We start from the raw sequence: 57,671 nt of genomic DNA, 5'->3' as shown, positions 1-57,671 counted from the left end.
TCCGGCGATCCGCGCGATAGACAGCCAGCAGATTGTGTTCGGAATCTGATGCGTGAGCGAGCAGTAGATATCGCGTTCCAATAAAAATGCCGGGATCAACCCGGCATTAGTGTGTTGAGGGAAATGACTGAATCAGTCTTCCGCAACCCGCTTGGCGATGTGAGCCAGAGCTTCTTCCACCTGATCGATCAGAATCAGACACAGATCACCTTCTTCCAGTCTGTCCATTGCCAGATCAATCGCGATGAATTCACCGTGTATCTCATCAACCCGACTGGTCTTTGAGGCATTTTTCAAGCCTTCGCGCAGCAGGGCAACAACTTCACCATCAGCACGACCACGCTGACACTGATCCTGATACAGCACGACATCATCAAAGGCTTCGCCGAGAATTTCAGTTTGCTGACGAATGTCCTGATCCCGGCGGTCACCGGCACCGCTGATCACAACCGAGCGACGTTTGGCCGGCATGGTTTCGACTGCACGTACCAGCGCCAGAATCGCATCCGGATTGTGACCGTAATCTGCGATCAGGGTGGCGCCGCGGTATTGGAATACATTGAAACGACCCGGCGCATTATCCGCTTCATTCGCAAAGGTTTTCAGGCCAGTGCGGATGTGATCCCAGTCGAGATTGATGGCCCATGCCGCGGCAACTGAGGCCATGACGTTTTCGACCTGAAAGCCGATGCTGCCGTTGCGGGTGATAGGGATGTCGGCCAGCCGTATACTGTGGCGGGATTTGCCCTCGGCAGCAATCAGTTCGCCGTTTTCTATATAAACAACTCGCTTACCCTGTGCACGGTGCGCGGCCATCACCGGATGCTGGCTGTCGGCCGCAAAGAAAATCACTGCCGACGGGCAATTCGCTGCCATGCTGGCAACGATAGGATCCGCAGCATTCAGTACGGCATAACCGTTATCCGCCACGTTCTGGACGATGACGCGTTTCAGAACGGCCAGATCTTCCACCGTTGTGATGTAATTCAGGCCCAGATGATCGCCGGAGCCGATATTAGTAACGACGGCAACCTGGCAGCGATCATAGGCCAGACCTTCGCGCAGGACGCCGCCACGGGCAGTTTCAAATACGGCAGCATCGACATCTGGGTGCGACAAAACATTACGCGCGCTGCGAGGGCCGCTGCAGTCGCCGCTATCGATCTGGCGATGACCAATATAAACGCCGTCCGTATTGGTCATGCCAGTGCGTAAGCCGCAGGCAGTCATCAGGTGGGCGATCAGACGTACTGTGGTGGTTTTTCCATTTGTACCAGTGACGGCAACGATGGGAATGCGGCCATCTTCTCCATCCGCAAACATGGCGCTGATGATTGCTTCACCAACGGCGCGACCTTTCCCGAACGACGGGGAAATGTGCATGCGCAAGCCCGGTGCCGCGTTGACTTCGACGATGCCGCCATTTTGCTGTTCTATCGGTTTTAACACGCTGTCTGCCACCAGATCAACGCCGCAAATATCAAGACCGATCATTTGTGCTGCAGCGACAGCGCGTGCGGCGACTTCCGGATGAACATCATCGGTCACGTCTGTCGCGGCGCCACCCGTAGAGAGATTGGCGTTGTTACGCAAGACGACGCGCTGGCCTTTTGGCGGTACAGAGTCTGCTTCCAGACCTTGTTTTGCGAGACTGGCAAGCGCGATATCATCAAAACGGATTTTAGTCAGCGAGGTGGAGTGACCACTGCCGCGACGCGGATCTTTATTCACCTGTTCGACCAGTTGACGCACCGATTGTTTGCCATCGCCCACCACTTGCGGCGGGTCGCGACGTGCAGCGGCGACCAGCTTGTTGCCGATGACGAGCAGACGGAAATCGTTACCCGGTAAAAAGCGCTCAACCAGGATGTCGTCGCGGAACTCTGTTGCTGCATGATAGCCAGCAACCAATTGTTCACGTGTGGTGACGTTGACGGTGACGCCTTTACCCTGATTACCATCTTTAGGTTTGACCACAACAGGCAAGCCGATTTCCAGGGCGGCAGCCCATGCATCATCGGGGCCGTCAACGGAACGGCCAAGCGGCACAGGTACGCCGGCTGCGTGTAACAGTTTTTTGGTTAATTCTTTATCTTGTGCGATCGCTTCGGCAATGGCGCTGGTGCCATCCATTTCCGCTGCCTGTATTTTTCGCTGACGTGAGCCCCAGCCAAATGCGACCAGGCTGCCATCGGTCAGACGACGATAGGGGATATTGCGGGCAACGGCTGCGTTGACGATAGAGCCGGTCGATGGTCCGAGGCGCACATCTTCATCGAGTTCGCGTAACTGATCCAGCGCGGCTTGCAGATCAAACGTTGTGTTGTTGAGTGCGGCATTAATCAGCTTTTCAGATAGTTCGAGTGCGAGGCGACCAACGGCTTCTTCGGAATATTCAACAACGACCTGAAAAATTCCCTGTTCCAGGGTTTGCGTCGTGCGGCTGAATGTAACCGGACATCCCGCTTGCGCCTGTAAGCCCAGGGTGGTCAGTTCAAACACATGCGCAATCGAGATCGCATCGTTGTAGCCTGTCGGTTGCAAAATGCTTAGCTCGGGGAATAATGCACGCAAACGGTCTTCAAAACCGACCAGTTCTGCAATTGAACATTCAGCTTCGTTGCAGGCAACGATCGCTTCTACCGACGTATGATGGCTCCAGAGATTCGGGCCACGCAGGGCACGGATGCGTGATACTTCCATAAAACTTAGTCCTGTTGAAAGGGGCAGTTAATCAGGTAGCGTTGACGGATGCGATACATCTTCATCCTTAAAGCCGCTTGCTACCTGTGATTTTTATTTAAGCAAATTTAGCGAAATTGATTGAGCGACGGATTGTTCAGCATCCCTGTTTCAATATACGGTTTTCGGGCTGGAATCAAAAGTTCTGAGCCCGGCACCGATGAGTTCCGGACTGACATCCAGCGCCCAGGCACCGGCAACTGCGGCCATAATGCTTTCAGGTTGCGCTGCTTTCGTCGGTTTCAGTGATGACAGTGGCAGCAGGGCGGTTTCTTCGGCGCCACTTGCCAGAACAATATTATTGTCGCGTATGAAAACGACACGTTCACCCGCTGCACGATGCGCTTTGAGCGTGTCCAGATGTTCATCGAGTGCATAGAAAATAACTTTGCCATCACATAACTCGGCCAGATCTGCTACCTCAGGTATTGCGGCATTCAGAACAGCAGTACCGGTGCGCAGCACGACATCAACCTGCGTACGCATAATTTTGCGCATCTGCTCAGCATCGTTGATATAAAATTCGCCGAGATCTTCGTAACCATCAAAATCGGTGACGATTCCGACGCTGCACTTGTCGTAAGCGAGCCCATCTGTTAGTAGCGCGCGGGCATTGGTTTCAAACACCGCTGCTTCAACTGAACGGTTAATCAGCAAACGTTGACCCGCTTCCCAATTCGCACAATTGCCGTCGGTGACCAGACGTTTGTTCAGGTATAAACCCTGACGACTGGCGACACCAGTTTCCTTGCCGGCGATGTTCAGTAAGCCGCCTATCAGTCTCGAAATCAGATCGGTATTGCGTGTGCCAGCGACGCCGACAATTTGTATGCGACCGGTTTCTTCTTCCGCAAACAGATGATCGACAATCGCCTTGCCTACATCACGTCCTTCACCGTTTGCTGGTTTGATGTGTGCGAGTAAACCCGGGCTGGCATTGACTTCAATGATGGCGCCACGTTGTTCTGTCAGAGGGCGGCTGATATCTTCGGTGACCAGATCAACACCAGCGATATCCAGTCCAACGATGCGTGCCGCGAGTGTGGCTGCATAGGCAACATCGGGATGAATAATATCAGTCACATCCAGTGCGACGTTACCATTGAGCTGAATTAATACTTTCTGATTGTCCTGTGGCACGGAATCGGCATCCATGCCCTGGCGTTTGAGTTCGAGTATCACTTCCGCAGCAACAGCGGGTTGAATGATATTCAGAGGGAATTCTTCGGTTGTTCCACGGCGTGGATCAGTATTGATCTGGGTATCCACCAGTTGCTGAACGGTGGATTTTCCGTCACCTCTGATCCAGAGCGATTCGCCCTTGCCAGCGGCAACAACTTTATTCCCCACGACTAATACCCGATGTTCGTCGCCTGCGATGAAACGCTCAACAATCACGCTTTTACTGTCGCCCTTACGTGCAGCGAGATGATAGGCCGCTTCCACGTCCGCTTGCGTCATCAGATTCAACGACACACCACGACCGTGATTGCCGTCATACGGTTTCACAACAACCGGCAGACCGATATCCTGCGCTTCTTCCCATGCTTCTTCAGCACTGCGGACGATGCATCCTTCAGGAACGGGGACGCCGCAGGCTTTCAGTAATGTTTTCGTCAGATCTTTATCAGAGGCGATACTTTCGGCAATGGCGCTGGTACGGTCAGTTTCTGCCGTCCAGATGCGGCGTTGTGCGGCACCGTGACCGAGTTGAACCAGATTGCCATCGGTGAGGCGCAGCGAAGGAATGCCGCGATTCGTTGCTGCATCGACGATGCTGGCCGTGCTTGGGCCGAGACAGCGTGCGTCAACCATGTCACGCAAAATACCCAACTGTGTTTCGAGATCAAATGGCTGATCCTCAATGGCGGCCATCAGTAAATCACGAGCGATGGTCAGTGCCGCGCGGCCGACTTGTTCTTCGCGGGTACGGAATGCCATTTTGTAGACGCCGGTCACACCTGTCGAACGGGTTTGTCCGAAGCCGGTGCGCATTCCTGCGAGATTTTGCAATTCCAGTACGACATGCTCAAGGATGTGACCAGACCAGGTACCTTCACGCAGACGCTCCAGAAACCCCCCGCGCTCACCGACACCACAGCGATGCTCAATTAAACCGGGGAGCCATGTTATTAAACGCTCGTACAAACCCGGCAACATATTCGATGGTGTGTCTTCGAGTGCTCCGATATCAAGCCAGGTTTCGATGACTGGCCGGTAAGTCCAGATATTCGGTCCGCGCAAATAGTTTACACGGAGAATGCTGATGTCTTTCTTCTTTGTCGTCATGTAAGTAATTTCTTATAGATCGGGAACAACAGACCTGATCTTGTCAAATTTAGAGCATTTTCTCTTATTAGGAAAAATTTTTGCTGAGTTTAAACAAATGCACCTGCTGAAATTTGCCGGTATTCATTTATTCATTACAAAGCAGAATAGAAAGACGGTCTTACTGATATACTTGCGCTTTAGCGCAAACAGCATTAATCCTCTTGATCAGTTTCATCTGATTATTCTTCTTTCGATAGAATACCGTAAATTGCTGCTTCCGTGATACGGCTTGCGCCTCTAACGGATTCAAGTAATCGATTTTTTCAAAAATTCAGTCCTTGTTTTATCTTACAGGACACGCTCTTGAGCCGGAGTTTGCTTCACAATGACCACAACAAAAATCAGTTCCGAGCAGTCAGTTTTGTCGATTTCCCCGCAATGGCAAAATGAGCTGAGCAAGCAAATGACTGAAAGTGAAAACGTTTTAAGTGCTTTTGAGGTTGACCTCGACAATAAGCTGCACTTTGTGAAAGGTCTGATTGTCGTTACCGATAAAGGTATTCGTACACTTCCGGCCGGTGGGGCTACCTGGCAAAGCTGGGATTACAGACCCGGTCTTTCTCTCACGCATCATGATCATGCCGGAGTAGGGCATTTACAACTGACGGATGGGCAAGGTTTGCTGGCAAGCTGGCGCTTTACGCTGGGACAAAATCTGCATGCGATCCGGCTGTTAGATCATTTCAATGAACAATTGCAAAGCGTTCTGACTGGTCAGCCTGTGATCCGGGCGGAACAAAACATTTGCCCGAGCTGTAAAGCGGTGTTGGAGCCGGATCAGGAAGAGTGCCCAGTCTGTACGAAGGTGGTCTATACCCCTCCTTCAACCTGGACCTTGTTGCGTCTCTGGCGTTTCGCCCATCCTTATCGTGTGCAGTTGTTCATCGGTTTCGCATTGATGCTGCTGGGAACGGCGGCGCACATGATTCCGCGTTACCTGACCAAGCCGCTCACAGATGAAGTACTGATTCCGTTTCAGCACAAAGAATTTGTCGATCCTCAACTGGTGTATCTGTATATCGGCGGGCTGCTGGGATCGGCAGTCATTGCCTGGTTGTTGAGTTGGGGCAAGACTTACATACTTGCGCTGGTGTCAGAGCGAATCGGCGCTGATCTGAGGACGGCGACTTATGAGCATTTGTTGAAATTGTCACTCGAATATTTCGGTGGCAAACGCACCGGCGACCTGATGTCACGTATTGGTAGCGAGAGTGATCGTATCTGTGTATATCTGTCGCTGCATTTACTCGATTTCGCAACTGATGTGCTGATGTTTGTCATGACTGCGGTCGCGCTGTTACAGATTAATACCAAGCTGGCGCTGGTGACTTTGTTACCGCTGCCATTTATCGCCTGGATGATCCATCTGGTGCGGGATAAATTGCGTACCGGCTTCGAGAAGATAGACCGGGTCTGGGGTGAAGTGACCAATGTGCTGGCCGATACTATCCCCGGTATCCGTGTCGTGAAAGCTTTTGCACAAGAGCAGCGTGAAGCTGGTCGTTTCCGCGAGGCGAATAAACATAATCTGGCGGTGAATGACCGTCTGAATAAAGTCTGGTCATTGTTTTCGCCGACGGTTTCTTTCCTGACCGATCTGGGGATTCTGGTGGTCTGGGCTTTCGGTATCTGGCAGGTCGCGCATGAAGAAATCACGGTTGGAGCGCTGGTCGCAGCGGTGGCTTTCATCAGTAACTTCTATGGGCGTATTGATTCTATGAGCCGCATTGTGTCGGTGACTCAGAAATCAGCGTCGGCAGCCAAGCGTATTTTTGACATTCTGGATCATGTATCGAGCGTACCTGACCCGCAGCAACCGGTCAAAGTGAAGGAAATCAAAGGGCAGATTGAGTTAAGAGAAGTCGGTTTCCGCTATGGAAATCGCGCCGTTAACCGAGGCATCAGTTTAACGATTAAACCTGGTGAAATGATAGGACTGGTAGGGCACAGTGGCTCAGGCAAGAGCACGCTGGTCAATCTTATTTGCCGGTTTTACGATGTTTCCGAAGGCGCAATTTTGCTTGATGGCGTCGATATCCGCTCTTTTGCAGTATCGGATTATCGTCGCAATATCGGTCTTGTGTTGCAAGAACCTTTCTTGTTCTTCGGCACGATTGCAGAGAATATCGCTTACGGCAAACCTCATGCGACGAGAGATGAGATTATCGCTGCTGCAAGAGCTGCTCATGCGCATGAATTCATATTACGTTTGCCACAAGGATATGACTCCATGGTCGGTGAACGTGGCCAGGGCTTATCTGGCGGTGAACGGCAACGGATTTCGATCGCGCGTGCGCTGTTGATTGATCCACGGATATTGATTATGGATGAAGCGACATCGTCCGTTGATTCGCAAACAGAGAAAGAAATACAAAAAGCGCTTGATAACCTGGTGCAGGGGCGTACCACCATCGCGATTGCCCATCGTTTGTCCACTCTGCATAAAGCGGACCGGTTGGTTGTGCTGGATCGCGGACAAGTCGTTGAAGTCGGCAGTCATGATGAATTAATGGCGAAGCAGGGGGCTTACTACGATTTGTATCAGGCGCAGGCCAGAAACGCAGAATTGGTTGAGGAAGAATAATCAGCATGGTTACGAGTAAATTCGAGTTACAACGCAACGCATTTGGAAAACTCATCCTGACCAGCAGCGATGGTGAGGTATTTGAAGATGTCAGTCCAGTGCGGGCATTTCCGATTCAGTCACCGTTGATGAGCATTTCTATGGTTATGGGGGATGGGCGCGAGGTCGCGTGGATAGACCAGTTATCCGATTTGTCCGATAGCACCAGAGCGCTGGTGTTGGCGGAGCTAGAAGGGCGTGAGTTTATGCCTGAAATTCAACAGATTCTGGACGTCACCAGCTTTGCCTTACCGTGTACGTGGACGGTTCGTACTGACCGCGGTGATACGGCATTTGTGTTGAAAGGCGACGAAGATATTCGCCGTATCGGTAGCACATCGTTGTTGATTACGGATAATCATGGCATCCAGTTTTTAATTCGCGATATGTTCGGTGTTGATAAACTCAGCCGGAAAATTCTGGATCGCTTTTTGTAATCAGCAAGTCAATACCTAGTTATTCCAAAGCGGGGAAACGATAAGCATATAAATTTGTTTCTCGTTCCTCCCCCGGAAGTACCAGTACTTCTTCTAAAACGAATCCCATTTTTTTGAGCAAACTGTTTGATTTGACATTATCTGGCGATGTAATAGCAGCTAGTTTTGTTAAGCCTAAATCCTGCTCAGCGTGTCTCATCGTCGCTCTTGCCGCTTCTATGGCATAGCCTTGTCCGCTATAGCGAGGTAAAAAAGCATAGCCGATATCAACGTCTCGTAGCGTCTCGCGTTTGATCAGGCCGCAGATGCCTATTGCGACATGCGAATCTTTAAGTGTCACTACATAAAAACTAAAGCCACATCTGGACTGGCTTTCGAGAGGTTTCGCCAATATCCAGTCTCTGGCCTGATCGAGGTTGCGTATGCCGCGGTCGCCAATATTTTTGATCCAGCTCGGATCGTTGAGCAATTCCAGCACGAAGGCGGCATCGCTTGTCTCAAATAGTCTGATGACCAGCCTGTCAGTTGAAGTGATGTTCATAAAATAAGTGGAGTAAGTAATTTTGAGGGCGAATAGCTATTTTAACGACCCTGAGTCTTAACATTCTTTGACAATACGAACAACAGTTTCTTCTGGAAAATTCTAATCGTTTCAATACTTGAAGAGTAATATTAATCACGCTATGTGGCGGATTTATCTGATCCGTTTGCTATCCGAAATATTGTTGCTTGTTTGATCTTGAATGGAGTACGTCAGATGAAGTCGCTTAAAACCAGACTTATTGTCGTCATTGCCTTGCTTGTGACGCTGTGTACTGCGGTGCTGACCATCGGCAGCTACCTCAGGATGAAGGCGCAAATCGAGAACGATCTGAGTAATGAAATTCGTAGCGTCGCCTCTAGCTACAACGGTGTTCTGAGTAACTGGATTCAGGTCAACACCTCGATGGTCGATAGTTTATCTAAAGGCCTGGCGGAAGGTAACGATTTGCAGGCCAGTTTAAAAATGGTCAGCCGTGGCGGTAATTTTTTAAGTGTATATCTCGGGCAACCCGATAAGACATTTACAAATTTCCCTGCAAATCCCCCTCCGGCTGGCTACGATCCAACGGTGCGCCCATGGTACAAAGCGGCGATGGAGGCAAAAAAGCCGATTGTCACATCTGCTTATATGGGAGTTAATCCTCCGGGTTTAATGATTTCATTTGCGGCGCCTGTGAATGGTGGCGAGGCTGGCGTCGTTGCAGCAGACGTTTTCCTGACAAAAATTGTTGAGCAGATTTTGACCATTAAACTGGCGGGCAATGGCTATGCGTTTTTACTGGACAAATCGGGACAGGTTCTGGCACACGCTGACCAGACAAAAGTATTAAAACCAGCGAAAGATATTGCAGCCGAATTGAATCTGGATAATTTGAGCAGCCTGTCGAAGAGAACTGACCCAACGCAGGTCGAGATTGCCGGTAAAACGAACTTTTTGTTCTTGCAACCTATCAGTGGTTCCGATATGTACCTCGCGCTGGTGGTGGATAAGAACAAAGCTCTCGCTTCATTAGATCAGTTGCTGATGATTGCTGCGGGGGTTCTTGCCGTGTTGTTAGGCGTAATGGTGCCACTATCCGCATGGTTGGTTGGTCGCATGATGGCTGGTTTGCAGCGCGTGCGTGATGCAATGTCGGATATCGCCGCCGGTGGTGGTGATCTGAGTCGCAAAATTGAGGTCGAAGGGGAAGATGAAGTAGCGCAAACGGCGGACGCTTTTAACCGCTTTCTTGAGCAATTACGCGTCATGGTGGTTGACGTCCGTAAGGCGACCGAATCCATTACTGTCGGCGCGACTGAAATAGCGACTGGTAACATGGATTTATCCGGGCGCACTGAGCAACAGGCATCTTCACTCGAAGAAACTTCAGCGAGCATGGAGGAATTAACCGCCGCAGTCAAAAATAACGCCGACAATGCGCGGGAAGCTAATCGCATGGCGGTGAATGCGTCCGATGTCGCAACGCAAGGGGGCGAAGTTGTCAGTCGCGTCGTCACTACCATGCAGGGAATCTCCGAGAGCTCCCGCAAGATTGTCGATATTATCAGCGTGATTGAAGGGATTGCGTTCCAAACGAATATTCTGGCACTCAATGCAGCGGTGGAAGCCGCTCGTGCGGGAGAACAAGGGCGAGGATTTGCCGTTGTCGCCAGCGAAGTCCGTACGCTTGCCCAACGTAGCGCAGCAGCAGCGCAGGAAATAAAAAGCCTGATTGACGATTCGGTCAGTAAAGTTACCGAGGGCTCAGAACTGGTTGATAAAGCAGGTGAATCGATGATCAGGATAGTCTCTGCTGTTGATCAGGTTGCGGCGATTATCTCTGAAATTACGTCTGCATCTGCCGAGCAAAGCGATGGCATTCAGCAAGTCAATCTGGCTCTGGCAAATATGGATGAAGCGACGCAACAAAATGCGGCACTGGTTGAACAGGCGGCAGCGGCAGCCGGATCTCTTGAGGAGCAGGCAAATTTGTTGAAAACGGCGATGTCCGCGTTTCGTATGGAGCAGAGCCACGCCGCCGTGCGCCCTGCATTAGTGACTAAGGGGGCTGCGTATTCCCGTACCCCAAAGCTGGATTATGACGAATAAACCGCTCTTAACTAATCTGAATTAACTGAGGGTGGCAACCACTGGCGCATGATCAGATGGTTGCTCCCATTTACGCGGAATTCTGTCGATGGTACATGCGGTGCAGCGCAGAGCCAGCGGTTTTGATAACAAAATATGGTCGATGCGCAAACCTTTGTTCAATCTGAATCCCAGCGCGCGATAGTCCCACCAGCTGTATGATTTTTCCGGCTGATCAAATTGTCTGAAACTATCCGTTAGCCCTAAGTCCAGCAAGGCTAGTAGTGCCGCACGTTCTTCTGGTGAGACCAGGTTCATGCCTTCCCATGCTGCCGGATCATGCACGTCACGATCTTCCGGGGCAATATTGTAATCACCGAGCAAAGCGAGTTCAGGATAACGCTGTAATTCTTCGCCCACCCAGTTTTTCAGTGATTCCAGCCATTTCAGTTTGTACTGAAATTTATCCGAATCCAGCGCCTGGCCATTCGGCACATAGGCGCAGATAATTCGCATGCCCTGTATCGTCGCTGCAATGATTCTTTGCTGCTCATCTTCAAACTGAGGATTGTTTTTCTGTATATCCGACATAGGATGTCTGGATAAAATTGCCACGCCGTTATACGTCTTTTGCCCTGTGTAGGCAACGTGATAACCGGCGGCCTCAATTTCTGCCTGCGGAAACTTATCGTCTGTCAGTTTGGTTTCCTGTATGCACAGCACATCGACAGGATTGGTCTCCAGCCATTGCAAGACTTGAGGTAATCTGACTTTCAGGGAATTCACATTCCAGGTAGTTAGTTTCATGGCACTTTATATAAATAAAAAAGAAAGCCGTACTCTGGATTGGATTCAGAGCACGGCCTGTCCGTATTTCAAGCGGAACGCAAACAGTGAGTGATTATCTCATCAGGCTGCGCGATTGATCAGGAACGTTGTTAGTAAAGGCACAGGACGTCCGGTAGAACCTTTTGCCGCGCCAGATTTCCAAGCCGTACCAGCGATGTCCAGATGCGCCCAGGTATATTTACGGGTGAAGCGCTCCAGGAAGCAGGCTGCTGTAATGCTGCCACCAGCCGGGCCACCGATATTGGCCATATCGGCAAAATTCGATTTCAGTTGCTCGTTATACGCCTCTTCAATTGGCATACGCCACGCGGTATCTCCGGTCTGCTTACCGGCTGCCAGCAATTCTGCCGCCAGCTTGTCATGCGCATCATCGTGACGTGTGAATAAGCCGGAATTATGATGGCCAAGTGCAGTAACACAGGCACCAGTCAGTGTGGCGACGTCAATTACCGCCGCTGGTTTGAAACGCTCAGCATAAGTCAGCGCATCACATAAAATCAGACGGCCTTCGGCATCGGTATTCAGGATTTCGATCGTCTGACCAGACATGGATGTGACGATATCACCAGGACGGGTGGCACTACCGGAAGGCATGTTTTCACAGGTCGGGATAATCGCGATGACATTCAGTTTCAGGTTCATTTCACCGATAGCGCGCATCGTGCCGAGTACGGACGCAGAACCGCCCATATCGTATTTCATTTCATCCATGCCTGCGCCGGGTTTCAGGGAAATACCGCCGGAATCAAACGTGATGCCTTTACCGACCAGTACAATCGGTGCGTCTTTGACTTTGCCGCCATTGTGTTTCAGTACGATAAATTTAGGTGGCTCGACTGTGCCGTTGGTGACCGACAGGAAGCTGCCCATTTTGAGCGCCTGAATCTGTTTGCGATCCAGAATCTCAGCGACCATTTTATAATCGGTCGCAATTTTTCTGGCTGTGGTTGCCAGATAGGTCGGCGTGCAGATGTTCGGTGGAAGATTGCCCAGTTCTTTGGTCAGATCCATGCCGTTCGCCATTGCTTCGCTTTGTGATAATGCAGTTTTGGCTGTTGCAGCTTGTGTGGCATTGACGGCAATCGCAATTTTTTTGACGCCGGTAGTTGCCGTGTCTTTTTTGCTTTTCAATCCATCAGTACGGAAAGTGCTTTCGCGGAAAGCCAGAACGGTTGTGCGCACAGACCATGAAATATCACGATCTTTTACTTCCGGCAGCGCAATAACGACATCATTTGCACCAAGGTTTGCTAAACTGCGAGCCGCAGCTTGCGCCGCTTGCTGAAACGCTTTTTCTGAAACAGTATCGGCTGCTTCACCGAGACCAACAAGTAACACCCGTTCCGCTGCCGTTTCTGCAACGTTGCGGAGCAATAATGAGGAACCCGGTTTGCCGCTGATATCACCGGATTTCAATGCTGCAGCGATGACGCCTTGCTTGTCCAGATTTGCAGCTGCGGCAGACAGTTTTTTATTTTCGAATACGCCGACGACGATACAGGCAGTCTTCACCGCCTTGTAGGCAGTTGAGGCACTTTTTGCGTCGATTGTTTTTATGCTAAAGTCCACTTATTACTCCTCTTGGTAAGTCTCGTAAAACAGGCATTATAATCCCTCCCATGATTTTTCAACGCTCGCTCAGACGCGAATTACTCAGTGCCGCAGGCGCCGTCTTTGCAACACTCTTCGTCATCACGATTACGGTGATGCTCATCAAAATACTCGGACAAGCAGCCGGTGGAAAAGTTGCATCTGGTGATGTACTCGCCCTGATCGCCTTCACGTCGCTGATGAATATGCCAATTCTGTTGATCCTGACCGGGTTTATCTCGGTGCTGTTGGTCGTGACAAGGGCATATCAGGATTCTGAAATGGTGGTCTGGTTTGCCTCAGGACTGAGTTTGCGCCAATGGATAGGTCCGGTCTTACGTTTTGGTATGCCGTGGATAGTATTGACAGGCTTGCTCAGCTTTATCGTGACACCATGGGCGAACCAGCAAAGTGTGGAGTTTCGTGAACGTTATGATAAACGCTCGGACATTGCCAAAGTCTCGCCCGGTAAGTTTCAGGAATCATCGTCTTCTGACCGTGTGTTTTTCGTTGAAGAAGTCGCCGGTGATCTGAGTAAGGTGCAAAATATTTTTATCAATACCGTCCGCGATGGAAAATCGAGTGTGGTCGTCGCCAAAGAAGGCATGATAGAGATCGATAAATATGGCGATAAATTTCTGGTGATGAGCCAGGGACGCCGTTACGATGGTTTGCCTACAGCGCCTGATTTTCAAATGATGCAGTTCGAAAAATATGGCGTCCTTGTTTCCAGTCAGAACGGCACTATTGTCGGTGATCAGTCTGCGAAATCGATGCCGCTGACTATCTTGCTAGACAAGCCAGATGCGAATAAAAAAGCAGAATTTTTATGGCGGATTTCATTGCCGCTGATGTGTATGGCCTTGATGTTATTAGCGATTCCTCTGGGGTATGTGAATCCTCGCGTGGGGCGCTCAGCAAATTTAATTGTTGCCTTGTTGGTGGTGATTATTTATCTGAACGTCGTCAATATTTTTCAGGCGATGGTGTCGCAGGGGCGTATTGAGTTTTCTATTGCTTGGTGGCCCGTGCATCTGATTGCGATCATGATGACATTTGTGTTGTTCTTTTGGCGTATCGAAGTCAATCACCGCTGGCATCCTTTGGTGTTGTGGTCCAGAGGTAAAGCTTGTTTACGTAGCAAAGAGAAAGAAAGCGTCGCATGAGAATCCTGCAAAAATATTTCTCGGTAGAGATCGTGCGTGCCGTGCTGTTTGTGATGGTTGCTTTGCTTGCCTTGTTTTCCTTTTTTGATCTGATGAGCGAATTGCCATCAGTGAATAAAGGTGGATATCGTTTGCAACACGCACTTTTGTATGTGACTCTTGGTATGCCCGGGTACATCTATGAATTTATGCCGATTGCAGTTTTGATCGGAACGATTTATGTACTGGCGCAGTTTGCATCGAATTCTGAATTCACCATCATGCGGGCAGCGAGTATGTCAACGGTGATGGCAGGAACGATATTAATCAAAATTGGCCTGGTATTCGTTGCGCTGACCTTTTTGTTTGGCGAGGTGATCGCACCTTATTCGACCAAGCTAGCTGAGCGCATCAAACTGACGGCCATCGGTGCTTCAGAAACGCAGCAATTCAGAACTGGCCTGTGGACCAAGGATCTGATTCGTGAAAATGGTCTGAGCGGTGAAGTGATCGGCTCGCGCTTTCTGAATGTCCGAGAAATTCTGCCTAATCGCCAATTGAAAGACGTGAAGATGTTTGAGTTTGATAAAAACTTTCATCTTGCCCGTGAAGTTACTGCTAAAAGTGCGGAGTATCAGGGCAAGAACGTCTGGCGCTTGTCTGATGTCATCGAGACTTCATTTCCCAGAACTTTATCTGCCGAAGATATTGCCAACGTTAAGAGTCAGGCATTAAGTAGTCGCGACGTTGTTTCTGAGGTGACGCCTGACATACTTTCTGTCTTGTTTGCCGATCCTGATCGTATGTCGGCGGTCGATCTGGCTGCATATACGCAGCACTTGAACGACAATAAACAAGATAGTGAACGCTACGAAATTGCGTTCTGGAAGAAAGTGACCTATCCGTTTGCAACACTGGTGATGATGGCCTTGGCGCTGCCATTTGCGTATCTGCATGTGCGCAGCGGTGGTATCAGCCTGAAGATTTTCAGTGGCATCATGATAGGCATGGTGTTTTACCTGATCAACAGCTTATTTTCACATATCGGTTTATTGAATACCTGGCCTGCGGCCGTGACTGCGCTGGTGCCGAGTATTTTATTTTTAGGGTTAGCGCTGGCAGGCTTGCGCTATGTTGAAAGAAACTGATGAGTAAAACGTCGGCATTGATACTATTCGCGCATGGCGCCCGCGATCCACGCTGGGCTGGTCCGTTTCAGCGCTTACAAAAAATGACCCAGGAAGCCTCTCCGGATATCAGTGTGGAGCTGGCTTTTTTAGAATTCATGTCACCAGCTTTACCTGAACTTGTGCGCCGCCTCACACAAGAAGGGATCCGCAATATCACGGTCACACCGATTTTTCTGGGGCAGGGCGGCCACGTCTTACGCGACTTGCCTGTATTGCTGGATCAGTTACGCGGCGAATATTCTGCACTTGAATTGAGGTTGGCAACAGCAGTCGGCGAGGATGAAACCGTGCTGAATGCGATCCGCGATTATTGCCTCAGGCAACTATAAGCAACACCGCTGGCGTTGCCGGCATATCGCGGCTCGCGAATTTATTGCTGAGGTTTGCGGGGACGCATGGCTTCTCCCATCATGACCAGTACAGGGCCACTGCAGGCCGGCAATCCAAGGGCTAACTCACCAAGGTTTAGTGACAGTTGACGCTCATTTTCCCGGCTGCAGTTTTCAACGATGACGACAGGTAAACTGGCTGGGAAATTTGCATCCAGCATACGTTGTGCAGTCAGCATCGCCTCGCGGCCACCCATATACTGAACCAAGGTGTCGCATTCGGGAATGCGGGTATCTGCCGTTTCTCCCGGCGCCGTGCTTGAGGTGAATAAGGCGACACTGCGTGCAACGCCACGTTTGGTCAGCGGTTGCCGGACGCTGGCTGCAGCTGCTAACGCTGTTGTTATGCCCGGAACAATGTCGTATGAAATCCCTGCTGTTTCTAATGCAGTCAGCTCTTCATCCGCACGTCCAAACAGCATAGGATCACCGCCTTTCAGGCGTACAACCAGCGCGTATTTACCGGCACACTCGACCAGTTGTTGATTGATATGTTCCTGTGCAGCTGAACGCTGACCACTGCGTTTGCCAACGGGGATTTTGACTGCTTGCTGGCATAGTTCCAGCATTTCACTGGTGACTAAAGCGTCATACAGTACGACATCTGCGCTCGCCAGCAGGCGTGCACCGCGAACCGTGATCAGGTCTGCGGCACCCGGTCCCGCACCAATCAGATAAACCTTACCGTATGGCGCAGTCATAGCGTTAAGCTTCCAGGCGAATCATGCCAGCGGCGACCGTCTGGTGCGTTACTTCATCAATCAGAATGAATGCACCGGTCGAACGTAAATCATCATAGGCATCGGCAGCCAACGCTTGCTGAACATTGATGGAGACCGTCGCAATATCGTTCAGTTTCAGACTGTCAGCCGGGTGGCGTTGCTGTGTATTGATGTCGAGCAGCGTATCGACTGCAGTCACTCTCGCAGAAACTTGCCTGGTTGTATGTTTGAGCCAGTATTTGCGACGAACATCCAGTGCATCTTCTGACAGCCAGCATAAATCTGCTTTAACTGTTTTTAACAGCGTCGCCGGGCGATCCGCACCGGCCAGCATGTCGCCGCGGGAAATATCCAGATATTCATTCAACAGTATCGTCACCGACTGGCCCACAACTGCGGTATCCAGTGAGCCATCCAGCGTCAGTATGTCTTTGACTGTGCCAGTCTGGCCGCCAGGCTGAACAATCAGTTTATCGCCTTTGCTGACTTTACCTGCTTCTATGCGACCCATATAACCGCGGAAGTCGTTTGCTTCATGGCCGTTGTGACGTGCCACCAGTTGCACGGGAAAACGGAACGGTTCATCGTGGCTGGCATCGTAGACGCTGAGTGATTCCAGCAGGTCAATCAGTGTTTGCCCCTGATACCAGGGCATTTTATCGGTCGCTGTGACTACGTTATCACCTGCCAGTGCGGACAAAGGCACTGCATGAATATCGGTCAGCCCTAACTGTGTTGCGAATTTCTTGTATTCGGCGACGATGCGGTCATAGACGCTCTGATCATAGTTGACCAGATCCATTTTATTGACCGCAACGATCACATGTTCAATCTTGAGTAAATGCGCGATCGTTGAATGGCGTTTGGTTTGCACCAGCAGATCAACGCTGCCATCCGCATTCAGCTTCACTTTCGAGACATCGACCAGAATAATGACGGCATCTGCCGTCGACGCACCTGTCACCATGTTACGAGTGTATTGCTCGTGGCCCGGTGTGTCCGCGATGATGAATTTACGTTTAGGGGTTGCGAAATAACGGTAGGCGACATCAATCGTAATGCCTTGTTCGCGTTCCGCTTCCAGACCATCGGTCAGTAAAGAAAGGTCTATCGTGTCCCCGACAGTGCGCTTATGTTTGGCGCGGGAAATTGCATCGAGTTGATCCGCAAAGATACCTTTGCTGTCGAAGAGCAGACGACCGATTAAAGTGCTCTTGCCATCATCAACTGAACCTGCCGTGATGAAACGTAACAAGCCGCGTTCTTTATTGACATTGGCGTTTATTTGTTCAACGGCACTCATTAGAAATATCCTTCTTTTTTACGTTTTTCCATCGATGCTTCTGATGTCTGGTCATCCATGCGGGTTGCGCCGCGTTCGGTAATTTGTGTGATCGCGGTTTCCGCAATAATTGCTTCGACTGTCGCGGCATCGGACGAGACTGGGCAAGTGCAGGAAATATCGCCGACGGTACGGAAACGCACGATCTGTGTTTCTACGGTTTCGCCTTCACGCGGCGGCGTCAGATCGGTCAGCGGCACCAGCAAGCCATTGCGCGGGATGACCTGGCGTTCGTGGGCGAAATAAATTTGCGGCAGTTCGAGTTTTTCGCGCGCGATGTATTGCCAGACGTCGAGCTCGGTCCAGTTTGAAATCGGGAAGACGCGCATGTTTTCACCCGGATGTACGCGCGTGTTATACAAATCCCATAATTCAGGGCGCTGCGCTTTCGGATTCCATTGACCGAATTCGTCACGGAAAGAAAAAATGCGTTCTTTCGCACGGGCTTTTTCTTCATCGCGGCGGGCGCCACCAATGCAGGCGTCGAATTTGTGCTCAGCGATCGTTTCCAGCAGTGTTACTGCCTGGGCCGCGTTGCGTGAATCAGTTGCCGGATTGCGCAAGCGCACGGTGCCACGCTTGATGGATTCTTCGACCGAACCAACGATCAGCCGCTCGCCGAGTTCAGCGACGCGTTTGTCGCGAAAAGCAATCACTTCAGGGAAGTTATGGCCAGTATCGATATGCACCAGCGGAAACGGAAATTTACCCGGGCGGAATGCTTTTTCCGCCAGACGCAGTAAGACGATGGAGTCTTTGCCACCGGAAAATAAGAGCGCAGGGTTACTGCATTCAGCAGCGACTTCGCGCATGATGTGGATGGCTTCAGATTCCAGCCAGTCCAGATGACGATTACTCGCAGCATCAATAAAATGGTGTTCGACGACAGTATTCATGATCACTTCTCGTTTCTTTGTAAACTCAGGGTCTGCAGTTTTAGCCCGCTTGCTCGTTTGCTTGTTTAGTTTGCCGATTTTATGCGGATCAGTTTGCCATCGACGACATGCAAACCACATTCTTTTGATTCAGGATTTTCCCACCACCAGCGACCTGCGCGGACATCTTCACCCGGCTGTATTGCACGTGTGCAAGGCTCGCACCCGATCGAAGGATAACCTTTATCATGCAACGGATTGTACGGCACCTGATTGCTGCGGATATAGTGCCAGACGTCTTCTTCAGACCAATCTGCCAGTGGGTTGAATTTTTGCATGCCATGCGCGATGTCATCTTCCTGTACCGCGAGTTCGGTACGGGTGGCTGCCTGTGCACGGCGTTGTCCGGTTACCCAGGCTTTGTTTCCTGCAAGCGCACGATTCAGTGGTTCGACTTTACGAATACGGCAGCATTCTTTACGCATTTCCACGCTGTCATAAAATGCATTCAAGCCGTGTTGCTGGACATAAGCGTCAACGGCTGCGGCCTCCGGCTTGAATAGCGTGATCGCAGTACCGTAAGTATTTTTAACCGCATCCAGCATCCCCAGTGTTTCTGCGTGCAGGCGACCGGTTTCCAGAGAAAATATACCGATGTTCAGTTGGTTGCGCAAAATGAGATCGGTCAGCACCATGTCTTCTGCCGCCAGGCTCGATGCGAAAACTGCTGGCGTAAATTCTGCCGCAATTTCTTCCAGCGTTGCTTTGGTTGCGGCCAGACGTGCCTCAAAGTCACTCATTTGGCAACTCCGGTGCGTTCAGCACGACGGAACAAGGGATTTTTCTCATCCCATGAAGTCTGATATTTTTCAGAGAAATCGGTCAGCCCTTTGATCGCGTCATGGATATTTTTGTCGGCACGTACGGCAAAGGCATTGAAGCCCACGCGCTGCATATAGAACAACTGGTCACGCAAGACGTCGCCGATGGCGCGCAATTCACCGTTAAAGCCAAAGCGTGAACGCAGGTTATAAGCGATGGAATAACCGCGCCCGTCAGAGAATTTAGGAAAATCCACCGCGAGCAGGCTGAAGCGGGCAATGTCGCCCTCTAAATCTTTTGCCTGTTCGTCGCTGGAAAACCAAACCCCAATATCTGCGCGCTTTTCGAGCACGTTTCGTTGTAACAGCCAGACTTTGAGCGGTACTATGACTTTACCTGCAGGTACATCGATTGCATCCGGTGTCTCATTTTCTGCCAGCCGCAATACTGTCCAGTCATCCTGAACGATGGCTTTGTCTTTGATAATTTCTTGCATCATCTACTTTCTTCTATCGCAGTTTAATAAGCCACCGGCGAACCAGCGTCTTCACCATAGTGTTCGGTTGTTTTGATCGGTGTCGCATACACAAAGTCTTTGAATGGCGTGATGCCCAGACGTTGCGCAGTGTCGATAAATCGCTCGTTATCAACGCGGTCACGGATATAGACCTGAATGATGCGATCGATCACTTCTGGCATTTGCCCTGCAGAGAACGAAGGCCCGATGATTTTACCGATTGCCGCATTATTGCCTTGCGCACCACCTATGGATACCTGATACCATTCGCTGCCATCTTTATCGACGCCGAGGATGCCGATGTTGCCTACGTGGTGATGGCCGCAGGCGTTGATGCAACCCGACATATTCAATTCAAGATCGCCGATATCATGCAGGTAATCCAGATCGTTGAAACGATCGGTGATATCAAGCGCAATCGGAATCGACTTCGCATTTGCCAGCGCGCAGAAATCGCCGCCCGGGCAGCAGATCATATCGGTCAGCAGACCAATATTCGGCGTTGCCAGACCATGCGCTTTCGCCTCTTGCCACAGATCAAACAGCGCTGATTGCTGCACGTCGGCCAGCACCAGATTTTGCTCATGCGTGACGCGCAGTTCGCCAAAGCTGTAACGATCAGCCAGATCTGCCACAAAGTCCATCTGATCCGCCGTCGCATCGCCAGGCGGAACGCCGGGCTTTTTCAGTGACAGCACTACGCTCGCGTAACCCGCTACTTTATGCGGCTTTACATTACGTTTGACCCAGTTAGCGAAGGCCTTGTTATCTGCCTGATGTTGTTCGTAAGCTGCATCGCTTGCCGGCAGGCTGGAGTAGGCAGGCGCAGTGAAATAAGAGGATACACGGCGGAACTCCGCCTCGGTCAGCGTCGCCGGGCCATCTTTGATTTGCGCCCATTCTTCTTCCACTTGCTGTGCAAAGACATCGGCGCCTATCGCTTTCACCAGTATCTTGATGCGTGCTTTGTATTTGTTGTCACGGCGACCGTATTGATTGTAAATACGCAGTATCGCTTCCAGATACGTCATCACATGCTGCCATGGCAGGAAATCACGGATCACGGTGCCAAGGATGGGCGTACGGCCCATGCCGCCGCCGACCATGACTTTAAAGCCGATTTCACCGGCATCGTTCTGTACCACTGTCAGGCCGATGTCATGCACCGCAATCGCTGCGCGATCTTCTTTTGCGCCATTAATCGCAATTTTGAATTTACGCGGCAGGTAAGCAAATTCCGGATGGAACGTCGTCCATTGACGCAGAATTTCTGCATACGGACGAGGATCAATCAGCTCATCCGCTGCCACACCGGAAAATTCATCGGACGTGATATTGCGCATGCAATTACCGGAAGTTTGAATCGCATGCATTTCCACGGTCGCTAATTCTTCCAGAATAGCTGGTGAGTCTTCCAGATTAATCCAGTTGAACTGAATGTTCTGACGTGTCGTGAAGTGGCCATAACCACGATCATATTTACGTGCGATAAACGCAAATTTGCGCAGCTGATCTGAAGACAGCATGCCATACGGTACCGCGATACGCAGCATGTAAGCATGGCGCTGATGGTATAAACCATTTTGCAAACGTAAAGGCAGGAATTCTTCTTCTGTCAATTCGTTGGCGAGACGGCGACGTACCTGATCGCGATATTGCGCAATACGTTCTTTGATGATTTGGTGATCGTGTTGGTCGTAACGATACATCTTTATTATCCTTAAAATACGCTTTGGATCGCGCTGTCTGAATGATTGATTACAGTATGAGTTTGGCGGCAACCAGTGTCAGCGTTGTCGCGAGTATGCCACGTAACAATTTTTCCGGCACCGCCCGCGCAGCGAGCGAGCCTATGGTGATGCCCGGGAGCGAGCCTATCAGCAATGCTCCCAGCAATGCCCAGTCTATCGATCCCAGCCACCAGTGTCCGAATGCAGCAATCGCGGTCAGTGGTACGGCATAGGCGATATCTGTACCGGCAATATGTGCTGACGACATTCGCGGATACAGCATGACCAACAAGGTTGCGCCGATGGCGCCTGCACCGATGGAAGAAATGGTGACCAGCGTGCCGAGTAGCGCACCGGAAAAGATGGTGGCGACATCCAGTTTGTGCCCATGCAATTGTTTTTCCGGATGCTCATTCAGCCACGCCAGCATCTTGCTTTTGAATAGCAAAGCGATCACAGTCAATAATACTGAGCCGGCGATAGAGTAACGGATGACCTGGCCAATTTCTTTGTTCAGTCCGCCAAAATACTTGAGGCCGAAGGTAGCCAGGATCGCTGCAGGCAAGGCACCTAAGCACAGCAGGCGCACAACGCGCCATTCCACGGTGCCGCGCAAGCGGTGGGTAAATGTGCCGGTGGCCTTGGTAATTGAGGCAAATGCCAGGTCGGTGCCCACCGCAACAGTAGGGGAGACGCCGAACAACAGGGTTAACAGGGGTGTCATTAACGAGCCGCCACCGACCCCTGTCAGTCCGACCAGTGTGCCAACTGCAAAACCGGAAAATATATAAGTTAAATTCATGTCGCCCCACATTAAGTACATGGGATCGTAATGAAATTCAGCTCTATTCCAAACTACTTAGTATTTATTTGCTTATATGTTGTTTTGATATATCGATATTTGCTGAGCTTTGATGGTGATTTTGCTATGCCTCTTAAATGTAGCGTGAAAACGTCGGGTGAAACAGTGAGAATGCAGGCAGCAAGTATGATTGCCGTCACGGTATGCCTTCAGATTGTCTGAGGCTTTCCAGCGCGCGTTGGAATTCCGGCGATTGCCGCAACACGTCGCGTCCGGCTGCTTGTAGCTGTTCAACGTAATCTGGCGTAATCGTGAATGCTGTCGGTACTTGTAGCAGCGACTGACGCAAATGACGATCTTTGATGTCGCGCAGGCTGACGTTAATCAGATGCAGTTCCGCATCGGCTGAAAAAGGGCTGTCTTTTTTACCTCGATTTTCGATAATTTCCCGCTTCCAGCGGGCAACGTCATCGTTTAACATTCCCAGTGTGATCTTGGTATCACGGGAGCCGACGCCAAATAACAGGGCGTCTGCGACTTGGCCTGTCGTCGGTACTTTATCGCTTTGATCTATCTTTTCACCTAAATCGCGCTCGGAATTAATCGAGATCAGAATCATGCGTCGTATCGAGCCGGGCGGGGCTTTCCGAAAACTCTCCTGTACTGACCCGTCCGCGACGATGCGATCCAGCATTGCTCTCACCCCCAGATTATCAGTCAGCCCGCCATCGACCAGGTGCAAATACGGACGCGCTGCGGCGTCTTTATAACTGGCTTCGTTGGCTTTTAGTATGCGTGAGCGGTAATTGCCTTCATCCTCGTTTTTTTTCTCAGTGGAAGCGTTGACGGGCTGTGCCGGACAATTATTCGCGTAATTGCGCAAGGTCAGCGGTGTCAGCACTATCGGTACTGCGGATGAGGATGCCACGGCGAAAGAGAGCGGCACACTGTCGAGATCGGAACAAATCAAGGCAAACTGTTCCGGTGTGAATTCAAATCCCGCACCCGTTGTCAGATCCGTCGCGGTGACCAGTAATTCATTGACATGCTGTTTCTTCTGTAATTCGCCAAAAGTCATACCGCGGTACAGGTGATCGAGCTGCTCACCTAAAATATGACTACGGCCATACCATGGCGAGCCGAGCTGATACATCTGTCTGGGAGAAAATACAGTCTGAATCAGACCTTTTTCAAAATTTGACAGCAAAAACTCAGACTCAAAGCGAGTGAATGTTTCATCGCCAAAAGCGGCGTAGTAGGTTGCCAGAATACTGCCGCCTGAAACGCCACTGATCAGGCCGACCTTATCGAGTATCGTCGTTCTTTTACCTTCCCACAGAAAACTGGTGTCCTTCAATTCTCGCATCACGCCAAGACCAAAAGCGGCGGCGCGGGCACCGCCACCGGATAAGGTCACCGCCGCGACGATAGAGGGGCGGTTTGCCAGCAGGTCTTCTCGTTGTGCCACGGCAGAGCCTGATTTCGCGACTTCATTTTGCCAAGGATGAAAAGTGGAGCACGCACTTAACAACGCAAGCACGCAAGTCAGTAAGCAACGTTTGATGATCGGAAATAGTGTCATATTTATTCCAGATGAATTTCCGGAATTGTACTACTCAGTCGATACTGTTCGGCAACATCACCAGGGCTGTTTTGCGTCAGAGCGTTAAGTTTTGTTTGATGGTCGAAACGATGCATACCATGTTGTCGTGGCGTTTTTTGATTTCCGAACGCTTTTTCGACTGGACCAGCGTCAGATCTGGCGGCAATATTTTTTTGCAAATCAGTTCGTAATCGCCGTCTTTCCGTTTTGTCGCGCCAATCTCAGACCACAGGGCATCGTAGTCGGACAATACCTTTCCCTGCTTAATCGATCGATGAACAACACGGTGTGTGTTTGCAACCAGGCGCAGAGTGTCGCAACCGAATTGAATTCCCACCTGTTCAACCAGCCTGATCAGTAAATTTTTAGGACGCATGCCATAGATATCGCGCGTGCTGCTGCGGATTAACTGCACGGCGTTCTGTTCGCGGGATCCTTGTATGCAGCCAATATAAATATGCATGCATCCGCTTTCCCGGAAAAAAGTGAATGCGCATGAGTAAATCAATACCTGATTTCGTGATAACTGCAGTACGAGTTCCCCCTCGCGTTCCATAGGATCAATCGCGCGTAAATGTATGCCGTAGGTGTTTCCCGTTTTTCCTGTGAAGCACGCCAGATCAACAGGCTCTCTGGAGGCTTTCCTGATCATTTCGTGTAAGCCTTGTTCCAGGATAAATGCGTAGTGCTGCTGTATAACCTGAAAGCGTGCATCGTGATTCAATAGTGTCGAAATATACGGACGGTAGGGCTTATGAATAAATCGTGGCCTGACGCTGACAAGATCGCTGTATAGCTGCTGTGAATTCAATAAATGCAGCCACTGATGTGTCAGGTTTGACCATAAGACGGCCCTTCCATATAGCTTCAGCATTGCACGGAAGCGCACCGTGCCACTTAATCCAGCGAGACAGTCGGCCAAGGTAACGAGTGAGGTTTCAACCGGAACAGATTGGTGTTCGCCCATCTGAATAGTGGTATCAAATGCATTCATTATTCGTCCAGTACGCCACCACCCAGGGATTTATAAAGCGCAACGGTATTGCTGTATTCTTGCTTACGGAGTTCCAATAATGCTCGTTGAACCGTGTACAGCGTCCGTTGCGCATCCAGTAATTGCAATCGGCTGTCTTGTCCGGCGTGATATCTGATACGGGTCAGCTCCAGATTTTTTCTGGCACTGTCGGAAAAACGCTGTTGCGCTTCGATCTGGCTGGCGAACGTCGCTTGACCCGCGAGTGCGTCTGCCACCTCACGGAATGCGGTCTGTATCGCGCGTTCATAGTCTGCAATGGCTGATGATTTTCGTATCTCGGCCAGCTTTAATTCCGAACGCAGACGTCCATGTTGAAAGATTGGTTGTGTCATTTGCGGTGCGAATGACCATGCATGTTGATTGCCACCAAACAGATTGCTCAGCGAGGAGCTGCTGTATCCGACTGAGGTCGTCAGCGATATACGTGGGAAAAACGCTGCTCTGGCACTGCCTATGTCGGCGTTCGCTGCAATCAGATTTTGTTCCGCCTGTAAGATGTCCGGGCGCAAGCTTAACAGGTCGGACGGAAGGCCTGCGGGTATCTGTGGCGGTAAAGCGCTATCGCTAAAACGGTCAGATATCGCCTTGTTATGGACAAAGTCGCTGCCTGTCAGCAAACGCAATGCATTATGGGTTTTGCTGAGCTGACGTTGCCGCTCCGATAAATCTGCCTCGGCGCTGGCGACTTGCCCTTCGGCGACTATCACATCTGCACTACTGACTTGCCCCGCCGTTTTTAAGCTACGTGTGAGTTTCAGTGACGTGCGCCAGTCGGCTAAGGTTTTTTCCGTCAGATCGAGTTGTTGCCTTGTCAGCAGATCTTCGTAATAAGCATCAGCCACAGCGCCGATCAGCGATATGTTCGCGGAACGTTGCCCTTGTTCGCTGGCCAGATATCTCGCGAATGCTGCATCGCTTAATGATTTCACGCGGCCAAAAAAATCCAGCTCGAAAGCAGTGATCGTTAATCCCGCCGTGTGCTGTGTGTTGACGCTTGCTGCTGCACTGTCTGTCATCGCGGTACGCTGACGGATACTTCCGGCAGTGGCATCTATTGTTGGCAAACGAGCGCTGTCCTGTATCTGAAATTGTGCACGCACAGCTTCTACGTTCAGACTTGCGATGCGCAGATCACGATTGTTTTCCAACGCGAGTTGGATCAGATATTGCAACTGTGCGTCAGTAAAGACACGGCGCCAACCGGTTTCAGCGATGCTCTTGCCTTGCATTTGCTGTTGTGTAGAGTAGGTGTCCGGTATCGGCGCGGCCGGCCTGACCAGATCAGGTGTCAGCGAGCAGGCGGACAGTACCAGAATTAATGCTGAAAAAATGATGTACTTCATATTAGCTTTCAATCACCGGAGCAGAACTGGCAGTTTTGTCAGCATCTGTTTTTTTATGGAATCGCTTTGCTATTCTTTGCGCAGTAGTCAGTACAACCACAAAGAAAACGGGTGTGAAGAAGATCGCCAGCACAGTCGCACTGATCATGCCGCCGAGTACGCCGGTACTGATGGCGTGTTGAGTCTCTGCACTGGCGCCAGTCGCAATAACGAGCGGGAACACACCCAGCCCGAATGCCAGCGAGGTCATCAGAATAGGACGTAGCCGTAATCTCACCGCTTGCAGCGCTGCATCAGACAGGCTCATGCCTTGCCCGACCAGTTGCTTGGCAAATTCAACAATCAGAATCGCATTTTTGGCTGACAAACCAATGATCGTGATCAGCCCGACTTTAAAGAAGACATCATTTGGCAAATCCCGCAGCAACACTGCGAGAACGGCACCAATCAAGCCAAGCGGAACAACCAGCATGACTGACAGCGGAATCGACCAACTTTCATACAACGCGGCCAGTACCAAAAAAACGACCAGCATGGAAAGTGCCATCAGCATCGGTGCCTGCGATGCCGACTGACGTTCCTGCAAGGATTGACCAACCCACTCAAGAGTAAAACCGGGGGGCAATTGCGCCGCAAGACGTTCCATTTCATTCATCGCATCGCCGCTGGAAATGCCGGGTGCAGCACTGCCTGAAATCCGCGCCGATGGATAGCCCTGAAATCGCACTAATTGAAGCGCTGCCTTGCCCCAGACTGGCGTGACGAGTTCTGCGAGTGGCACTACCTGACCGGTGCTGCCGCGTACATACAGTTTCAAGACGTCATCAAGCTGCATCCGTGATTTTGCGTCTGCCTGAACGATGACTTGTTGTACACGTCCTGCATTCACGAAGTCATTGACATAAGCGGAGCCCATTGCCGTCGACAATGTGTCACTGATACTGGTAAACGATACACCCAGTGTTTCGGCTTTCTTTCGGTTGATATCGAGTCTGACATTGCTGCCCGGTTGCACTCCATCCGGGTAGACGGCGGTTACCAATTGGCTTTGTGATGCCAGCTTCAATAAGGTATTTTGCGCATCACGTAAAGCGTCTTCGCCTTTGTTTGAACGATCCTGCAGGCGTAGCGTAAAGCCAGAAGAGGTGCCGAGTTCATCAATCGCCGGTGGCATCAGGCTGAAGACTGTGCCTTCTGTAATGCCGGACATCGCAAGCTGTGCCCGGTTTAGCTCGTCTGCCGCTGTCGCGCCCTTCCGTTGTGACCAGTCTTTTAACATCGTAAAGGCCATTGCCGTATTGGTTCCGGCACCGGAGAAACTGAATCCGAGGATAGACTGATTCGCATCGATTCCCGGACGGGAAGCGACATGCTTTTCAAAGACCTTCACCACATCCAGCGTGCGTTCCGTCGTTGCGTCGGAAGGCAGCTGGAATGAGGTCATGAAGTATCCCTGATCTTCTTCCGGCAAAAATGAGCTGGGGAGCAGAGCAAATGACAACACCAGTGCAATAACGATAGCGGTGAACATCAGCATGGTTCTGCCGGTTCGCTTCAGCAGAGTAACGACCCATGCAGCATAGCCGCGGGTCATGCGTTCGAACTGGCGGTTGAACCAGCCGAAGAAGCCTGTGCTTGCATGAGCATCAGCGTTGACCGGTTTCAGAATCGTCGCGCACAGCGCGGGTGTCAGGGTCAGTGCAAGAAATGCAGAGAACAGAATCGACACCACCATCGACATTGAAAACTGCCGGTAGATCGCGCCCACAGAACCACTGGCAAGTGCCATCGGAATAAAGACGGCAGTCAGCACCAACGTAATACCGACGACTGCTCCGCTGATTTCCTTCATCGCTTTGGCGGTTGCTTCTTTGGGTGATAGACCTTCTGTCGCCATTAATCGCTCTACGTTTTCTACGACAACAATCGCATCATCCACAATGATGCCGATAGCCAGTACCATGCCGAACATCGTCAGTACGTTAATCGAGAAGCCAATTAACAGCATCAGCGCAAATGTCCCTAGCAATGCGATAGGGGCGACTATCGCCGGGATCAGCGTGTAGCGCACTTTTTGCAGGAATAAATACATCACCAGAAATACGAGCACCATTGCTTCAAGCAAGGTTTTAACCACTTTTTCGATTGATATTTCAACGAATGGTGCTGTATCAAAAGGAATGGAGTAGTTGATCGCTTCCGGCATCGTCTTTTGCAGTTCCGCCATTCTTGCGCGCACCGCTTTAGCGGTTTTGACCGCGTTTGCTCCCGGCGAGAGTTGAACTGCAGCCGCTGTTGCCACTTTGCCGTTTTCGCGATTTGAAAAGCTATACGATTGTGCGCCGAGTTCAACTTTGGCGACATCAGAAATCATCACTTTGCTACCATCAGCGTTAGCGCGCAAAACGATAGAGCCAAACTGGGTCGGCGTTTCTAACTGTCCATGTGCTTCCAGCGGAAAGGTGACGCGTTGCCCGGTCATCGCCGGTGAACTTCCGATGGCCCCGGGCGCAATCTGAATGTTTTGTTGTGCGACTGCTGTCGTCACGTCACTCATGGATAAATTGTAAGATTGCAGCTTGGCCGGATCGACCCATATCCGCATCGCTTTTTCCGCGCCGAATAACTGCACTTTGCCAACGCCCTCAATCCGGCGTAGTTCCTCCACGATGTTACGGGCGAAATAGTCGCTCAGATCGGCCTCGTTGAGATTACCCTCTTTGGAGCTCAACCCCACGATCATCAGGAATCCCGCTGAGGCCGATTCCACACCGAGCCCATTCTGACGTACGACCTGTGGTAGGCGAGGTTCTACCGTTTTGATCCGGTTTTGCACATCGACCTGCGCCATTGCCGGATCTGTGCCGGGTTTAAAAGTGATGGTGATCTGTGCGCTGCCAGAACTATCAGCAGTGGACTCAAAATAAAGCAGATTTTTAACACCTGAGAGTTCGCGTTCAATCACGCTGACAACGGCATCGTTCAGCGTTTTTGGTGTTGCCCCCGGATAGTTGGCGCTGATACTGACGCTGGGTGGTGCAATCGAAGGAAAACGTGCGATCGGCAATTGCGGAATCGCAATGATTCCGGCCAGAGCGATGAAGATGGCAATGACCCAGGCAAAAATCGGGCGATGAATAAAAAATTGCGGCATGATCATTCCCTGAATTTATTTCGAACGCGCCGCAGATGCTGACGTCGCTTTCCACTGTTGTGCATTGACTTCGCTTCCCGGTTGCAAACGTTCCGCACCTTCAACGACGATAAGCTGGCCTACACTGATACCGCTGTTGACGACATAGTTCGATCCGACAAGGGCACCCAGTTCAATCGGTTTCTGAGTAACTTTTTTGCTGGCTTCCACCACCCACAGATATGCCTTCCCCTCACTGCCACGCTGGACTGCCTGCTGCGGAACTAATACCGATGCGGTTGCTGTTCCTTGTGGAACGCGGGCACGTACATACATTCCGGGTAACAACTGGCGGTCGCGGTTATCTACTTCGATACGTATTACGATCTCACCGCTGCTTGCGTCAACATTCACTCCAGAGAACAACAGTGTGCCGTTGACAGGGTAAGGATTGCCTTCTGCATCCAGCACCTGAACTGGGATTTCCTTTGCTTCGTTGTTCTTATCTTTCGCAAGCAGATAGGACATGGAGCTTAATTTTGATGCAGGCTTTCTGACGTCGACATAGACGCGATCAATTTGCTGAATTTTTGCCATGGGATTGACATCGCTGGCCGTGACCAGCCCGCCTTCAGTCAGCAATTCCTGACCAATGCGTCCGGAAATGGGCGCTTTGATGCTGGCATAGTCAAGATCCAGCCGGCGTCGTGCGAGGGTCGCCTTGGCTTGTGCAACATCTGCGTCTGCCTGCGCCGTCGCGGATTGCGCATCGTCCAACACCTGGCGGCTGACCGCATCACTCTCTGCCATCTGTTGCAGTCGTTTGCTTTGCAGTGTGGCGCGCTCAAGAACTGCCTCTGATCGTCTGAGAGCAGCGGCTGCGATATCAAATTCTGCTTTCAGTGGCGCTGCATCAATTTGAAATAATTGTTGCCCGGCACGCACTTCAGCACCTTGCTGAAACAGGCGTTTCTGAACGATGCCACCGACTTGCGGGCGAATTTCTGCGGTGCGATAGGCAACTACACGGCCTTGCAGCTCATCATGTAAAACGACATTCGCTGTTGGAATTTTCGTTGCTGCCACAATCACGGGCGGGGCTGCTACTTCGGGTGTTGATTTGTTGCATGCGGCGAGCGTAATAGCACTGATAGCAGTGAGCGTCGCTATCATTAATCGCTGTTTAACAAACGTGTTCGTCATGGTGATGTACCTTCTTTGGATATCCAGAGTCAGACTGGTCAGCCGCAAGCTTAATAAAACAGCGTGGGGTTTTCGTGGTGAATTTATGGAGTTATGATGGAGATCGCTATTTTTTCTGAATACTTATGAACCATCCTGCAGTTAATTCCGTTAGCACGAACAAACCAGAGCCTGGTGGCGCCTTAGTTCTCATCGCTGAAGATGAGCCGGAAATTGTCGAAATCATCAAGGCTTATCTGCATCGGGATGGCATGCGTACTGCTCATGCAAAAGATGGACGTGCTGCGTTAGAGTTGCATCTTGCAATCAAGCCGGATCTGGTTTTACTGGATGTCAAAATGCCCCATGTTGATGGTTGGCAGGTGTTGTCCGAGTTGCGACGAAGAGGGAATACGCCAGTGATCATGTTGACTTCACATGATCAGGATATTGATAAGCTGATTGCATTGCGTGTTGGTGCCGATGACTACGTCGTCAAACCGTTTAATCCGGCAGAGGTTGCCGCACGGGCATTGGCGGTTTTGCGGCGTACGGGTAGTGGCGGCGCGACGGAGCGTGGCCTGTTGCGCTGCGGACCGATAGAAGTCAATCTGGAAACGCATCAGGCTTACGTACAGATGAGGGACGAAGTTCTTCCGCTGCCTCTTACGCTGACCGAATTCCGCTTGCTGGCACACATGGCGCGCACACCGGCAAGGGTGCATAGCCGCGCTGAATTGCTGGTCAGCTGCCTGCCAGAAGGTGACAGCCTGGAGCGTACCGTTGATAGCCATATCAGCAAATTGCGTAAGAAATTAGAAGCCGCAGATGTACCGCATTTGCTGGTCAGCCTGCGCGGCGTCGGTTATTGCCTGAAGAGTCCATCGTGAGCACTGAATCTGATTTCAGCCGACAGATCATTCGCTGGACATCGGCGGTTGTGCTGAGCATCATCGCCATCGTTTTAATCAGTACGTATGTGTTTTATGCTTTACTGATTCAATGGGTTCCCAGTTTGTTTACAGACGTCGATCCAATGTCGCTGCCAACATGGCCGGAATGGATTTATATGGCAACGATTACTGTTGTCGGTCTTGTGTTTGGCATCGCTGCGGCAAGGAAACTGGCCAGGCGCATATTGATTCCGCTTAACTCGATTGCTGACAGTGTTAAACGTATTGCCGACGGCGATCTGTCTGCCCGCGCAGTTGCAGGTGATCGTACCTTGGGCGAAACCGCCGCCCTGGTTGATGGTTTTAATTCTATGGCAGAACGCTTGCAGAGTACCGCGCATGAATTAACGACCTGGAATGCTGCGATTGCGCATGAATTAAGGACGCCGCTGACGATACTACGCGGACGCTTGCAGGGCATGGCTGACGGCGTATTTCCGCCGGAGGAAACGCAGTTTCGTAATCTCTTGAATCAGGTCGATGGGCTTACCCGTCTGGTCGAAGATTTACGCGTCCTTAGTCTGGCCGATGGCGCTTATCTGAGCCTGAGATTGGAAGATGTGGATATTGCATCCGAAGTAAGTCAGGTGCTTGAACTCATGGCGCCATCACTGACTGCTGCCGGGTTTTATCTTGATATGAAGGTAGAAAACACTGTCATCGTTTGCGACCCGTCGCGCATACGACAAGTTATCGTTGCTTTGCTTGAAAATGCGCGTCGTTATGCGTCTCCCGGCAAGTTGCTGATTGAGTCCAGACTGTCGCAAAACGCATTTCATCTGACGGTGACTGATGAAGGGCCGGGCATTCCTGAACATCTGATTCCTTTTATCTTTGAAGCATTTCAACGCGGCGATGATTCCCGTTCGCGCGAAAGTGGCGGCAGCGGGTTGGGTCTGGCGGTGGTGCGCGCGATTGCACAGGCACATAAGGGGCAGGTCAGTTATTCTCAACACGCCGGTGGCGGCTCTGTATTTCAGATCACTTTGCCGAGAGCGCATTGAGGTGTAGGTCAGTGTCGTGGCAGTGTGCCTCTGCCCGACATGATGCCGCTTTCCGGACTTCACTATCGTCATCCATTCCTGAACTGAAAAACACCGGCAGAGCATTTTGCGTATAATCTGTCCGCCGATTATGTCGGCAGGTCGTACGTCTTCAGGGCGGGGTGTAATTCCCCACCGGCGGTAAAATTTGCCAGATATTTTTGGCAAAACAAGCCCGCGAGCGCTTGCAGTGAATGATCATCGTAGTTGTACTGATGGTGTTGCAAGGTCAGCAGATCTGGTGTGATTCCAGAGCCGACGGTGATAGTCCGGATGAGAGAAGATACGCCTGATATCAGTGCTCGCGCCAGCTTGCGAGCGCTGGCTTTGGGCTATTCAAAAATCCCCTGAAACGTCTTTTGCACATTTTTTTGCGGAGCGTTTCAATTATGTTGAGTAACACAAACAGTCTTACTGCAGTATCCGGTTCAACTACTGCATCATCTTCAGTCGCTACGACTGCACAATCTTCCCGGCGTTTTGTTTATTCCGACAGCCCGTTTGCTGAGCGTTTACAGCGTGCTCTGGCTGACCTTCGGAATGGGCGGCCAGTTTTATTGATGGACGATTTTGATCGTGAAAATGAGGCTGATCTGATCATCGCAGCGGAAAAAATTACTACCGAGAGCATGGCCAGATTGATCCGTGATTGCAGCGGCATCGTTTGCCTGTGCCTGACCGACGAGCGCTTGCAGCAGCTTGATTTACCACCGATGGTGGCAGCAAATGGCAGTCGTTTTGGTACGGCATTTACGGTCACAATAGAAGCAAAGCATGGTGTGACTACCGGCGTTTCTGCTGCGGATCGGGTTACGACGATTAAGGCTGCCATCGCAGATGGAGCCGTGCCTGGCGACCTGGCTCGGCCCGGGCATGTTTTTCCTTTGCGGGCAGTGTCTGGCGGAGTATTACAGCGGCGTGGTCATACCGAGGGTTCTGTGGATCTGGTGCGTCTGGCTGGAATGCAGGCGGCAGCGGTATTATGCGAACTGATGAATCCGGATGGCAGCATGTCACGTGGTCAGGATATTCTGAATTACGCTGCGGCGCATGATATTGTGATCCTGAGTATTGATGAACTGGCACAGCATATAAGCAATTTACAAGCTAGCTGAGTCACCGCGTTTATCAGGCGTTGAAATGATGATTTTTTACGGTGAATGGTCTGTTGATACAACAAAGGATGGGAGGTGTTTTAATGGGTGATCAACACAGTTGTCATAAGCGATCTCTCGCCACCGTATTGTGTGCATTCCTTTTGCTGTGTGTATCGTTTGCAGCATTCGCCGCACCTGCATCCTGGTATAAGTGGAAAAGCAAAATCAAAGATGCAGAGGTCTGTTCGCAGACTTCGCCGGGCGATGGTTGGGAGCGTACCGCAGGCCCTTATCGTGATGGGCGTTGTGAAAAAATCAAAAATGAATGACTGTTTTTCCTGCCTGTCCGAATAAACTGAAGAAGAAAATCATCTGAAAATAGAGCCTCCGCCAGCCATTAGCGGGGGCTTTTTTACGTGTTTATTCCGGCATTCATCTACGTTCGCTGATTAGTGTCGCCAGCAGGGCGACAGTACCGAAAGAAATCGTTAATCGTTTTTTGTATAAATAATCGCGTTTTAATTCGTTTTCCACTCTTAGAGATTTCGCTACAGTTTTGTCATAACGATGTGCGGTAAATACATCGATTGCTTTGAAAGATATTTATGACAGATTCTACGATGACTCCCAACGATGCATTTTCTTCCGCCAGTTCCGTTTCTGATGGCAGCGGTGGCGATGTCGCAAGCCTGCTTTCCCATGCAAGAGAGGATGCCCGCCAACAACAATTGCCTTTTGCCGGCAGTCTGACGCCGGTTGATGCCTGGCGTCTGGTACAACTCGGTGCCGCTACCCTGGTTGATGTTCGCACGAATGAAGAACGTAAGTTTGTTGGTCATGTTCCCGATAGTCAGCACGTTGCCTGGGCAACAGGCACAGCACTGACCCGTAATCCGCGCTTCGTGAAGGAGTTCGAGAGCAAACTCAAAGACAAGGCTGCCGTATTTTTGTTGTTATGTCGTAGCGGTAAGCGTTCGGCGGCAGCGGCTGAAGCACTGAGCAAGGCTGGATTTGTGAACGTCTTCAATATCACCGAGGGGTTTGAAGGCGAGATCAATGAGACGCAGCAACGTGGTCAGCTCGGTGGCTGGCGTTTGCACTCCTTGCCCTGGGTTCAGGATTAAGCACATATCAACGACCACACGGAATTTGCTGGTCTGTGGTCATTGACTCCCATTGACTCCCATTGACTCCATTTATCGGCAAGTTGTTTCACACCTGAACTGATCAGAGTTATGACTAACAATAAAATTAATCATCAAGTTCATGCGCCTGCAACACAGCGAGCGTCGTTATTTGGTATTGAGCAGGTCGTCAGTGAACTGGCCTCTGTGCGTCAGGCCTGGCGCAGCCGTCAGGTGCGCCCGTCGGAACCGGGTGGCCGTGAACTGCCATCGCGGGATGCGCTGACAAAAATACTTGAAGATCTGCGCGGAGCGCTGTTTCCCATGCGTCTTGGGCCACCGGAGTTGCGTCAGGAAAGTGAAGATTTTTACGTCGGGCACACCCTCGATTCGGTGCTGCATTCACTGCTGACGCAGGTGCGGCTGGAGCTGAGTTACGCATCGCGCTATAACAATCATCATGAGCTGCATACCGAAGACCGGGCAGTGTCTATCGTGCGTACTTTCTCACGTTCTTTGCCGCAGATACGCAGCCTGCTCGACAGCGATGTGATTGCCGCTTATCAGGGCGATCCTGCCGCCCGCAGTGTCGATGAAGTTTTACTCTGCTACCCCGGCGTGCTGGCCATGATTTATCACCGGGTTGCACATCAATTGTATTTGCTGGGCGTGCCTTTACTGGCACGTATCGTCGCAGAAATTGCACACAGCCAGACCGGCATTGATATTCATCCCGGTGCGCAGATTGGTCCCGGCTTTTTTATCGATCACGGTACCGGCGTGGTGATTGGTGAGACCGCAGTAATCGGGCAGCGCGTGCGTATTTATCAGGCCGTGACACTTGGAGCGAAACGTTTTCCCGCCGACGAAGAAGGCAATTTGCAGAAAGGTTTACCGCGCCATCCCATCGTTGAGGATGACGTCGTCATTTATGCCGGTGCGACCGTCTTAGGACGGATCACGCTGGGACGTGGCGCGACGATTGGTGGCAATGTCTGGGTCACGAATGACGTGGCACCCGGCAGCCATGTCAGTCAGGCGAGTTTGCGCCATGAACAGAATGTCGAAGCGCCTCATCCGGAGTGATGATGAAAGAGCTTTGCAATTGCTTTGGCATTGCCGTTCGTCAGGCGCGAGACGCACATCAGTGGTCGCAGGAAGTGCTGGCGGAAAAGGCGAATCTGAATCGTTCTTATATAGGCGAGATTGAGCGCGGAAAAGTGATTCCGTCTTTGGTGACGATGGAAAAACTATCACAGGCATTAGGCCTCCGCATGTCAGAACTGCTGGCTCGCTGTGAGGACGTGCGCCATGCCCAGGCAATGCAAAAGATGTCCTTGATGGCGATAGCATGTTGAATGAGGGCGATGGGCATCAGACACTGTCTTATCCGATGAATTGTTTTTCTTGTTGTTATTTTTTGCAGTCCGATAAATCCACTTACTCATGGAGTGACCTATGTCTGATGTACCTTCGCCGAATTTTGCACTGGGCGATAATGCTGCCCGTCAGTTAGCCAATGCAACCAAAACCGTTCCGCAGTTATCGACCATTTCTCCACGCTGGCTGGTGCATCTGCTGCAATGGCTGCCGGTTGAAGCAGGTATCTACCGTCTCAATAAAGTAAAAAATCCCAAGGACGTACGCGTTGCCTGTTCTCAGCGTGACGAATCTGAATTGCCGCAAACTTTTGTTGATTATGAAGAGCAACCGCGCGAATATTTCCTGAATGCAGTTGCCACCGTATTGGATGTACATACCCGTATTTCCGATCTGTATAGCAGCCCGCACGATCAGATTAAAGAACAATTACGTCTGACCGTAGAAACAATCAAAGAGCGTCAGGAAAGCGAGCTGATTAATAACCCTGATTATGGTCTGCTGGCGAATGTGCATGATGATCAGCGCATATCGACGCTGACTGGCGCACCGACACCGGACGATCTGGACGATCTGCTGACCAAAGTATGGAAAGAGCCAGGCTTTTTTCTCGCGCATCCGTTGGCGATTGCGGCGTTTGGCCGCGAATGCACACGTCGCGGCGTTCCTCCACCGACAGTCAGTCTGTTTGGTTCACAATTCCTGACATGGCGCGGCGTTCCTCTGGTTCCATCTGACAAATTACCGATTGAGGACGGCAAAACTAAAATCATTTTGCTGCGCGTTGGTGAAAAACGGCAAGGTGTGGTTGGTCTGTTCCAGCCCGGGCTGGCTGGTGAACAGAGCCCAGGTCTGTCAGTGCGTTTTATGGGCATTAACCGTAATGCGATTGCTTCTTATCTGATTTCTCTTTACTGCTCATTGGCAGTGTTGACGGATGATGCCCTGGCTGTGTTGGACGATGTAGAGATCGGTAAATACCATGACTATCCTGACACCTACAAATAATAGTCAGGTGTCTGCGGACGGTGTGCCGGATGAGGCACTGCTGAATCGCATGGCATCTGAATTCTTCGCGCTGGTGCCAGGTGCTGCTCAGGCGGCTGCGCAATTCCTGCCGGGATTGTCGCACCTGAACGAGCCGCAGCCAGCGCCGGTGTCTCCTGCCGGGAAAGCACCTGTTATCGAGCCGCAAAGCAGTTCGTCTGCACATGTTCCGCCATTGGCAGAGCCGGGCATCGCGCAAGGTGTACCCGCGATCTATGCGGCGGCCTTGCCGCACAACGGTGGTAGCAGCGTCGCACCGTCCCGGCCTCAGGCTGGTGGGGCAAGTTCGCCGTATTATTTTTTAGGCGGGGAACATGCTTATCCGTCGGCGGATACGGGTCTGGATAGTCTGGCGGCGCAGGCGACAGGAAGCGATCAGGTTAGCGCCCGCGCCTTTGGCTTACCCGGACAGGATCAATTGCAGCGTTTGCTAGGAGAGTTGTATCCGGCGAAACCGGCAACCGCCACATCAGCCACACCGGCAAATGAATTGTCGGCCACGTATTATTTTCAGCAAGGCGAGCAAAATTACTGGGATGCTGCTCCCCACGCTGCGAATCCTGCTTTGGCCGCACCATTTGATATCCATGCCGTACGGCGCGATTTTCCGATATTGGCCGAGCGTGTGAATGGCAAACAACTGGTCTGGTTTGATAATGCCGCGACGACGCAGAAGCCACAATCGGTGATCGACAGACTCAGCTATTTCTATGCACACGAGAATTCCAATATTCATCGTGCCGCACACGAATTGGCAGCGCGCGCAACCGATGCTTACGAAGGTGCGCGTAATACCGTGGCACGCTTTCTGGGGGCGGCGTCGCCAGAGGAAATTATCTTCGTTCGCGGTGCGACGGAAGCGATTAATCTGGTTGCCAATACTTTCGGTAAAAAGTTTATCGGTGCCGGTGACGAGATCATCGTGTCGCAACTTGAGCATCATGCCAACATCGTTCCCTGGCAACAGCTGGCCGCAGAAAAGGGTGCAGTGATACGGGTGATTCCGGTGGATGACAGCGGCCAGATTCTGCTGGATGAATATCGCAAACTGCTCAACAGCAAGACCCGTCTGGTCTCGGTCACGCAGGTGTCGAATGCACTGGGTACCATCACACCGGTACAGGAAATCATTGCGCTGGCGCATAGTGCCGGAGCCCGCGTATTGGTGGATGGCGCGCAGGCGGTGTCGCACCTGCGTGTCAATGTACAGGCGCTGGATGCCGACTTCTATGTGTTTTCCGGACACAAAGTATTCGGCCCCACCGGCATCGGTGTTGTCTACGGTAAAAAAGCTTTACTGGAGCAATTACCACCGTGGCAGGGCGGCGGCAATATGATTGCGGATGTGACGTTTGAACGCACCCAATATCAACCTGCACCAGCGCGTTTTGAGGCTGGTACCGGCAATATTGCCGATGCCGTAGGTTTGGGCGCTGCGATCGACTATGTGGAACGTATCGGTCTTGAAAAAATTGCTTTGTACGAACATGCTTTGCTTGAGTATGCAACCCATGGCCTGAAAAGCATACCTGGCGTACGCCTGATAGGCACGGCTCATGCCAAAGCGAGTGTTGCGTCTTTTGTTCTCGCTGGCTACAAGACCGAAGAAGTCGGGCACGCGCTGAATCAGGAAGGCATTGCGGTACGTTCAGGTCATCATTGCGCACAACCGATATTGCGACGCTTTGGTGTTGAGGCAACTGTGCGTCCTTCGTTTGCGTTCTACAATACCTGCGATGAAATAGACCGCCTGATCGCGGTGGTCAAACGCTTGTCGGCGACCCGCCGGAGTTGAGCAAAAATGACTGGCTGCCGTTGACAAATCAGCGTCGCGGCGTCAGTCGATAGGCATGGTCGCTGTAAAAAAAGCCGTATCCTTGTCATTCAGGGATACGGCTTTTATTTATTGTTTCTGTGATGTTGCCGCTGGCAGGTATTCCAGTTTCAATCCAACCGCAGTGCGAGCCGGGAAGCCTTTCCAATACGTATGGTCGGGTTTTTTGTTACCACTCTCATCTGTGCTCCACTTGCCGTCTTTGGCATTTTCGGTCAACGCGAGAAAAGCATCCATGCTGTCATCATGTTTCAGATATTTTCCCAGAAATGCCGTGACAAAATGCTGGGAGACATTATTCATCCTGGTGTTATCCCACACCGCGTCGATATAACTTTCAGCCGGAATACGTTTCAGTGTCGGCACTGCCTGCCATGATTCCTTCGGGGCAGGAATCGGTGCGCCTGCACTGTGATTGGCATTTTCAAATGTCAGCAGATAGCGCCCTGTATTGATGCTGGATTCAAACAGATTACGCACACCGGGCGAATAACCTGAGACATCATCGGCACTGCCGGCAATATAAAAAAGTGGCGTTTTGATGGCGGCCAGGGCCTGCGTATCCCATAAGCCTGCATTCCAGCCCCAGGGGGCAAATGCGACTGCCGCTTTAATCCGTTTGTCGATGGATGCCAGATAACGTGGATCATTTGCTGCGCGACTCTGTAGCGCGCCATTCGGCACGGTTGGTGCACTCACGCTTTTCGCGCTGACGCCGGCACCTAAACTGTTGAGCACACCGTAACCACCCATGGAATAGCCAATCAGCGCAGTGTTAGCTGCATCAATGATTCCTGTTAATTTCCCGGTATTGTCCTGTTCGTTTAACAGTGCCATCTGATTTAATACGAATAGCTGATCGAGAGAACGATTTAATAAAGTACTGGAAAAATTTTTAAACTCATGAAACGTGCTGTCGGTATGGTCGATCGCCACTACGACATAGCCTTTGCTGGCGAGATTTTCTGTCAGGTGACTGAGCAGAAAGCGGTTCCCCGGATAACCATGAGAGACGATCACCAATGGAAATACACCTGCATTTTTTTCGGCAGCGGCATCACGTACTGCTTTCCCTGTCAACGTCACCTCTGTTTTTCCATCGCGTAAAAACGTGCGGAATGTTGTCGCCGATGGCGAGTGGTCAGCAGCGACGGCTGGATACCAGATTTCCAGTGTCAGCGGCCGGTTATAGCGAGGGATAGCCTCATCTGGTTTCGCATTCAGAATATCCAGTTGCCCCGGATTGCTGACCTGTAGTGTTGTGACGCCGACAGGATAGCGGCCATACGCAGCCAGTTCTGGTGCGTCTGGGCGTATCTGATCAATCCGGTTATCGATTGCAAGAGCTGGATTGATCTGGGCAAGGCAAACCGCTGCGGTAATCCCAGACAGGGCAATGCAGATGTGTTTTTTGAATGTCATATTTCTGGCAGTAAGCAAAAATGTTTTTACTCGAAATGCCCTGACTCAGGCGGAGTAAAGAGATGTTGAGGTTAAGTAATGCGTGATGCGGTAAATCGTCGGTAGTGACAATGCATGCTGCCATCCTTGTGAACAGCTATTCAGGATGGCAGCATGTGCTGGAGTAGTGATCTCAGACCGCAACCTCAGATGTGTTCAGAATTTCCAGCCGTAAGCGACGCCGACTATATTTTCGCTAAGAGAGACATTGGCATTGCCAGCACCAAAAGATGTTGGGATGGAATTACTGCCATTGACGGTCTTTTTGAAACCATGTGTATATGAAAAACTCAATTCGCCGCCATTCGCCACTTTGTATGTAGCGCCCAGCGTCAGATGATCCTGCACCACTCCCGGCGCGAGAATATTGAAAAAAGTTTCGCTGGCAGGTACAGGCTGGCCGCCATGATTGTAGCCCGCACGCAGGGTCAGATCCTCGCTGTAATCATAGACTGCTCCCACTTTGACGACAGTGATGTCGCGCCAGCCAAAGCCTGCGCCTTTTTCAGAACCGAGTGGATTTCCAGCAAATAAATTTGCCAGAGGATTGGCGATAGAGCTGATGTAGCCATACTTGATCTGTTGCAGATCGGCTGCCAGCGTTAATTGCGGATGTACTTTGTATGCCAGGCCAATACCGTAATTTTCCGGAATGTCAAAACCACCGCCTTGTGCGAACAGACCACGGTATTTTTCAAAATTACCGGTTTTGACTTTCGATGCCCATGTCGCACCTAGTGTCAGCGCAGGAGTGATCTGTCCGCTCCAGCCCAGGCGCAGTCCCCAGCCAGTTGCGCTGTCATTGCCATTGTCGGTCAGGTTTTTACTGTCGATAGAGGCCGATGAAAAAACACTGACTCCCTTCGCTGAAAAGCGTTGATAAGCAAAATTGATGGCAGCACCAAACGCATGCTGGTCATTGACTTTGTAAGCCAGCGAAGGCGAAATGAACAGCTGTTCCAGATTAACGCCAGCGCTGCCTTTACTGCCAAATCCGGCGTAAGGATTTTTGCCATAATCGGTATTCATGCCGCCATTGCCGTAAGCCGCAATACCAATACTGACATCCTGATTCAACTGTCTGGTGTAGCCCAATTCAGGCAGCCAGAAATTCTTTTTGTCATTCCCTTCGTAGCTGCCATTAACGCCGGGAACACCGTTTCCGGTGATGTCGGTGCTGCGGCTGGGACTAAACCAACTGAGCCCGCCATCAATACGGTTTCCTGTCCACGCAATGCCTGCAGGATTGCTCGCCGCTGCCAGGCTATCTTGTGGTAACGCGATACCCGCACCGCCAGTGGCTTGAGTTCTGATACCGTAGCCATGAGAAAAATAGCCATCGGTAGCGAAGGCCGTGGATACCGTCAGCAGGCTCAATGCCAGCACGTTGAATTGTAATTTTGCGTGTTTCATAAAAGTCTCATTAGAGATGGAGCAGGCAGATTTCAGTTTGACCGCGCTCCTGGTTGTATGCGGTTTGATGTTCAAATGAGATTTAATCTTCGAAAGGAAAAGCGAGGAACGATTATTTTTAAATTTGCATATATGATTCAGCGTCGGCTAATTTCTACGACGACTTCGTCACAGGTAAAACTGAGCAGCGCAATTTTCAGAAGAAAAAATGCGACAAAAATATCCGGAATTTTTGTCGCATAAAAAATACAAGATACATTGGACTCAGTTATTTCGCATACCGGTTTTTCGGAAACGCCAGACCAAGGTGTTCGCGTAAAGTGGTTCCGGCATAACTGGTACGGAATAAGCCGCGTCTTTGCAATTCGGGAACAACCAACTCTGTGAAATCTTCCAGGCCGCCGGGCAGATATGGCGACATGATGTTGAATCCATCTGCTGCATCATTTTCAAACCAGAGCTGTATCTGGTCAGCGATGTGTTCCGGTGTGCCTATCAGTGTGAAGTGACCGCGCCCGCCAGCGATGCGCAAATACAGTTCACGTATCGTCAGATTTTCACCCTGAGCGAGCTGTGTCAGTAATTTCTGGCGGCTTTGCTGACCATTATCTGTGAGCGGTAATTCCGGCAATGGTTCATCGACAGGATAAGGTGTCAGGTCGAAATTACCTATCATTCTTCCCAGCAGGGTGATGCCATCTTTCGGCGTGACCAGATCTTGCAGCAGCTGAAATTTCCGTTGTGCTTCTTCCTGTGTTTTTGCAACGACAGGAAAAAGACCTGGCATGATTTTCAAGTCATCACGATGACGTCCGGCTTTTTCCACTCGTGCTTTCAGATCCTGATAAAAGGCTTGCGCAGAGGCGAGTGTGGGATGCGCAGTGAAAACCACGTCGGCAGTTTCAGCGGCCAGATTCTTTCCGGTTTCCGAGCCGCCCGCCTGCACGGTAATCGGCTTTCCCTGCGGACTGCGGCTGACATTGAGCGGCCCTGCGACAGAAAAGTGTTTGCCGTGATGCTGCAAGGTATGTAGTTTTTGCGGATCAAACTGGATAGCATTTTGCTTATCGTTCAGAATCGCATCATCTTCCCAGCTATCCCATAAACCTTGTACTACCTGATGAAATTCCTTTGCCCGTTCATAGCGCTCTGCATGCCCTACATGTTCTGTGCGGCCAAAATTAGCTGCTTCGGCTGCATTATCCGAGGTCACCAGATTCCAGCCAGCGCGACCTCTGGAAATTCTGTCCAGTGAAGCGAATTTGCGGGCAACATGATAAGGCTCATTGTATGTTGTAGTGGCGGTGCCTATCAGTCCTATGCGATCGGTGACGGCGGCAATCGCAGAGAGCAAGGTCAATGGCTCCAGTCCGCCGACGCCGCTGGTCAGCGCAACGCTGTCGGCGAAAAAGACGGCGTCGAAGCAGGCACGTTCCGCAGTTTTCGCCAGATGCTGGTACAGCCTGAGCGGGTCTGCGCCGGTATCGGCCTGCGGATGCCGCCAGGCGGCAACATGATGTCCGTTATGAAGTAAAAAAGCGCCGAGTTTCAGTTCGCGTTTTGTCATGATCTCAGAAATCCTTTCTGGCCGTGATGCCGAAATAGCGTTGATCGTCGCGGGGTACTGCACGGGTGACGTAGCCGCTGCTGTTGACCAGATTCGTCGCGTAACTCTTATCGCCCAGATTTTTTCCTATCAATGCAATTCGCCAGCCATTGTCGGATGAGGATAAGGCGATGCTCGCATTAATCAAACCGACGCTACCCTGTATCGTGTTAACCGACTGGAATAAGTCGTACTGCACTTTGCTTTGCCAGCTGTAGTCGGCAGACAGCTCCAGATGCAAGCCATTGGCCAGTGGAATACCATAGCTGGCACGGCTGAAGCTTTTCCATTTCGGTGAGAATGGTAAGGTCTGACCATTCAGCGTGCAGGAGGCCGCGGCTGCAGCAGGGCAGTTGAACTGATCAATTCTGGCGTCGATATAGGCCAGTGATGTACTCAGATTTAGACGGGAAGCAGGGCGCGCTTCAACGTCAATTTCCACACCACGCGTTGATACTTCGCCCGCATTGATCAGACGGGTGACAACTGCACCGGCGACAGTGTCATAAAAATTCGCCTGATAGTTTTTATAGTTGGTCTGGAATGCGGCCAGATTCACACTCAGCTTTTTATCGAAGCCGATGGCCTTGATGCCGACTTCATAGGAGTCAGATGTTTCTGGTTTCAGCGCGAGCGTGTCGCGATTGAGCATGTTGAAGAATACATTGTAAGCAGGGCCTTTGTAGCCACGCGACACGGTTGCATACGTGCTGATGTCTTTGCTCAGATCATATTGCAAGCCTGTGCGCCCGGACCATGCACTTTCGGACGTTGATCCGGCATTGTTGGTGGCCGGTTGTACGCCTGCAAATGCTGTTGTCTGCGTTGAGGTGCGGGCATGGTTGTAAGAAAGTTCGTCACGCGTCCAGCGCGCGCCGGCAATCGCTTTCAATCCATCGCTGATCACGTAGTTGCCTTCGCCGAACAGGGAATAGCTATCGCTCGTAACACTATACGGCGCAAAACCGGAATTGATCGACGTTGCTGACGTCGTGACGATGCGTTGATAAGTTTCCTCATCTTTGCCATGCAGATAATAAGCACCGAGAACGTAATCGACGATGCTGTCTTTAGGTGAGGCCAGCCGTAATTCCTGTGAAAACTGGCGATAGTGCAGCGTGCCGATATCACGGGTCGCGGGAAAAGCTGCACTGATACGACTGAGATCAGCACTGTTGCCTATGGCCGATGTGGTCGTGTGCTGTTCATTGTCCCACTGACGTGCGGCGGTGATGGAGGTGAGTGTATAACCCTGACTGCGCCAGTCAATCTGCGCGGAAATCCCTTTGTTGAAATCGCTGATATCACTTGGAATATCGGTGCGGATCTGGCGATTTTCAGTGCTTGCGATCACCGGTGCAATCGCTTGTGAAAATGGTGCGCTGGTGGATTTGTAAGCGACAAATGTCGGTGAACTGTTTGAACGCAGATAGTCGGCAACCAGCGTGATATCAAGGTCGCTGTTCGGCGTTACCAGTACTTTCGCACGTAAGCCCTGACGGTCGAATCCATTCACCTTATTACCGCTGGTGACGTTATCGACATTACCGTCATATTTCGTGTCCAGCGCAGTCAGCGAGGCGCGTACTGTTTCCGGTGCCAGCGTGCCGGAAACACCTGCCCGTAAGCGCCTTTCATTACCTTCAAAATACGAGGCGTCAATGAAACCGGCAGTGTCTTTGCCAGGTTTGCGGCTGACGACATTGAGCACACCCGAAGACGCATTTTTGCCAAACAAGGTGCCCTGCGGGCCACGCAATATTTCGATGCGGTCGATGTCGAGTAAGTCCAGCGTTGCCTGCCCAGGGCGAGCAAAGACGACACCATCCACCACGGTGGAAACCGTCGGTTCGACGCCGGGTGATGTGGAAATCGTGCCTATCCCACGGACGAAGATAGTGCTGTCTTTATTGCCTCCTTGCTGACGGAAATTCACACTCGGTAATTCTGCGGCAATACTGTCGATGCTGTTGCGATTCGCTTGTTCAAGCAGGTCGCCGTTGAGTACCGATACCGCGACAGGCACCGAACGTAAACTCGCTTCCCTGCGTGTGGCTGTCACTGTGACTGATGGCAGACCCGCCTGATCGTCACTTGCCGGAGGTGCCGCATTTTCAGCAGCAGCGGTGCTGATGGAAATTGCGGCAACGCTCAGCAAGCTGCCTAGTTGCTGAGCACGGCGACGCTGCAATAATTTGTTTTTTGTATTGATCTTCATGGTAGTCCTTTAATCCCTCAATCTTTGTAAATGCCATTCTGCAAAGCGCTGCTGCGTTGATGGTCTGCGTGCTCATCCTTTTCGTGTGTGATAACAGCAGTCTTACTGTGCAACGGCCTCTTAGTTGAATCGGTAATAAGCAACGAAGGAAATGCGACTTCGCTGCTGCTATCGGTGCTGTTAGAATTTGCATGGTACCGATACCATTTTTAGTTTCTTTGATGGCGATATCCAAGTCAAAGAATTAAAACAAGCATCTAAATGTCTTTTGAGAATATGCAGAAATGACGCAGGAAAACGGAACCCGAAAACGACGTGGCTCAGGCCGCGCGACCATACACGATGTCGCTAAAGTTGCTGGCGTCGGCTCAATTACGGTGTCACGCTATTTCAAGCAACCCGACACGGTATCGGAGGCATTGCGAGAGCGCATCCGCAGTGCAGTCAGCGCTTTGAACTACGTGCCGAATCTGGTGGCGGGAGGTCTGGCTTCGACCCACGGGCGGATTATCGGCATGGTGATACCGAATATTTCCGGCCCGATTTTTGCCAATACCATACAGAGTTTCAGTGATGTGCTGACGGCGCATGGCTATCAGCTGTTGCTGGCATCGAGCTATTTTTCTGAAGCTCAGGAAGAAAGAGCAGTACGTACTTTTCTGGGATGGTCGCCAGCGGCGCTGGCGGTCACCAGTCAGTATCACAGCAAGGCAACCGGGCAATTACTGGCATCAGCCAATATCCCCGTAGTTGAAACCTGGGATTACGCACCGCGACGCAAACATATACAAGTCGGTTTTTCGCATACAGAAGTAGGGCGTCAGGCAGCCCGTTATTTGCTGGGCAAAGGATATCGCCGGATTGCGTTCGTACAAAACAGCGTGGCGAGCGATGAAAGTGCAATTGACCGGCGCGATGGATACGCTGAAGTGATGCGTGAACATGGCTTGAAGCCCTGGATGTTTATACCAACTGCCGCCACACCATTTGAGGCAGGAAAGCAGGCAATGGAAGCGCTGGCTTTACGTCAGCGCGGGGCGGCAGAAGCGATTATTTTTGCTAACGACAATCTGGCGGCATCAGCGATTCTTGCCGGGCAGCGCGCTGGTATACGCATGCCGGAACAATGTGCGATCGTTGGTTTTGGTGACTATGCCATGTCCTCCATGTTGCTGCCGAGTCTGACGACGATACGGCCACCGGCGAAAGAAATTGGTGAGATTGCCGCCCTCAGAATTCTGGAAAGTCTGGGCGAAACTCCTTTATCCGGGCGTTTACAAAGATTGAATTTGCTGGCTTGTGAATTAGTGGAACGCGAAAGCGCCTGAGCGATAGGCTTACAACTGAGTGGCACAAGCAAGTGTCACAAATGAGAAAGAGACATCATGAAAAAATTAGTGAAGCTGAGTCTGTTTTTATACAGCCTGCTCCTCACCGTTACTGCTGCCGCGGACGATAAAGTGATAGGCATCGGCTTTCAGAAGGGCAGCGGTTTGCTGTCTGTGTTGAAAGCGCAGGGAACATTGGAAAAATCGCTGAGTGCGCAGCAGCTCAAGGTGAAATGGATAGAGTTTCCAGCCGGGCCGCAATTGCTGGAGGCTTTACACGCGGGGAATGTGGATTTTGGTCTGACTGGCGCACCACCGCCGATTTTTGCACAAGCGGCCGGGGTCGATTTACTCTATGTCGGTGCTGAACCCGCGTCGCCATCTGCGGAAGCGATAGTGGTCGCTAAGGATTCTCCATTAAAAACGGTGGCTCAGCTAAGAGGAAAAAAAGTCGCCTTTCAAAAAGGCTCCAGTTCAAATTTGCTGGTGTTAGCGGCGCTGCGCAAAGCGGGTCTGAGTATGCAGGATATTCAGCCCGTCTATCTTGCACCGGCAGATGCGAGAGCGGCGTTTGTGAGTGGCAGTATCGATGCGTGGGTCATCTGGGATCCTTATCTGGCAGCGGTTCAGCATAGTTTGCCAGTCCGGGTGCTGGCTGACCATCAAGGCTTGTTGTCGGCGAATAGTTTTTATGACGCCTCCCGTCGCCTTGCGGAAAAATCGCCAGCCGCGCTGAATATCATTCTGAACCAGTTGGCGCAGACCGGTGCGTGGGCGCGAGCGAATCCACAATTATTGGCCGGTATCATCGCGCCGCAATTAGGGTTGCCGCCCTCCGTTATCGAAACCTGGCAGGCGCGTAGTCGCTATGGGGTTGTGCCTGTCAGTGCAGATATTGCTGCGCGTCAGCAGGAAATCGCTGATCTGTTTTATCAAAATAAACTGATCCCCAAGCCTGTCAATATCCGCCAGCAGGTGTGGCTGTGGAATCCCAAATAATCAGGCGTGTTTTTGTATTTCTTTTATATTTTTTGTATTAACATCAGGCGGGTTTAGTCGTTCTTTTAATTTCTTCCGGAGCCCGTTTATGTCTTCACGTCGTACTGTTGTTGCCTCCTGCATTTTTATCGGAACCACGCTTGCCACGCTGAGCTTTGCGTTTCCGGCGCTGGCTAAAGATGCCGTGTTGAAATCGGCAAAGACCATGCCCGAGTTGATCAAGGCATCATCGCCTGCAGACTGGCGTGCGCTGAATCCGGAAAACACCTTGTATCTGGAGTTGGAAAAAGGCCGTGTCGTGATCGAGCTGGCACCGGATTTCGCTCCGCAACATGCGGCGAATATCAAGGCACTGATACGCGAAGGCTATTTCGACGGTTTAGCCATTGTGCGTTCACAGGAAAATTATGTCGTGCAATGGGCGGACCCGGATGAAAAACGCGAACTGAAGACCGCGAAAAAAAATCTGGAGCCGGAATTTACAGTGCCTTATTCCTCACAATTGCCATTTACCCGCTTGCCTGATGCGGATGGTTATGCGCCACAGGTGGGACATGCGAATGGCTTTGCCGCAGGCAGAGATCCTAAGACGGGCAAAGCGTGGCTGGCACATTGTTATGCCAGCGTTGGTGTCGCACGCGGAAATGAATCGAATAGCGGCAGCGGCACATCTTTGTATGTGGTGACCGGCCATGCACCACGTCAGTTAGACAGAAATATCACGGTAGTCGGGCGCGTCATGCAGGGCATGGAATTGCTGACCACGCTGCCACGCGGCACAGGCGCGCTGGGGTTTTATGAAAAGCCGGAACAGCGCACACCGATCGTCGCGGTGAAAGTGGCTGCTGATGTGCCGGAAGCAGAACGCAGCAAACTGGAAATCATTCGTACTGAATCTGCGACGTTTAAAGCGATTGTCGCAGCACAGAGAAATCGCGGCGGTGAATGGTATAAAGTCCCTGCCGGATATATAGATTTATGCAATGTGCCTTTACCGGTAAGGCAGCAAAAAAACTGAAAAAATACTGAAGTTTTTCTTGCTGTTGAACTGTTTCAGTCAGTATCCACAAATAAAAAAAGCACATTGAATGTGCTTTTTTTATTGAGAGGAAAAATTCACTCTGGCATTACTGAATTTTTTCTGTCTTATTTTCTGTCACCGCACCCGCCGGTTTTCTGAGTGCATCCAGACCTGGCGGGTTGGCATTGAACCACAGCCACCCAGTATCGATTGCACGATGTCTGAGGCTCCATTGATTGAAACTGGCACGTACAAGTATCACAGATAATAAGCAGATAGACAGCGCGCAGACAAGTCCGAAGGCGTATAACAGGACTTTCCAGTACGGCACACCAGGTACTGCACTTTGCGCAAACATCAGAATAATGCCTGTGAGTGCGAACAGACAAATCAGGGACTTGCTCAGGGTAGATTGCAATCGCAGCACGTTGATACTCCTTACGTTAGTTGAACAAACTTAGTTCTCAATTCCCGGGAAAATTTAACGATCAACAGAGGCATCAATTTACCCAAGATGAGAAAAAAACCTGAGCTCGCGCCCATCAATAAAATACTTAAAGCCATTTGCGCGCCGCCAGCCGAAGGGGGAATATACGAACGTATCACGAACCAGCATATTCCAGACATCGACAGACTAAGAATACCGATTGTTAGTTGAAACCATTTGCGAAGTTCGATTGGCATTGATTTTTCCATGGTGGGAATTTTCATTTGAAATGCAGCTAAGTCAGGTTATATCAGTAGTATCAATAAAACAAGTGCAAAATGTACGGGCTATTTCATATATTGATCATTCATCGCATCCAGAGTTTTATCCTTTTTCATTTCTTCCATGGCTTTGTTGAAGGCGACGATGATCCTGGAATAATCCTTTTTCTTATTGAATGCCAGATAGCTAGGGACAGATTCAACACTGGGACTCAGTTCTCTGACTTTGTCCGCTACGCCCGCTTTTTTTGCGGCGCTCAGAAAGACATCCCGATAACTCGGCGCCAGGTCAAAGCGTTCTGCTGCCAGCATCTTGACTAAGGAATCTATGCTGATCGTTTTGCTGACGTTACTCCACGCACCTGTATTGATCATGCCATCAATTTTTTCGCCGTAACTGGTGCTCTGAATGACACCGATTTTTACCGGTGCTAATTTTGATAAGTCGCCGTCAAACTGGATCGTGGAATTTGTGCGAACGAACAGCGCTTCAACCTGGGTCATGACGGGTATGGCGGTGAAACTTAGAAATGCTTCACGTTCGGGGGATTTGAACGAAGAAAAAACGCCATCAACGGTGCCATCGCGCGCTTCTGAAAGGCAACGCGCCCACGGTTTTAATTCTATTCTGATTGGATAGCCAGCACGGCGGAACGCCTCGGTAACGATATCGACCAATAGTCCTGCAGGTTTGCCATTTTCCATGTAGGCCGTTGGCCGGCTATCTGCCGCGGCCAGAACCAGCGTCTCGGCCTTTGCTGTGCGGATTGCGGAAACAGCGAGCAAGGAAATAAAAAAAATCGCCAGAAGCCGGTGCGTCCATTTTGCATTGGTATCAGTTTTCTGATGCATCTGATGGCGCTCCTCAGTGGCTAAGGATCTGGTTTGGTCTGACAAAAAAACACGCAGGCATCTATCAAACCACAGAGACAGACAGCATTTGTCGACGGTTTTTAATATAACTTTTGAAACATCCTACCTCAAAAAAAAGCTTGATCGATTTTATTGATGGAACGGAGCGGGCAGGCGTATCGGTGCCAGTACGTCTGCCCGCAAGAGCGTTTGGATTGATGTGCGTAGTATCACTGCGCTGGATTATGGCTTTCTGCGTGGATTTTTTCTATCGCGGCAATCAGCTCGTCGCTGAGTTCGACTTCGTAAGCATCAATATTTTCTTTGAGTTGTTTCAGGCTGGTCGCACCGATGATGGTGCTGGCGACGAACCAGCGTGAGTAACACCAGGCGAGCGCGAGTTGGGTTGGCGTCAGGCCATTCGCGCGTGCCAGATCGGCGTAGCGTTTTGCCGTTTCTAATACCAACGGACGGGTGTAACGCGGGCTCCAGCTGGGCGGGAACAAGGTTAGCCGACCATGCGCATTCAGGTCATCGGCATATTTGCCAGTCAGTTGACCGAATGCCAGCGGGCTGTAGGCAAGCAGGCCGACATTTTCGCGGAAGCAGGTTTCATCCAGCCCTTGTTCAAAAGCGCGGTTCATCAGGTGATAAGCATTCTGTATCGAAGCGATGCGTGGGGCGTTTTGTTTTTCTGCCTGATGGATAAATTCGCTGACGCCCCAGGAGGTTTCATTTGAGACGCCGATGGCGCGGATTTTTCCTGCTTTGACCAGTTCATCCAATACGCTCAGCGTCTCTGCAATCGCGGTATGCGGGCGTTCCAGCGCCGGATCAAATTGTTTTTGTCCGAAGATAGGCGCGTTGCGACTCGGCCAGTGCAATTGATATAAATCGATGTAATCGGTTTGCAGTCGTTTGAGGCTGGCATCAACGGCGGCGCGGATATTGGCTGCATTCAGATCATTGTGGCCGTTACGTATCCATGGCATGCCACGGGCAGGCCCCGCGACTTTGGTGGCAAGAATAATGTCGCGGCGTTTGCCGGATTTTTTGAGCCAGCTGCCGATGTATTGTTCGGTTTTTCCTTGCGTTTCGGCGCTCGGCATGACCGGATACATTTCTGCCGTGTCGATAAAATTGATGCCGCGTGCCAGAGCGTAATCGAGCTGGTTGTGCGCCTCGGCTTCGGTGTTTTGTTCACCGAATGTCATGGTGCCGAGGCAGATTTTGGATACTTTTAAATCACTGTTGCCGAGGTGTGTTGTTTGCATTTTTTCTCTCAACGATCATTCATCAAACATTGTTCCAGCATTTTTAAATTAATACGAGCGTACGTTGTGCAACGCTGCGGCGCATTCCCTGATCAGCGCCGGGCCTTGATAAATCAGGCCGGAATACAGTTGTACGAGTGAAGCGCCTGCCTGTATTTTCGTCACTGCGTCCTCGCCGGAAAAAATGCCGCCGACGCCGATGATGGGCAATTCTTCGCCGAGTTCTGCTTTCAGTGCGCGGATCACGCGATTCGATAATTCAAACACGGGTTTGCCAGATAAACCGCCAGCTTCTTCTGCATGTGGCAGACCTTGCACCGCATCGCGGGTGATCGTGGTATTGGTGGCGATGACGCCATCCATCTTGTGACGCAACAGCGCATCGGCGATGGTTTTGATTTGCTCGGCATCGATATCCGGTGCAATTTTCAGCGCCACCGGCACATAGCGTTTGTGTTGATCGGCCAGGCGTTGCTGGGCATCCTTGAGTTGCGACAACAGACTGTCTAACTCGCCCGCACCTTGTAACTGGCGCAGGTTTTTGGTGTTCGGTGAAGAAATATTCACCGTCACATAACTCGCGTACGGATACACTTTTTGCAGGCAGTGCAGATAATCTTCGGCGGCACGTTCTATCGGCGTGTCGGCGTTTTTGCCGATGTTCAGGCCGAGCACACCTTGCTTTTCCTGATAAAAGCGCGATGACTGCACATTGTTGACGAATGCATCAACGCCGCCGTTGTTGAATCCCATACGGTTGATGATCGCTTCTGCTTTTGGCAGGCGGAACATGCGTGGCTGTGGATTACCCGGCTGCGCACGCGGCGTGACGGTGCCGATTTCTATCGAGCCAAAACCGAGCGCGGCGAGGCCGTCGATGTAGGCGCCGTCTTTGTCCAACCCCGCCGCCAGCCCGACAGGATTTGGGAAATGCACCCCCATGACAGTACGCACATCGGCGGCTGGTTTGCTGATCAGACCGCCAAGACCGAGATGGCAGAGTCCGCGTAGTGCAGGCAAGGCAAAGTGGTGGGCGGCTTCCGGTTCCATTGCGAACAGTAGCGGACGTGCCAGCGAGTAAAGTAAGTTATTTGCCATGATATTTATAAAAAATGGGGGGTATATAAGAAAAAAGCCGAATTGTCAGCGTAAATAGTGGGCTTTAAAAAATACTGGGGGGAGTATATTTGAGCTGTTTTTCCGCATTTTGATGTGTTTTCAGATGATTCTCAGACTGATTACGCCGCCAGCGTTTGCCATTGTCCATGCATCAGCGCGTCAAGCGGCCTGAAATTGGTTTTGTAAGCCATCTTGGCGCTGGCGGCAATCCAGTAGCCAAGGTAAACATAGGGCAGTTTTAATTCTTTGCTCTGCCGAATTTGCCATAAGACGTTGTAGGTGCCATACGAGGCGGCTGTTTCATCCGGTTCAAAAAACGTGTAGACAGAAGACAAGCCGTCGCTCAGTACATCGATGATGCTGACCATTTTCAGCACATGGTGTTCATCGCGGAATTCAACCAGTCGTGTATTGACCCGACTTTGCAACAGGAACTGCGCGTACTGTTCACGGCTGTCCGTATCCATGCCACCGCCAGCATGACGCTGATTCTGGTAGCGCTGATACAGTTCATAGTGCTCATGCGAATACGCGAGTGTCGTGACGCGCGGCACCAGGTTGGCGTGTTTTTTCCATGCCCGACGCTGACTGCGGTTTTCGTTGAACTCATCGACCCGCACTCTGACCGGGGTACAGGCATTGCAGGTATCGCAATACGGCCGGTAAATAAAAATACCACTACGCCGGAAACCTTTTCTGACCAGTTCTGAATACGTGTCTGCATTGATCAGATGCGCCGGTGTTGCTACTTGCGAACGCGCCTCCAGTCCTTCCAGATAGCTGCAAGGGTAGGGCGCGGTTGCATAAAACTGTATGCTGGCAAAAGGAAGTTCGTTGAGTTGCGTCACGGTGATTTACTTTGCTGTCATTGATATAGCGCCCTCAGCGGTTGCCATTCCTCGATCATCGGTTGTGTGGTCGCCTGTGCTATCCATTGGATAAAGTCGGCGCGGGCGATAGGTTTCGCGCCCAGTGAAGCCAGGTGCGCTGTCTCTTGCTGGCAGTCTATCATTTTCACCCCGTGTTCACGTAAGAAAAATACCAGATGACTCAGCGCAATTTTAGAGGCATTCGATACCCGCGCAAACATGGATTCGCCATAAAACATGCGGCCGATGCAAACGCCGTAAGCACCGCCGACTAATTCACCATCGAGCCAGACTTCGGATGAATGTGCATAGCCTAGCTGATGCAGGCCGCAGTAGCCCGCCACGATGTCTTCGGAAATCCAGGTGCCGTTGCCATCTTTACGCGGTGCCGCACAGGCGCGCATGACTTGTTCAAAGGCTGAGTCAAAGCGAATTTCCCAGCGGGTATCGGTACGGATTTTTTTTAAGCTCTTTTTCAGACTGTCTGAAATCCTGAAGTCAGACGTTTGCAGCACCATGCGCGGGTCGGTGGACCACCATAATATGGGCTGGCCTTCAGAAAACCACGGGAAAATACCTTGTTTGTATGCCATCAAAAGGCGTTGCGGCGACAGATCGGCACCTGCCGCGAGCAGACCCGCAGCACCATCGCGATCAGTGAGTGCCGTTGCCGCATCTGGAAAGGGCGATTCCGCTTCTAACCAGGGAATCATTGTGATCCTTTCTGGCGTTGCACTAAAACAGCGCTTTTTGTGAGTGCAAAATGCCTGTGCATGGTGCGTGTTAAATTGATATTATCCATAAAATTCAATAACTTAAGGTGTTTGCACCAAATTGGAATATTTATTGCTTTATCTGTGTAAAACTAATTAAGAAGTGCACACTTAAGGGGAGGTATCAGCATGAACGTACAAATAGATGGCGCCAATGCTTTGTTTATTTTGCTTGGTGCAATCATGATTCTAGCAATGCATGCGGGATTTGCGTTTCTGGAGTTAGGTACCGTGCGTAAAAAAAACCAGGTCAATGCGCTGGTGAAGATTATTGTCGATTTTGCGGTATCGACGATTGCTTATTTCTTTGTCGGTTACAGCATCGCTTATGGTATCCAGTTTTATTCCGGCGCCGAAGTGCTGGTCGCAAAAAACGGTTTTGAGCTGGTGAAGTTTTTCTTTTTACTGACCTTTGCGGCGGCGATACCGGCGATTATTTCCGGTGGTATCGCTGAGCGCGCCAAGTTTTATCCGCAATTGATTGCGACGGCGGTACTGGTTGGTGTTTTATATCCTCTGTTTGAAGGCATCGCCTGGAATCATCGCTTCGGCATTCAGGACTGGCTGAAAGCAGCGTTTTCTGATGAGTTTCACGATTTTGCCGGTTCTGTGGTGGTGCACGCTTTTGGCGGATGGGTCGCGTTGCCTGCTGTGTTGTTGCTGGGCGCGCGGCGCGGCCGGTATATGAAAAATGGCGCGATTGCTGCGCACCCGCCTTCCAGCATTCCGTTTCTGGCGCTGGGCGCGTGGATATTAACGGTGGGCTGGTTCGGCTTCAACGTCATGAGCGCGCAGACACTGGATAAGATGAATGGCCTGGTGGCGATTAACTCTCTGATGGCGATGGTGGGCGGTACGCTGGTCGCTTTGCTGATGGGGAAGAATGATCCCGGCTTTGTGTATAACGGCCCGCTGGCTGGGCTGGTCGCGGTTTGCGCAGGCTCTGATCTGATGCATCCTTTGGGGGCGTTGATCACTGGCGGTGTGGCTGGTGCTATTTTTGTCTGGATGTTTACCTGGACGCAAAATAAATGGAAGGTGGATGATGTGCTCGGTGTCTGGCCTTTGCATGGCTTGTGCGGCGCATGGGGCGGAATTGCTGCCGGGATTTTTGGTCAGAAGATGCTGGGTGGGCTGGGCGGCGTCAGTTTATTATCGCAAGTCTTTGGTACCGTGCTCGGCATTGTGATTGCGTTTTCCGGCGGTTATGCGATTTATGGTTTGCTGAAAAAAACTATGGGCATACGTCTGGATCCTGAGCAGGAATTTGAAGGTGCCGATTTGTCGATACATAAAATTTCATCAACGGCAGAGCGCGAATCCAGTTGGTGATTTCGGGCGAAATTCGTTGCGAAATTGGCTGGACATCAACAAGATTAATAATGTGCGGTTAATAAAAAAGGGTGGAATTTCCACCCTTTTTTGTTTCGTTTCATTTTTATCCCGGTTTATTGCTCAGCCTTCTTGCTGCATAGGTTTAAAGATGTCATGAGCATAGAGTCGATAACATTCGCCCTTCTGCGCGCGGCGATAGTTTTCAAAGAAAAATTTCAGGGTGTAACTGATGGTGGGAAAGGCAATGTCATCCCAGGGAATTTCTTTTTCAGAAAACAGTTGCACGGCTAGACTTTCAACCCCAGCCGCATAATTCAGATCGAGTAAAGTGGCACGATAAAACAGGTGCACCTGATGCACGTGTGGCACATTCAGAATAGAAAATAAGTCATGCAACTCAATATTGGCCCCGGCCTCTTCCTCAGTTTCTCTTTGTGCGGCCTGCGCGGTGGTTTCATTGTTTTCCATGAATCCGGCCGGTAAGGTCCAGTAGCCATAGCGCGGCGCAATCGCCCGTTTGCACAGCAGGATTTTTAATTCACCGTTCTCTTCCCATACCGGAATTGAGCCAACGACCATCTTGGGGTTTTGATAGTGAATGGCGCCGCAAGACGTGCAGACGAAACGTTCACGGGTATCGTCAGCGGGTATCTTCAGCTCGACGGGGGCCGCGCAGTCGGAACAGAATTTCATGGTGAATGGCGAAAAAATTAAGCAATTTCAGCAGTGTATCAATTCATTGTGCGTTTGGCGTGCTTTGGCCGGTAATTGAAATCGCATGGCGAAAGATTTGCGCAAAGCAGCAAAAACGTGTATAGTCTATCTCTTCAGACGCGGGGTGGAGCAGTCTGGCAGCTCGTCGGGCTCATAACCCGAAGGTCGTAGGTTCAAATCCTGCCCCCGCAACCAGAATTACAAAAAAAGCCGCGTTATTACGTGGCTTTTTTTACTTTGAACGATGATTTATTTTTGATTGTCTTCCTGAATCTGGACTACAATCTAGCATCTACTAATTTGATGGGTTGGGCGTGCAGATTGCGTCCTGAAAATACACCCTGATCTGGCCCGCTTGATGGGCGTCGACACCTGAATGGGTTGCGACAAAATTAAATGCATAAAGGTGTGGGTTGAAGCTGGTTTGTTCATGCTTCGTCCTGCTGTATGACATCTATTAAACCCGTGTAATTATATTTGCATGAATAC

General features: G+C 51.0%; 49 protein-coding genes, 1 tRNA gene and 1 riboswitch (2 of these 51 cut by a window edge). Of the genes, 22 read left to right on the top strand and 28 right to left on the bottom strand.

Annotated elements, in window-relative coordinates; genetic code table 11:
- Positions 1-49: the final stretch of a cysteine hydrolase family protein gene (locus H8K26_RS16225; protein ID WP_190480874.1), read on the top strand. It extends 491 nt beyond the left edge of the window; only the last 49 of its 540 coding nucleotides appear in the window; the start codon falls outside the window, past its left edge; it ends in the stop codon at positions 47-49.
- Between the two features lie 83 nt (positions 50-132).
- Here the strand turns inward: H8K26_RS16225 and cphA are convergent, their stop codons facing one another.
- Both cphA and H8K26_RS16215 read right to left on the bottom strand, forming a co-directional pair.
- On the bottom strand, positions 133-2,703 hold the full coding sequence (gene cphA, locus H8K26_RS16220; RefSeq protein ID WP_190480873.1) for a cyanophycin synthetase: 2,571 nt from the start codon (positions 2,701-2,703) through the stop codon (positions 133-135).
- Positions 2,704-2,853: 150 nt separating this feature from the next.
- Positions 2,854-5,031: a cyanophycin synthetase gene (locus tag H8K26_RS16215; protein WP_190480871.1), complete on the bottom strand. Its 2,178-nt coding sequence runs from the start codon at positions 5,029-5,031 to the stop codon at positions 2,854-2,856.
- A gap of 367 nt (positions 5,032-5,398) precedes the next feature.
- Between H8K26_RS16215 and H8K26_RS16210 the strand changes: the two genes are divergently transcribed.
- Both H8K26_RS16210 and H8K26_RS16205 read left to right on the top strand, forming a co-directional pair.
- The gene (locus tag H8K26_RS16210; RefSeq protein WP_190480870.1) at positions 5,399-7,657 is read left to right on the top strand and encodes a cyanophycin metabolism-associated ABC transporter; all 2,259 of its coding nucleotides are present in this window, start codon (positions 5,399-5,401) and stop codon (positions 7,655-7,657) included.
- Positions 7,658-7,662: 5 nt separating this feature from the next.
- Positions 7,663-8,133, top strand: a complete 471-nt coding sequence (locus H8K26_RS16205) for a cyanophycin metabolism-associated DUF1854 family protein (RefSeq protein ID WP_190480868.1) — start codon at positions 7,663-7,665, stop codon at positions 8,131-8,133.
- Positions 8,134-8,152: 19 nt separating this feature from the next.
- Here the strand turns inward: H8K26_RS16205 and H8K26_RS16200 are convergent, their stop codons facing one another.
- Positions 8,153-8,674: a GNAT family N-acetyltransferase gene (locus tag H8K26_RS16200; protein WP_190480866.1), complete on the bottom strand. Its 522-nt coding sequence runs from the start codon at positions 8,672-8,674 to the stop codon at positions 8,153-8,155.
- Positions 8,675-8,890: 216 nt separating this feature from the next.
- On the opposite strand from H8K26_RS16200, the gene H8K26_RS17980 reads away from it, so the two are divergent.
- Positions 8,891-10,765, top strand: a complete 1,875-nt coding sequence (locus tag H8K26_RS17980) for a methyl-accepting chemotaxis protein (RefSeq protein WP_190480864.1) — start codon at positions 8,891-8,893, stop codon at positions 10,763-10,765.
- 21 nt (positions 10,766-10,786) lie between these two features.
- Here H8K26_RS17980 and xth read toward each other — a convergent pair whose 3' ends face one another.
- Both xth and H8K26_RS16185 read right to left on the bottom strand, forming a co-directional pair.
- Positions 10,787-11,551 carry an exodeoxyribonuclease III gene (gene xth / locus H8K26_RS16190; protein ID WP_190480863.1) on the bottom strand — a complete coding sequence of 255 codons (765 nt, stop codon included), beginning with the start codon at positions 11,549-11,551 and terminating at the stop codon, positions 10,787-10,789.
- A gap of 102 nt (positions 11,552-11,653) precedes the next feature.
- On the bottom strand, positions 11,654-13,162 hold the full coding sequence (locus tag H8K26_RS16185) for a leucyl aminopeptidase (protein WP_190480861.1): 1,509 nt from the start codon (positions 13,160-13,162) through the stop codon (positions 11,654-11,656).
- A gap of 50 nt (positions 13,163-13,212) precedes the next feature.
- On the opposite strand from H8K26_RS16185, the gene lptF reads away from it, so the two are divergent.
- From lptF to H8K26_RS16170, 3 genes are read left to right on the top strand one after another with little or no spacing between them, the layout of a single operon-like run.
- Positions 13,213-14,349 (top strand): LPS export ABC transporter permease LptF, encoded by a 1,137-nt coding sequence (lptF, locus tag H8K26_RS16180; RefSeq protein ID WP_186898258.1) that lies wholly within the window; start codon positions 13,213-13,215, stop codon positions 14,347-14,349.
- Positions 14,346-15,476, top strand: coding sequence for an LPS export ABC transporter permease LptG (gene lptG / locus H8K26_RS16175; RefSeq protein ID WP_186898257.1), 1,131 nt, complete (start codon positions 14,346-14,348; stop codon positions 15,474-15,476). Before lptF ends, lptG begins: the two co-directional genes overlap by 4 nt.
- The gene (locus tag H8K26_RS16170) at positions 15,476-15,847 is read left to right on the top strand and encodes a sirohydrochlorin chelatase (protein WP_190480859.1); all 372 of its coding nucleotides are present in this window, start codon (positions 15,476-15,478) and stop codon (positions 15,845-15,847) included. The genes lptG and H8K26_RS16170 overlap by 1 nt, the downstream gene beginning before the upstream one ends.
- A 41-nt stretch (positions 15,848-15,888) precedes the next feature.
- On the opposite strand, the gene cobA is transcribed toward H8K26_RS16170, so the two are convergent.
- From cobA to H8K26_RS16110, 12 genes are all read right to left on the bottom strand, one after another.
- The gene (gene cobA, locus H8K26_RS16165) at positions 15,889-16,608 is read right to left on the bottom strand and encodes a uroporphyrinogen-III C-methyltransferase (RefSeq protein ID WP_190480858.1); all 720 of its coding nucleotides are present in this window, start codon (positions 16,606-16,608) and stop codon (positions 15,889-15,891) included.
- Between the two features lie 4 nt (positions 16,609-16,612).
- Positions 16,613-17,932, bottom strand: coding sequence for a sulfate adenylyltransferase subunit 1 (locus H8K26_RS16160; RefSeq protein ID WP_190480856.1), 1,320 nt, complete (start codon positions 17,930-17,932; stop codon positions 16,613-16,615).
- A complete protein-coding gene (gene cysD / locus H8K26_RS16155) occupies positions 17,932-18,867 on the bottom strand; it encodes a sulfate adenylyltransferase subunit CysD (RefSeq protein WP_186885668.1) in 936 nt (311 codons plus the stop codon). The genes H8K26_RS16160 and cysD overlap by 1 nt, the downstream gene beginning before the upstream one ends.
- 65 nt (positions 18,868-18,932) lie before the next feature.
- A complete protein-coding gene (locus H8K26_RS16150; RefSeq protein WP_190480854.1) occupies positions 18,933-19,646 on the bottom strand; it encodes a phosphoadenylyl-sulfate reductase in 714 nt (237 codons plus the stop codon).
- A complete protein-coding gene (locus H8K26_RS16145) occupies positions 19,643-20,164 on the bottom strand; it encodes a DUF934 domain-containing protein (RefSeq protein ID WP_190480920.1) in 522 nt (173 codons plus the stop codon). The genes H8K26_RS16150 and H8K26_RS16145 overlap by 4 nt, the downstream gene beginning before the upstream one ends.
- A gap of 23 nt (positions 20,165-20,187) precedes the next feature.
- The gene (locus H8K26_RS16140; protein ID WP_190480853.1) at positions 20,188-21,894 is read right to left on the bottom strand and encodes a nitrite/sulfite reductase; all 1,707 of its coding nucleotides are present in this window, start codon (positions 21,892-21,894) and stop codon (positions 20,188-20,190) included.
- A 49-nt stretch (positions 21,895-21,943) separates the two neighbouring features.
- Positions 21,944-22,717, bottom strand: a complete 774-nt coding sequence (locus H8K26_RS16135; RefSeq protein WP_190480852.1) for a sulfite exporter TauE/SafE family protein — start codon at positions 22,715-22,717, stop codon at positions 21,944-21,946.
- A 196-nt stretch (positions 22,718-22,913) separates the two neighbouring features.
- Positions 22,914-24,299: a patatin-like phospholipase family protein gene (locus H8K26_RS16130; RefSeq protein WP_190480851.1), complete on the bottom strand. Its 1,386-nt coding sequence runs from the start codon at positions 24,297-24,299 to the stop codon at positions 22,914-22,916.
- Positions 24,300-24,375: 76 nt separating this feature from the next.
- On the bottom strand, positions 24,376-25,314 hold the full coding sequence (locus H8K26_RS16125; RefSeq protein ID WP_190480850.1) for a DUF535 family protein: 939 nt from the start codon (positions 25,312-25,314) through the stop codon (positions 24,376-24,378).
- The gene (locus H8K26_RS16120) at positions 25,314-26,699 is read right to left on the bottom strand and encodes an efflux transporter outer membrane subunit (protein WP_190480849.1); all 1,386 of its coding nucleotides are present in this window, start codon (positions 26,697-26,699) and stop codon (positions 25,314-25,316) included. The genes H8K26_RS16125 and H8K26_RS16120 overlap by 1 nt, the downstream gene beginning before the upstream one ends.
- Before the next feature lies 1 nt (position 26,700).
- Complete coding sequence (locus tag H8K26_RS16115; protein ID WP_190480848.1) at positions 26,701-29,853, bottom strand: efflux RND transporter permease subunit; 3,153 nt, start codon at positions 29,851-29,853, stop codon at positions 26,701-26,703.
- 15 nt (positions 29,854-29,868) lie between these two features.
- On the bottom strand, positions 29,869-31,035 hold the full coding sequence (locus H8K26_RS16110) for an efflux RND transporter periplasmic adaptor subunit (RefSeq protein WP_190480847.1): 1,167 nt from the start codon (positions 31,033-31,035) through the stop codon (positions 29,869-29,871).
- Positions 31,036-31,160: 125 nt separating this feature from the next.
- On the opposite strand from H8K26_RS16110, the gene H8K26_RS16105 reads away from it, so the two are divergent.
- From H8K26_RS16105 to H8K26_RS16065, 9 genes are all read left to right on the top strand, one after another.
- Positions 31,161-31,904, top strand: a complete 744-nt coding sequence (locus H8K26_RS16105) for a response regulator (protein WP_190480846.1) — start codon at positions 31,161-31,163, stop codon at positions 31,902-31,904.
- Positions 31,901-32,971: an ATP-binding protein gene (locus H8K26_RS16100; protein WP_190480845.1), complete on the top strand. Its 1,071-nt coding sequence runs from the start codon at positions 31,901-31,903 to the stop codon at positions 32,969-32,971. The genes H8K26_RS16105 and H8K26_RS16100 overlap by 4 nt, the downstream gene beginning before the upstream one ends.
- A gap of 143 nt (positions 32,972-33,114) precedes the next feature.
- A riboswitch (FMN riboswitch) is annotated at positions 33,115-33,299 on the top strand.
- A 100-nt stretch (positions 33,300-33,399) separates the two neighbouring features.
- The gene (ribB, locus tag H8K26_RS16095; RefSeq protein WP_190480844.1) at positions 33,400-34,125 is read left to right on the top strand and encodes a 3,4-dihydroxy-2-butanone-4-phosphate synthase; all 726 of its coding nucleotides are present in this window, start codon (positions 33,400-33,402) and stop codon (positions 34,123-34,125) included.
- Between the two features lie 83 nt (positions 34,126-34,208).
- Positions 34,209-34,436: a hypothetical protein gene (locus tag H8K26_RS16090; RefSeq protein WP_186898241.1), complete on the top strand. Its 228-nt coding sequence runs from the start codon at positions 34,209-34,211 to the stop codon at positions 34,434-34,436.
- A gap of 276 nt (positions 34,437-34,712) precedes the next feature.
- Positions 34,713-35,231 (top strand): rhodanese-like domain-containing protein, encoded by a 519-nt coding sequence (locus tag H8K26_RS16085; RefSeq protein WP_190480843.1) that lies wholly within the window; start codon positions 34,713-34,715, stop codon positions 35,229-35,231.
- Between the two features lie 111 nt (positions 35,232-35,342).
- On the top strand, positions 35,343-36,317 hold the full coding sequence (gene epsC, locus H8K26_RS16080; RefSeq protein WP_190480842.1) for a serine O-acetyltransferase EpsC: 975 nt from the start codon (positions 35,343-35,345) through the stop codon (positions 36,315-36,317).
- Entirely contained in the window at positions 36,317-36,589 is a 273-nt protein-coding gene (locus H8K26_RS16075; RefSeq protein WP_370527202.1) for a helix-turn-helix domain-containing protein, read from the top strand. Before epsC ends, H8K26_RS16075 begins: the two co-directional genes overlap by 1 nt.
- A gap of 100 nt (positions 36,590-36,689) precedes the next feature.
- A complete protein-coding gene (locus tag H8K26_RS16070; protein ID WP_186885682.1) occupies positions 36,690-37,619 on the top strand; it encodes a family 2A encapsulin nanocompartment shell protein in 930 nt (309 codons plus the stop codon).
- Positions 37,594-39,453 (top strand): family 2A encapsulin nanocompartment cargo protein cysteine desulfurase, encoded by a 1,860-nt coding sequence (locus H8K26_RS16065; protein WP_190480841.1) that lies wholly within the window; start codon positions 37,594-37,596, stop codon positions 39,451-39,453. The genes H8K26_RS16070 and H8K26_RS16065 overlap by 26 nt, the downstream gene beginning before the upstream one ends.
- A 108-nt stretch (positions 39,454-39,561) precedes the next feature.
- On the opposite strand, the gene H8K26_RS16060 is transcribed toward H8K26_RS16065, so the two are convergent.
- The 4 genes from H8K26_RS16060 to H8K26_RS16045 all read right to left on the bottom strand — a co-directional run bounded on the left by H8K26_RS16060 (position 39,562) and on the right by H8K26_RS16045 (position 46,190).
- Complete coding sequence (locus H8K26_RS16060; RefSeq protein WP_190480840.1) at positions 39,562-40,914, bottom strand: alpha/beta hydrolase family protein; 1,353 nt, start codon at positions 40,912-40,914, stop codon at positions 39,562-39,564.
- A 195-nt stretch (positions 40,915-41,109) separates the two neighbouring features.
- Positions 41,110-42,366, bottom strand: coding sequence for an OmpP1/FadL family transporter (locus H8K26_RS16055; RefSeq protein WP_190480839.1), 1,257 nt, complete (start codon positions 42,364-42,366; stop codon positions 41,110-41,112).
- Positions 42,367-42,634: 268 nt separating this feature from the next.
- The gene (locus tag H8K26_RS16050) at positions 42,635-43,933 is read right to left on the bottom strand and encodes an LLM class flavin-dependent oxidoreductase (protein ID WP_190480838.1); all 1,299 of its coding nucleotides are present in this window, start codon (positions 43,931-43,933) and stop codon (positions 42,635-42,637) included.
- Positions 43,934-43,937: 4 nt separating this feature from the next.
- Positions 43,938-46,190 carry a TonB-dependent receptor gene (locus H8K26_RS16045; protein WP_190480837.1) on the bottom strand — a complete coding sequence of 751 codons (2,253 nt, stop codon included), beginning with the start codon at positions 46,188-46,190 and terminating at the stop codon, positions 43,938-43,940.
- A 284-nt stretch (positions 46,191-46,474) separates the two neighbouring features.
- Between H8K26_RS16045 and H8K26_RS16040 the strand changes: the two genes are divergently transcribed.
- From H8K26_RS16040 to H8K26_RS16030, 3 genes are all read left to right on the top strand, one after another.
- Positions 46,475-47,518 (top strand): LacI family DNA-binding transcriptional regulator, encoded by a 1,044-nt coding sequence (locus H8K26_RS16040; protein ID WP_190480836.1) that lies wholly within the window; start codon positions 46,475-46,477, stop codon positions 47,516-47,518.
- A gap of 57 nt (positions 47,519-47,575) precedes the next feature.
- The gene (locus H8K26_RS16035; protein WP_190480835.1) at positions 47,576-48,517 is read left to right on the top strand and encodes an aliphatic sulfonate ABC transporter substrate-binding protein; all 942 of its coding nucleotides are present in this window, start codon (positions 47,576-47,578) and stop codon (positions 48,515-48,517) included.
- A gap of 88 nt (positions 48,518-48,605) precedes the next feature.
- Complete coding sequence (locus H8K26_RS16030) at positions 48,606-49,535, top strand: peptidylprolyl isomerase (protein ID WP_190480834.1); 930 nt, start codon at positions 48,606-48,608, stop codon at positions 49,533-49,535.
- A gap of 109 nt (positions 49,536-49,644) precedes the next feature.
- On the opposite strand, the gene H8K26_RS16025 is transcribed toward H8K26_RS16030, so the two are convergent.
- The 6 genes from H8K26_RS16025 to aat form a co-directional block, all read right to left on the bottom strand.
- On the bottom strand, positions 49,645-49,965 hold the full coding sequence (locus tag H8K26_RS16025; RefSeq protein ID WP_190480833.1) for a hypothetical protein: 321 nt from the start codon (positions 49,963-49,965) through the stop codon (positions 49,645-49,647).
- Between the two features lie 347 nt (positions 49,966-50,312).
- Positions 50,313-51,098, bottom strand: a complete 786-nt coding sequence (locus H8K26_RS16020) for a substrate-binding periplasmic protein (protein ID WP_190480832.1) — start codon at positions 51,096-51,098, stop codon at positions 50,313-50,315.
- A gap of 230 nt (positions 51,099-51,328) precedes the next feature.
- Entirely contained in the window at positions 51,329-52,372 is a 1,044-nt protein-coding gene (locus tag H8K26_RS16015; protein ID WP_190480831.1) for an aldo/keto reductase, read from the bottom strand.
- Positions 52,373-52,420: 48 nt separating this feature from the next.
- The gene (locus H8K26_RS16010) at positions 52,421-53,470 is read right to left on the bottom strand and encodes a quinone-dependent dihydroorotate dehydrogenase (RefSeq protein WP_190480830.1); all 1,050 of its coding nucleotides are present in this window, start codon (positions 53,468-53,470) and stop codon (positions 52,421-52,423) included.
- Between the two features lie 140 nt (positions 53,471-53,610).
- Entirely contained in the window at positions 53,611-54,339 is a 729-nt protein-coding gene (locus H8K26_RS16005; RefSeq protein ID WP_190480829.1) for an arginyltransferase, read from the bottom strand.
- Between the two features lie 17 nt (positions 54,340-54,356).
- Entirely contained in the window at positions 54,357-55,073 is a 717-nt protein-coding gene (gene aat, locus H8K26_RS16000; RefSeq protein WP_190480828.1) for a leucyl/phenylalanyl-tRNA--protein transferase, read from the bottom strand.
- A 189-nt stretch (positions 55,074-55,262) separates the two neighbouring features.
- Between aat and H8K26_RS15995 the strand changes: the two genes are divergently transcribed.
- On the top strand, positions 55,263-56,465 hold the full coding sequence (locus H8K26_RS15995) for an ammonium transporter (RefSeq protein WP_190480827.1): 1,203 nt from the start codon (positions 55,263-55,265) through the stop codon (positions 56,463-56,465).
- 123 nt (positions 56,466-56,588) lie between these two features.
- Here the strand turns inward: H8K26_RS15995 and H8K26_RS15990 are convergent, their stop codons facing one another.
- Positions 56,589-57,161 carry an NUDIX hydrolase gene (locus tag H8K26_RS15990; RefSeq protein ID WP_190480826.1) on the bottom strand — a complete coding sequence of 191 codons (573 nt, stop codon included), beginning with the start codon at positions 57,159-57,161 and terminating at the stop codon, positions 56,589-56,591.
- A 139-nt stretch (positions 57,162-57,300) separates the two neighbouring features.
- On the opposite strand from H8K26_RS15990, the gene H8K26_RS15985 reads away from it, so the two are divergent.
- Both H8K26_RS15985 and scpB read left to right on the top strand, forming a co-directional pair.
- Positions 57,301-57,377: transfer RNA gene (locus H8K26_RS15985), tRNA-Met, on the top strand.
- A gap of 286 nt (positions 57,378-57,663) precedes the next feature.
- Positions 57,664-57,671 carry the beginning of an SMC-Scp complex subunit ScpB gene (gene scpB, locus H8K26_RS15980; protein ID WP_190480825.1) on the top strand. Its footprint extends 814 nt past the window's final position, so 8 of the gene's 822 nt are visible here — the first part of the coding sequence; the start codon lies at positions 57,664-57,666; its stop codon lies beyond the right edge, outside the window.

The organism is Cognatundibacterium aquatile (assembly GCF_014699135.1).
Lineage (GTDB): Bacteria > Pseudomonadota > Gammaproteobacteria > Burkholderiales > Burkholderiaceae_D > Undibacterium > Undibacterium aquatile.
The sequence above is the reverse complement of the archived record's forward strand: the minus strand, read 5'-3'. Positions and strand labels throughout refer to the sequence as shown.

Coding starts and splice junctions, on each gene's coding strand:
- cphA (WP_190480873.1), bottom strand. CDS start 2,703: ATGGAAGTATCACGCATCCGTGCCCTGCGTGGCCCGAATCTCTGGAGC.
- H8K26_RS16215 (WP_190480871.1), bottom strand. CDS start 5,031: ATGACGACAAAGAAGAAAGACATCAGCATTCTCCGTGTAAACTATTTG.
- H8K26_RS16210 (WP_190480870.1), top strand. CDS start 5,399: ATGACCACAACAAAAATCAGTTCCGAGCAGTCAGTTTTGTCGATTTCC.
- H8K26_RS16205 (WP_190480868.1), top strand. CDS start 7,663: ATGGTTACGAGTAAATTCGAGTTACAACGCAACGCATTTGGAAAACTC.
- H8K26_RS16200 (WP_190480866.1), bottom strand. CDS start 8,674: ATGAACATCACTTCAACTGACAGGCTGGTCATCAGACTATTTGAGACA.
- H8K26_RS17980 (WP_190480864.1), top strand. CDS start 8,891: ATGAAGTCGCTTAAAACCAGACTTATTGTCGTCATTGCCTTGCTTGTG.
- xth (WP_190480863.1), bottom strand. CDS start 11,551: ATGAAACTAACTACCTGGAATGTGAATTCCCTGAAAGTCAGATTACCT.
- lptF (WP_186898258.1), top strand. CDS start 13,213: ATGATTTTTCAACGCTCGCTCAGACGCGAATTACTCAGTGCCGCAGGC.
- lptG (WP_186898257.1), top strand. CDS start 14,346: ATGAGAATCCTGCAAAAATATTTCTCGGTAGAGATCGTGCGTGCCGTG.
- H8K26_RS16170 (WP_190480859.1), top strand. CDS start 15,476: ATGAGTAAAACGTCGGCATTGATACTATTCGCGCATGGCGCCCGCGAT.
- cobA (WP_190480858.1), bottom strand. CDS start 16,608: ATGACTGCGCCATACGGTAAGGTTTATCTGATTGGTGCGGGACCGGGT.
- H8K26_RS16160 (WP_190480856.1), bottom strand. CDS start 17,932: ATGAGTGCCGTTGAACAAATAAACGCCAATGTCAATAAAGAACGCGGC.
- cysD (WP_186885668.1), bottom strand. CDS start 18,867: ATGAATACTGTCGTCGAACACCATTTTATTGATGCTGCGAGTAATCGT.
- H8K26_RS16150 (WP_190480854.1), bottom strand. CDS start 19,646: ATGAGTGACTTTGAGGCACGTCTGGCCGCAACCAAAGCAACGCTGGAA.
- H8K26_RS16145 (WP_190480920.1), bottom strand. CDS start 20,164: ATGCAAGAAATTATCAAAGACAAAGCCATCGTTCAGGATGACTGGACA.
- H8K26_RS16140 (WP_190480853.1), bottom strand. CDS start 21,894: ATGTATCGTTACGACCAACACGATCACCAAATCATCAAAGAACGTATT.
- H8K26_RS16135 (WP_190480852.1), bottom strand. CDS start 22,717: ATGAATTTAACTTATATATTTTCCGGTTTTGCAGTTGGCACACTGGTC.
- H8K26_RS16130 (WP_190480851.1), bottom strand. CDS start 24,299: ATGACACTATTTCCGATCATCAAACGTTGCTTACTGACTTGCGTGCTT.
- H8K26_RS16125 (WP_190480850.1), bottom strand. CDS start 25,314: ATGAATGCATTTGATACCACTATTCAGATGGGCGAACACCAATCTGTT.
- H8K26_RS16120 (WP_190480849.1), bottom strand. CDS start 26,699: ATGAAGTACATCATTTTTTCAGCATTAATTCTGGTACTGTCCGCCTGC.
- H8K26_RS16115 (WP_190480848.1), bottom strand. CDS start 29,853: ATGCCGCAATTTTTTATTCATCGCCCGATTTTTGCCTGGGTCATTGCC.
- H8K26_RS16110 (WP_190480847.1), bottom strand. CDS start 31,035: ATGACGAACACGTTTGTTAAACAGCGATTAATGATAGCGACGCTCACT.
- H8K26_RS16105 (WP_190480846.1), top strand. CDS start 31,161: ATGAACCATCCTGCAGTTAATTCCGTTAGCACGAACAAACCAGAGCCT.
- ribB (WP_190480844.1), top strand. CDS start 33,400: ATGTTGAGTAACACAAACAGTCTTACTGCAGTATCCGGTTCAACTACT.
- H8K26_RS16090 (WP_186898241.1), top strand. CDS start 34,209: ATGGGTGATCAACACAGTTGTCATAAGCGATCTCTCGCCACCGTATTG.
- H8K26_RS16085 (WP_190480843.1), top strand. CDS start 34,713: ATGACAGATTCTACGATGACTCCCAACGATGCATTTTCTTCCGCCAGT.
- epsC (WP_190480842.1), top strand. CDS start 35,343: ATGACTAACAATAAAATTAATCATCAAGTTCATGCGCCTGCAACACAG.
- H8K26_RS16075 (WP_370527202.1), top strand. CDS start 36,317: ATGATGAAAGAGCTTTGCAATTGCTTTGGCATTGCCGTTCGTCAGGCG.
- H8K26_RS16070 (WP_186885682.1), top strand. CDS start 36,690: ATGTCTGATGTACCTTCGCCGAATTTTGCACTGGGCGATAATGCTGCC.
- H8K26_RS16065 (WP_190480841.1), top strand. CDS start 37,594: ATGACTATCCTGACACCTACAAATAATAGTCAGGTGTCTGCGGACGGT.
- H8K26_RS16060 (WP_190480840.1), bottom strand. CDS start 40,914: ATGACATTCAAAAAACACATCTGCATTGCCCTGTCTGGGATTACCGCA.
- H8K26_RS16055 (WP_190480839.1), bottom strand. CDS start 42,366: ATGAAACACGCAAAATTACAATTCAACGTGCTGGCATTGAGCCTGCTG.
- H8K26_RS16050 (WP_190480838.1), bottom strand. CDS start 43,933: ATGACAAAACGCGAACTGAAACTCGGCGCTTTTTTACTTCATAACGGA.
- H8K26_RS16045 (WP_190480837.1), bottom strand. CDS start 46,190: ATGAAGATCAATACAAAAAACAAATTATTGCAGCGTCGCCGTGCTCAG.
- H8K26_RS16040 (WP_190480836.1), top strand. CDS start 46,475: ATGACGCAGGAAAACGGAACCCGAAAACGACGTGGCTCAGGCCGCGCG.
- H8K26_RS16035 (WP_190480835.1), top strand. CDS start 47,576: ATGAAAAAATTAGTGAAGCTGAGTCTGTTTTTATACAGCCTGCTCCTC.
- H8K26_RS16030 (WP_190480834.1), top strand. CDS start 48,606: ATGTCTTCACGTCGTACTGTTGTTGCCTCCTGCATTTTTATCGGAACC.
- H8K26_RS16020 (WP_190480832.1), bottom strand. CDS start 51,098: ATGCATCAGAAAACTGATACCAATGCAAAATGGACGCACCGGCTTCTG.
- H8K26_RS16015 (WP_190480831.1), bottom strand. CDS start 52,372: ATGCAAACAACACACCTCGGCAACAGTGATTTAAAAGTATCCAAAATC.
- H8K26_RS16010 (WP_190480830.1), bottom strand. CDS start 53,470: ATGGCAAATAACTTACTTTACTCGCTGGCACGTCCGCTACTGTTCGCA.
- aat (WP_190480828.1), bottom strand. CDS start 55,073: ATGATTCCCTGGTTAGAAGCGGAATCGCCCTTTCCAGATGCGGCAACG.
- H8K26_RS15995 (WP_190480827.1), top strand. CDS start 55,263: ATGAACGTACAAATAGATGGCGCCAATGCTTTGTTTATTTTGCTTGGT.
- H8K26_RS15990 (WP_190480826.1), bottom strand. CDS start 57,161: ATGAAATTCTGTTCCGACTGCGCGGCCCCCGTCGAGCTGAAGATACCC.